Origin of the sequence: Gordonia jacobaea (genome assembly GCF_001186365.1) — a bacterium.
Taxonomy (GTDB): Bacteria; Actinomycetota; Actinomycetes; order Mycobacteriales; family Mycobacteriaceae; genus Gordonia; species Gordonia jacobaea.
On sequence record NZ_LDTZ01000013.1, the window covers coordinates 287,424 to 345,094 of the forward strand.

The window sequence follows — 57,671 nt, forward strand, 5'->3', positions numbered from 1 at the left end:
CCTGCGGGGTGAGGCGCTCACGCCATTGGTCGTCGGTGAGGTTCGCCAGCTGCTCGGGGCTCTCAGATGCCGACTTTCCAGAGGTCTCAGATGTCATGACTCAACGGTACGTCGTTGGTCTCTTGACTAAAGCCAACACGTAACTGATACTCAGGAAACCTGAATATAAGGAGACCTGATGAGTTTGAGTTTGCCCGACACGCTGCGTCTGCGAGTCGCAAACAACGTTGCTGTTCTCCACCTGGCACGCCCGGAGAAGCGAAACGCTCTCGATGACAAGACGATCGTCGGAATCGAGGGGTTCTTTCGCAATCTGCCCGCCGACGTACGTGCCGTCGTCATCACCGCGGAGGGCGACCATTTCTGTGCAGGACTGGACCTGTCCGAGATGGTGGACCGTTCCGCGATCGAGGGGATAGCCCATTCTCAGATGTGGCATCGCGCTTTCGCGGAGATCGAGGACGGACCAGTGCCCGTCATCGCGGTACTCAAAGGTGCCGTCATTGGTGGCGGCCTGGAGCTCGCCGCAACCGCTCACATCAGGGTGGCCGAGAAGTCGACGTTCTACGCGCTTCCGGAAGGGCAGCGCGGGCTGTTCGTAGGCGGTGGTGCATCTGTGCGTGTACCGCGGCTTATCGGAGTGTCGCGCATGACGGACATGATGCTTACCGGACGGCGATACGACGCGCAGACAGGCGAGCGGATCGGGTTGAGTCAGTATGTTGTCGACGACGATTCGGGTCTTGACTTCGCCGTCGAACTTGCCGGCCGTATCGCGCAGAACGCGGAGCAAACCAATTTCGCCATCACGCGGGCTCTCCCGCTGATTGCCGAGGCAAACCCTCGCGAGGGGTACCTCATGGAGTCGATGATGGCGGCGCTTGCGCAGGGAACTGACGACGCCAAACACCGCATGCAGGACTTCCTTGCGGGACGAACTGCGAAGGTGGAACTTCCGTGACGACCATGACAACTGAACTCGACATTCTTTGGGCACCAACTGCACACAGTATTGACCAGACCGAGATAGGCCGGTTCATGGCCTGGCTGCGAGAGAACCGAGGTCTGGAGTTCAGCTCGGCGCAGGGTTTGTGGCAGTGGTCGGTGGATGATCTTGACGGTTTCTGGTCGGCAATCTGGGAGTTCTTTTCGATACGCAGTCACACCCCCTACTCGTCCGTTCGCACGACCGAAACCATGCCGAATGTCGAGTGGTTTCCAGGCGCGACGCTCAACTACGCGGAGCACATGGTTGGGGCCGATGCTGATCTGGATTCAGTTGCAGTGCTTGGCCGTTCGCAGACTAGGTCGAATATCGATCTGACCTTTGGCGAGCTGCGAGCCCAGGTTGCCATGGCGCGCGCAGTATTGCGGAAGCTGGGAGTGAAGAAAGGAGACTGCGTCGTAGGTTACCTTCCCAACATTCCCGAGACCCTCGTCGCTTTTCTCGCGACAGCTAGTCTCGGTGCGACGTGGGCGACATGCGCAACCGAGTTCGGGGCGCGCAGCGTCATTGATCGTTTCGGACAGATCGAGCCCGTTGTATTGTTGGTCGCTGGCGGATATCGGTTCGGCGAGAAGGACATCGACCTGACGGAAAGCGTCGCGACGATTCGCTCGGGGCTGCACAGCGTGCGTACGGTGATCGACATCGAATACGGGCCGTATCGGGTAGATGACAGCCTGTCATGGACTGGCTTGCTCGCGGAAGAGTCAGACGCGACACTCGAATTCGAGCCGGTTCCGTTCGGCCATCCCCTGGTTGTCCTGTTTTCCTCGGGGACGACAGGAAAGCCGAAGGCGATCGTTCACGGCCACGGGGGACTGCTCCTCGAACACCTAAAGAATGATGCGCTGTCCTGGGACCTCCATCCGGGAGATCGGATGCTGTGGTTCACCACGACAGCGTGGATGATGTGGAACGCACTGGTGTCGGCGCTTCTCACCCGCTCCAGCATCGTGATGATAGATGGCAATCCGGCCCATCCGGGCCTGCGTTGGCAGTGGGAACTCGCCGAGGAGACCGGCGCAACAATGATGGGCGCTGCACCCGGATTTGTGATGGGTTGCCGCGCAGCGGGTATCGAGCTCGCAGGCCTGGAGCTGTCCGTCCGGACTGTCGGTTGTGCAGGTTCTCCGCTGCCCCCTGAAGGCTTCGATTGGATCTATGAGCAGTTGGGTCCCGATGTAGTACTCAATGTGGGTTCTGGTGGCACTGACGTGTGTACGGGCATCGTGCAGAGCAATCCGCTCCTTCCGGTCATCCGAGGTCGGATCTCTGGGCGGGCGCTCGGCGTCGCGGCATACGCGTTCGACGACGCAGGCGAGCCGGTCCTCGACAGAGATGGCGAGCTCGTGATCACCGAACCGATGCCGTCGATGCCGGTCCGGTTGTGGGCCGACGACGACGGTGACAAACTCCGATCGACCTACTTCGACCGGTGGCCAGGCATGTGGCGTCATGGAGACTGGATCAGCTTTGCGGGCGACGGTAGCTGTGTGGTTACTGGGCGCTCCGACGCAACGCTCAATCGCGGTGGCGTCCGACTGGGGACGGCAGAATTCTACCGTGTCGTCGAAGAGATGCCCGAGGTGCGCGACAGTCTCGTAGTGCACCTCGAGGACCCGGAAGGTGGGAACGGTCGACTCCTGCTGTTCGTTGTGCCAGCCGTGCGAGCGACCCTCGATGATGCTGTGAAGCAGCGTATCTCGCGTGAGCTACGCACATCGCTCTCGCCGCGGCACATTCCGGACGAGATTCACGAAATCGACGTTGTCCCAAGGAATCGCACCGGGAAGAAGCTGGAGGTTCCTGCCAAGCGCATTCTCGCGGGAACGGCGCTCAGCGAGGTCGCAGCGCCGGACGCGCTGGCTGATCCAACGTCACTTGATCCGTTCGTCGAGCTCTCCAAGGAGCTGACCCGATGAGCGCGGAAATCCGGGCCGCCGGCGTTGTCGGTGCGGGCGCGATCGGGCTGAGCTGGATCAAGTTGCTCGCCCGCCAACAGATTCCGATCGTGGTTGCCGATCCTGACCCCGCGACGCCCGAGCGGGTCCGATCTGTGGTGGGCGAGTGCTCGACAGTGACCTACGTTGACGACGCCGCCGACGCCGCGCGCCGCGTGGACATCGTTTTCGAGGCGGGACCCGAACGCATCGACGTCAAGCGGACGCTATTTGCGGCGATGGATGCTTCCGCGCCCCCTGAGACCGTCTTGACCAGCAGTTCGTCGGGTTTCACTCCAAGTGAGATCCAGGGTGACTGCACCCGTCCCGAGCGTGTGGTGGTGGCGCACCCGTTCAACCCGCCGGATCTTGTCCCCTTGGTCGAGGTCGTCGGGGGTAAGGCCACCGACGAGTGGGCAGTGGAGAAGACCATGCGAGTGTTGGCCAGCCTCGGAAAGCGTCCGATCAGGCTGCGACAGGAACTTCCGGGGCACGTCGCCAACCGGCTGCAAGCGGCATTGTGGCGAGAGGCTTACCACCTGATCGGGCAGGGCGTCGTGTCGGTTTCGGACCTCGACGAAGCGATCGCCTACGGTCCTGGATTGCGGTGGGCATTGCTGGGACCGATTGCCACGCAACACCTTTCCGGAGGTGCTGGTGGATTGCGTCATGTACTCGACCATTTGGGACCCCCGATGGTGGAGTGGTGGGATGACCTCGGCAGTCCAATACTCGACCGTGCATTGGTAGACCGCTTGGTCAGCGGGGTGGAAGCAGAACTCGACGGTCAGGAGGTGCAGGTGCGGGAACGCCGTGACGAGGCGCTACGCCAACTCCTCGTGCTCAAGACTCGTTCTGGCCTTGCGGATGAGGCTTGAGGCACCTCAATTGCCACACAACGCATCTGGAGAATTGATGCGTTCCCGATCGAAAGAGGACGCGGTGAAACGCTACGAACCCAACATTGACCTGCCCGGACTGCGCGCGATCGACGTGCATGTGCACGTAGAGCAAGACGATCACGGCCATCTCTCCCTCGATGGTGAGCTGATGGAGGCCTCTGAGGCATACTTCCGGGGAAGTGAGAACCGCACGCCGACGGTGGCCGACCTCGCCGCCCGATACCGCTCGTCGGGAATGGCCGCAGTGATCTTCACCGTCGATGCGACTACTGCGATGGGGCATCCAGCGTTATCAAGCGAAGAGATTGCAGCCGAGGCAGCCGAGCACGCCGACGTCCTGATTCCGTTCGGCTCTGTCGACCCGCATCAAGGGGCCGAGGCTGTGGAGCGCGCTCGGCGCCTGGTGATCGATCACGGGGTTCGTGGTTTCAAGTTCCATCCGAGCGTGCAGGCCTTTGATCCCTCGGATTCTCGGTACTACCCGCTCTGGCAAGCGATCGAGGAGTTGGCGGTACCCGCGCTGTTCCACACGGGTCAGAACGGTATAGGCGCGGGGCTTCCGGGGGGACGCGGTATCAAACTGCGCTACTCGAACCCGATTCTCCTCGACGACGTCGCCGCCGATTTTCCGCATCTCACCGTCATACTGGCGCATCCGTCGGTCCCGTGGCAGGCAGAGGCGATCTCGATGGCGACACACAAGGCCAATGTCTTTATCGATCTTTCTGGCTGGCGACCCAAATACTTTCCGCCGGAACTGATTCAGGCCGCCAATGGGCTGCTCCGCACCAAGGTCATGTTCGGTACCGATTACCCGCTCATCACGCCCGAAAGGTGGTTGACTGACTTTGAACTGCTCCCGATTGACGCTGACAAGCACGAGCGAATCCTCAAACTGACAGCAGCCGGAGTTCTCGGGCTGAGCTGACCTGCCATGGCGCGGTCTCACTACCCTGTGACCATGAGTCGAGAACCGAGCCTGCTATATCAGGTCAAGCAGGTTGAATTGGCTGTACGTGCTCAACTCGACGACGTGGTACGCCCATTCGGCCTCACGACCACGCAGTACACCGCGATGACCGTGTTGGAGCGCAGCCCGGACATGACGTCGGCGCGGCTGGCTCGCAGTTCGTTCGTCACTGCACAAAGCATGGCAGACATTGTCACCGCACTGTCCGACAGCGGATTGATAGAACGGCACAGAGACGCCAAAGACCGTCGCAGGCTGGTTCTTTCGCTCACTGCGCGTGGCCGAAAGGTGTTGGAGGACTGTCGTGGCCCGGTCGCTGCACTACAGGAACGGATGGTTACGGGACTGAGTGACGGCGCGGTTGAGGACTTCCGTTCCGCGCTCACACTATGCCGTCAAAACCTCGGCGCTCCCGATCCGGGCTCGACGCACGTCGAGATAGCGGAACAGCAGTGAGCAGAACACGGCGATCATCAGCAGCGACCAGCCGTAGGTGACCTTGTTGTACTCGAGCATCCAGCCGAAGGCCGTCCATTCACGCGAGTAGAACGAGTCGAAGGTCATGCAGCCGTATATCCCGAGCCATGCCGGCCAGTTGCGGATGGTCGAGCCCGGGATCAGGACAGTCATGATCAACGGGAACAGCAGCATCGAGTAGTAGCCCTGACCGAGCGCGCCCACGAGGAACGTGGTGGTCAGCAGCACGCCCGACGATGTGGTCAGCCACAGCAGTTCGTTGGTCGTGCGGTAGTAGCGGTACAGGAACCACAGCGAGAACACGGCCATCAGGACGAACGCGATGCGAAGAACGAGGACCAGCCACGGCGCCACACCGAAGTAGGCTCCGTTGCCCGCGATCGAGCTGTTGTAGTAGTCGCGCGCCTCGCCGAGGTAGGGGAGGGTTCGGTCGATGAAGGCTCCCGGATCCGCGGACAGCGGCCACGCGATGATCGTCAGGACCAGCGGGACGCCGATTCCGGTGACCAGGATGCGCCACTGGCGGTTGAGCAGCGGGAGCAGTAGGAGGGGGGCGAGCACCGGCTTGACGGCGATGGTCAGCCCGATCGGTACACCGGCCCACCAATCCTGACGCTTCATCATCAGGAGCATGAACGCCGACATGCCAAGCAGCACAAAAGCATTGAAGTTGGTGAAGATCAGAGTGTGGGCCGTCGACTCCGTCATGAAGAAGAAGAACAGGATGGTCGGCAAGACCCACGACTTGAGTGAGTAGCCGAAGAGTTTGGTGAGAAGAAGCGCCGAGATCACCAGCGCAAGCACACTGACCCCGATGAAGGTCCAGCGCGCGGTCTGCGGATCGAGCACCGAGATCGGTGCCATCAACAACGTCCCGGACGGCGGATACAGATAGTGCGGGTCGACGGTGTTGAGGTTCTCGTTGTACACCGGCTGGTTGTTCATGAACCGCAACGCGGCCTGGTAGACGGGCGTGAAGTCGTCGGTCCGGTCGCCGTTGATGGCGAGAATCACCGACCGATGAATCGCCGTCATGATCGTGAGCGGCCACAGCACCAGCGGGATGATCCGCTGCACCGTCATCTGCGGGTAGAGAATCCTGTCGAGAGAGGCCACCCGCGAACCGTACTACGAGTGGTGCCCGACACCGCGTCGGCCCCGCCGTGCCTGCGGCGGAATCCTGTGATGGGTTCGGCGGGACTCGGTCAGGTCGGGCAGCCGCGTTCTGACGGTCCGCTCAGCGGTGCCTGCTTGACGTAATCGGAGACCGCGTCGGCTGCGCAGTCGCTGCGGGCGAGCACCGAGTAGCCGAGCCCCTCCCACGTCACGCTGACCGAGTCTGCGCCCGCCTTGGTCAGCAACGTGTTGACCGTCGCGATGCCGCCGCCACCATTGACCGGGTCTCCGGTGCCGTTGAGCAGCAGCGGCGGGACCGGGTACGAGTTCGGCGGATTGACCACGGGCGTCGACGCCCAGCCGAGGCACCTACCGAGCGACAGTGCCGAGTTGTTACCGGTGAGCGGATTCTGTTTGCTCCAGGTCGTTGCGAGGCCGGGGATCTCGTTCTGGCCGATCGGTCCGGAGACGTCGTTGCAGGCTGCGACGAGCTGCCCGTCGGACTCGCGCAACGAGGCGGCGTCGTCGGCGAATCCGGCTAGCGCGCGGGTGTCGCCGCGGTCGGCGGACGCGATGGCCGATGCCACCGAGTTGATTCCGTCGGGGGTGTTGGGTGCGAGTGCGAGTGCCGTGGTGATCGCGGCGAGCGCATCGGTGTCGGATATGCCGCCCAGCTGACCGTTGCGTCCCTTGTCGAGCACGCTCTGCATCGTCTGGGTTCCGTTGGCCCCGAAGGCGCAGGAGGGCAACGAGGAACAGCGCTGGGCGAAGGTTCGCAACGCGGCCTGGACTCCGGTCGCCCCGCTGGCAGCGGTGTCACGAGCATTCGCACCGAAGGGTGTGGGTGTGTCGAGGATGATGCGCCCGGTCCTGCCGCCGTATTGGGCGGTGTACGCGATGACCACATCGGACCCTTCGCCCACGCCGATCAGCCCGAGCCTGTCGACTCCCCAACGCTCGCGCAGCGACTCCAGATCGGAGGCGGCGTAGGAGATGCCGAAGTGTAGTTGGTTGGGGGTCAGCGTCTCGGTGCAGCCATCGGCCGCGGACGACGCTGCGGCGGAGAGACGCGTCAGCCGCGCAGACGTGTCCGACGACCCACCCTCGAGGCCGTTGTTCCGGATCGTCGAGCGTTCGTCGCGCGTCAGGCAGTCGAGTGCCCCGCTGCGTTCGATCCCGCGCCTGTCGACCGCGACCACCGGATTGCTGGCGAGGAGTTTCTTGCCCGCGCCGCCTGCGAGGAGCAGCAGTGTGCGCGACGACGGCAGGTCGGAGCCCGACGTCAACACCAAGGGCGGAGCGTCGGCGGGCGTGTCGGCTGCCCGGGCGCGCGTCAACGCGACTTCGATGGTGTCGCCGGGACGGTCGGGATCTATGGGCGAGGGCAGAGTGGCGCACTCGATGGTCACGCCACTCGGCGCAGACGTCGAGTAGTCCCGCGCGACCCGGCTGCCGCACTCGCGCCAATCGAATTCGTTGCGCGGCTTCTGCAGTGCGGGGATCTGTGGCGCGGCACTCGACGACGCCGGAGACTGGTTGCCCCCGCCATCGCCCGCGGGCACCAACCCCGGTCCGGTGTCGGGGCCGACTGCGCATGACGACACGACGAGCACCGTTACGAGTGCGGAGACGACACCGATCACGACTTTCCAGGAGCGACGGGGTTGCCGGGGGTGTCCGTGTCGGCCTCGCGCAGATCGCATGTGGGCGAGCGTAGTCAACGGCTCCACCGGCTGAAGACGTAGCCGTCGTTGTCGGTCAGGAGGTGCACGAGCCGCAGATGGTGCAGCGTCGCGGCGTCGCGATCGCTGTGTGAGATACGTGGGGCGTCGCCGGATACCAGGTTGGGGCTGACAGTGAGACACAGCTCGTCGACGAGATCGGCGTCGACGAACGAACCGAGCAAGCTGGGGCCGCCCTCGCACAGAATGCGTGGGCTGCCGGTCGCCGTGAGGTAGTCGGTCACCTGGTGGAGATCGAGGGCGTCGTCACCGCAATCGACGACAGTCGCACCCGCGTCGGCCAGGCGAGCGCGACGGGTGGCGTCGGCCTGGGATGTGGTGATGACGACGGTGGCGGGGTCGCTCAGCGGCGCGAAGTCGGGGTCGACCGTCAGCGACCGGGTGATCAGGGCAAGCCGAGGAGCGGGCGACTGGCCCGCGGCCGATCGGCGCGCGGCGAACGAAGCGTCGCGTTGTGGTTGGCCGTAGCCCTCGTCGATCGCTGTTCTGGCGCCCACGAGGACGACGTCGCACAATCCACGAAGGACCCGGAAGACGGCTTTGTCGCCTGCGCCACCGAGCCCCCCGGACTTGTCCTGAAACGACGCCGCGCCGTCGAGCGTGGAGATCATGTTGGCTCTGAGCCACTGGCCGTCGAGGTCGGTGGGATAGGCGTACAGATCGGCGATCCCGTCGACGTCGTCGTCGGGAGATAATGTGACCTGGGTCGCTTTCTGCAGGTAGAGCATCTCGTCCCTCCGATGGTTATCGCTAGGCTCCCGGTATGGTGGCCAGTCTTGTCGACCGCAGTCCGGTCGTGTCTCCCGACGCTCTTATCGATGAGATGGTGCCGCCACCGACTTTTGACGAGGTCAGCTTCGACACCTACATCCCCGACCCGAACGAGCCTACGCAGTCGCAGGCCGTCGACGCCGCTCGCGACTTCGTGACGCGCGCACGCAAGGTCAGGGGCGGTAAGAAGGGACTGTTCTCCCGCAACAAGCAACAGCAGGGCGTCGGGCTCTACCTCGACGGCGGGTTCGGCGTCGGCAAGACGCACCTGTTGGCGTCGATCTACCACGCGATGCCAGAACCCAAGTCGTTCGCGACGTTCGTCGAGGTTACGCACCTCGTCGGCGCGCTCGGATTCATGCAGGCCGTCGAGCGGTTGTCCGACCACTCGGTGCTGTGCATCGACGAGTTCGAACTCGACGACCCCGGCGACACCATGCTGATCTCGCGACTGCTCGCCGAACTCACCGCGCAGGGTGTGTCGATCGCCGCGACGTCGAACACGCTGCCCGGGCAACTCGGTGAGGGGCGCTTCGCAGCACAGGACTTCCTGCGGGAGATCCGCAAGCTCGCATCCGTCTTCGACACCATCCGCGTCGACGGACCCGACTACCGCCATCGCGACCTACCGCCTGCACCCGACCCGCGCAGCGACGCCGACCTCGTCGCTCTCGTAGAGTCGACGCCCGGCGCGACCCTCGACGATTTCGACGCCCTCTGCGAGCACCTGAGTACGTTGCATCCGTCGAAGTACAAAGCGCTGGTCGACGGTGTGTCCCTTGTCGGTATCCGTGACGTGCATCCGGCCAAGGATCAATCGGTGGCGCTGCGCCTGGTCGTTCTCGCCGACCGGCTCTACGACGCCGACATCCCCGTGACGGTGTCGGGTGGGAAGCTCGACGAGATCTTCACCGACGAAATGCTTGCCGGCGGGTACCGCAAGAAGTATCTCCGTGCGACGTCGCGACTTCTCGCGCTGTCGCGGTCGTCGGAAACGGCGATCGGCTAGCACCGACTGTCAGCCGATTTCCAGTGTTCGAGTGTTCACTGAAGTCAGTCGTGCTTTACTTACTCCTCAGTAGTGTAGTCGGTGTCGGGGGACGGGAATCTGCGCTCATGAGCGGGGTGCGTCGGCGTCTCGTATGACTCGACCCTGGGGGTAATTGTGCGGATCGTGATGACGGCGGCTGCTGCGTTGGTCGCGGCACTCTTTGTGGGAGTGGCGATTTCGGCTCCGGCCTCTGCCGAACCCCTGGGCTCGACCGACGCGTCGCGCATTGAAGCGGTGAGCATGGCGAGCGCCACGCGCGCTCAGGTGACGACGTACTCCGCAGCGATGAAGAGGCGGATCACTGTCAGCGTGCTGTTGCCTCGGGATCGCTCGACGCCACGTCCGACTCTGTATCTTCTCGACGGGATCGACGGCGGTGTCTACACCAACTACACCGAGAGCGGCTGGACCTATCAGACAGACATCGAAAAGTTCATGGCCGACAAGCAGGTCAATGTGGTGCTCCCGATCGGAGGCACGGGCTCGTACTACACCGATTGGCGGTCGAACGACCCCATCCTCAAGAACAACCGGTGGGAGACATTCCTGACCAAGGAACTCCCGCCGCTGATCGCGAAGCGCTTCGACACCAACGGTGTGAACGCGATCGGTGGGCTGTCGATGGGCGCACTCGGCGCGATGTCGATCGCGGTTCGCAACCCCGAGATGTATTCGGGCGTCGCGGCATTCAGCGGATGCCTCGATCAGGGGACGCCGGATTTCCGTCGCGCGACAGCGGCGACGGTACAGACGCGCGGCGGCAACCCGGACAACATGTGGGGACCGATCACCGACCCGCTGTGGACCGAACACGACCCCGCAGAACACATCGCAGCACTGCGCGGAAAGCCGATCTATGTCGCTGTGGGCGACGGACTTCCTGACCTCTCGCTGGGCCTCGCTGGGATCGCCTCGCCGGTCGGTGGCGCACTCGAGCGCGCCGCGCTCGAGTGCACGACGGCATTCAAGCAGAAGGCCGATCAGGCGGGCGTGAAGATCACCTACAACTTCCGGCAGGGTCTGCACTCCTGGGGCTACTGGAACCAGGATCTGCACCGCGCATGGCCGACGATCGCGAAGGCGCTCGACGTTCCCGTGCGCTGACTCGGTCCCGGCGCGCCGACTCGGTTCCGGAGCGCCCAGTCTAAAGGCGTCGGGTCAGGATGAAGTCGTGCTCGATGCTGCCGTTGAGGTCGAACGTCTTGACCCCGGCACGCTCGAATCCCATCTTCGTGTAAAAGCGTTGCGCGCGAACGTTTTCCTGGTTGACGCCGAGCCAGACGAGCACGCTGCCGCGATCACGGGCGGTCTCGATCGCGGCGCGCATCAGCAACTGTGCAGGCGGGTCGGTGCGACCGCGTGAGTGATGGTCGGGGAGTACGTACATCTTCGACAGCTCGGACGACGGTGTCTCCACGACCACCGCTGCGACGTCGGGGTCGGTCGGGGGCCGGTGGTGCACGAGCGAATAGCCCACCGTCGTGCCGTCGGATGTGCGTGCGATCAACACGTCACTCTCGTCGCTGGCGATGTAGGCAGCAAAGTTCGCTTCGGCCAGGTTGGTCGTGATGAACCCGGCGATGTCGTCGGGCGCCGAGTGCGGCGGACAGGCCAGCGGGAAGGTTGCGGCAGCTACCTCGGCGACGACGCCTGCGAGTGAGGGGTCGACCACGACGTCGACGGCCACGGCGCTCTGGGAATGCTGTTCGGGTGCAGCATCGCCGGCCACCTGGCTGGTCGGATGTGGTGGCACAGGCGGCGCTACTTCTTTCCGCAGGTGCAGTTGGCGCCGCACGAGCACTCGGGCCCGCAGGTGCAGTCGGGGTTGTCGCAGCCGGGTGTCATATCAGCAGTCATGCATACGATTCTACGACCGCGCCGAGGGCGTCGGAAGGCGATCGGCGGGCTCAGATGCACGACGAAGCCCTGGATTCACCCCAGTGAGAGTCGCCACGAGCCCGCGTAGATCTCACGGAGTTCGGTCACCTCATATGGCATCGCGCCCTGGCCCTCGGTGGTGATGGCGTTGACGATGAGCATGCCGTCGGTGATCTCCCACTTGTACTGGTCCCCGTCGAATGCGGCCTCGCGACCTGATGAGTCGACGACGGTGAAGCTGCCCGGGCGGTAGTCGATGTTCATGCTCGCAGTATGCCTGTCGACGTTCAGTCCTTGACGAGGCCGCCGTCGACGACGAGGTTCTGTCCGGTGACCGCCCGCGACCACGGAGAGAGGAAAAACAGTGTGGCGTCGGCGAATTCCTCCGGTGTGGTGACCGACCGCAGGGGAGTGGACGCGGCGATGGCGTCGAAGATCTCTGGGGGTGTCGCTGCGCTCGCGTCTGTGGTGCGCAAGAGTCCGCCGGAGACCATGTTGACGGTGATGTTGTCCGGGCCGAGGTCGGCGGCCAGCGTGCGCGTCAGCGCCAGGAGTGCGGCCTTGGCGGCTGTGTAGTCGTGGTAGGGGACGACGGGATTCTGCACGAGGTTGGTGCCGATGTTGACAATGCGCCCCTTACCGGCTTCGCGCATGCCCGGAAGCGCCGCCTGTACGACAGTCAGTGCGCCGCCGACGATTCCGCGAAACTGCGCGTCGAGTTCTGCGGTGGTGATGGTGTCGGCGGTTGAGCGGGCGTCGCCGTTGAACGAATAGTCGGGAAGGGCGTTGTTCACCACTGCCGTGATAGGCGCGCCGAAATGGGTTGTCGCAGCATCGATCATCGTCTGAACCGCGTCGGGGTCGGTCACGTCGGCTTCGACGGCGAGTGCTCGGTCGCCGAACTCTGCTGCCAGCGCAACTGCCGCGTCGGCGCTGCGTCGATAGTTGACGACCACGCGCGCACCCTCACGCGCCGCGGCGCGTGCGAGGGTTGCGCCCAGTCCGCGGCCCGCGCCGGTGATCAGTACGACGTGCTCGGAAAGAGGCAGCGCTGCAGGCATTTTCGGACCATCCCTTCGCCAGTGCTAACTGGAGCAGGTTCTGCGGGTCTGATCTCAGCCGACCTTGTGTCGGCACCCCGTGTCAGTCTGGCAATCAGACCGCACTCGGGTGGCGAACGCAAGCACCGCTTAAAGTTGCGTGGGATCCTCGGGGGCATTTTTGTACCCGTGGATCCCACACAACTGCGCCGAGGGGCCGGGGAACAAAAAGATCCCGCTGCGAACAGCGGGATCTGATGGTGCGCGATACTGGGATTGAACCAGTGACCTCTTCCGTGTCAGGGAAGCGCTCTCCCGCTGAGCTAATCGCGCGGGTATGAAATTGGTGGTTTGGAGGTGGCGACGGGAATCGAACCCGTGTACACGGCTTTGCAGGCCGTTGCCTCACCACTCGGCCACACCACCAGATGCGAGTCGACTCGCGCCGAGCGGATGACGGGATTCGAACCCGCGACCCTCACCTTGGCAAGGTGATGCGCTACCAGCTGCGCTACATCCGCATGCTTCGCGAGCAGATCTTGTGGACCATTTGTTGCTCGCGATGCGATGCAGAACATTATCCGACCGACACGCTTCTAACAAATCGCCTGGTCAGAGCCTCGGAAAGTGGGAAGTGTGCAGGCGGAGAGTGTCGCGATGGCACCAAGACGCACCCTTGGGCCGCGATTTGGGTTCCCGGCGTCGATCCGTGTAGTCTTTGCCCTCGTGCACCGACGCCTTTGCGCGTCGCGCGCGGTCCCGTGGCTCAGTGGAAGAGCGTCCCGTTCACACCGGGAAGGTCGCTGGTTCGATCCCAGCCGGGACCACAAGAATGTCGCTGCTCGGTGGGTTGTCTCAACGCCGAGCACTGTGCCCGACAGGGTTCCCTGACCGGCAGTACCTGCGCCGTGATCACTGCGCCTGCCTCCAAGCCCGGTATTTTTCCGGCAGGCACACCGCGCACGGACGGAACCCTGCTGCGATCGCGGTCGCTTCGTCGGCGAAGAAGACGCGATTGTTCACGTATCCGCCCCGGGCTATCGTCCGCAGCGCAGAGGTGCAATCCAACTCGCCGTAGATGCGGCTACGTCGGTGTCCGCCAAGGCTTCCCGGTGTCGAGCTCCTGTGTGGCTTCCGATCCGCACCGAGGAGCACGTACGTCTTCTCCTCCACCTCCACAGCTACGCGGCGTCGTGAAAGACCAAGGCGAGGGTGATGCGTTCGCCGGAGCGGACGGCCGAGACTCCGTGTCGGATCGGAGCTGCCGACCACCCGCGCTTCGACTCGACGGGACGGTCTCGGGTGGTGAACACGTAGCCATGACCCTGCGGCAGCAGGAACGCGGTTCCCCGTGACTGTGCACGTGGGCGTTGTTCGAGCAGCAGGAACTCCCCGCCGGTGTGGTCGACTCCGGGGTTGCTGAGATTGATGACCACCTGCAACGGAAACACGAGGTCGCCGTAGAGGTCCCGATGCAACGCGTTCCAGTCCCGCTCACCGTACTTCAACAGGATCGCCGTCGACTTCGTCTGGCCCGCTGCGTGGCACATCGCCAGCCATTCGTCGAGGGTGTCCGGCCAGATCGGGTCGCGGCCGAGCTTGGTCCACCAATCCCGAGCAATGGTCAGCAGTCGCGGATAGAGCGCCTGTTTCAGACGCTCGACCGGCTCCGGGTAGGGAGTGTCCAGGTATTTGTACTGGCCCTCCCCGAAGCGGTGACGACCCATGTCGACCGTAGCGCGGAAGACGTCGTCGGCGTCGTACAGCGCTCGGAGCTCGTCGACTTCGGGTGCGGTCAGTAGCCGGGGGAGAAGCGCACCGCCGTACTCGTTCACCTCGGCGGTGACGCTTCGCCAGTCGGCCGACTCGACACGCTCCGAGTACGCCTCCCCGGCTGTCGCCCTCGTGGAGCTGACGCTGCTGTGTGCGCCGGCGTCAGCCCCACGATTTCCTTGCCTCTCCGCGGCTGTGGTCACGTGTCCTCCCAGGTCGACTAACAAGCGCGTCCTGCGCCCTCACCGGGTAGTCGCGACAGCGGGCTGAAACGTGAGATGAGATTTACACCAGCACGGTTCTCGGTGTTGCCGAGCACCTCGCCTGCGTGACAACCCCTTTCATGCTCCGATGGTCCCCGCGGCAGGCTCGTAGGGCGTGAAGAACTGATTCGCGGGCACGCCCTCGAGGGTCATCACCAGAGCGGGCACGGCCATGCCGTCGATCTGCTCTCGGATGATGTCGGCGTGTCCAGCATGGCGCGCGTACTCCTCGATGAGGTGAATGAGGAAGTAACGCAACCGGATGGGTTGCGGCTCGAGCCGGCCGTACCACGGCGCGGGCGGCGCAATCGCGTCGGCGTCCGGGTCGCTTGCCAGGATCAGTCGACGCAGTTGCGCACGCGTGGTGTCGAAGTCGCTGAGCAGGTCGTCGACCGACTCGTCCTCGCCCACAACGAAACCGGCGAGGTAGTCGGCGAAGCCATCGGCGTCGACCGTCGGCGTGACGTCTTCACCGGAGAGTCGCTCGACTGCCCCACGCATGCCGTCGAGAGTGTGCTTGATCAGGCCGCCGATGGAAAGCTCGCTCCGACAAGGGGTTTCGCGCAGCTGCGCCTCCGTGAGGCCGAATGCCGCGGCGCGGATCGCGTCGAGCTGCTGATCCACGTAGTTGGCGATACCGGTCGCTTCGTTGTCGCGCTGCGGTGAATACATCGAGATGCTCCGATCAGAGGTGGTGTGACTTCTGATCAGAGCCTCTCAGCGATTGCGGTCGGTTTCGGTCCGCAATGAAATAGTGACTGTCAGCTCCGAAGCGGTGCCAACGCTCGTCATCCGCGAAGCGGTGCCAAGGCTTCTGACAGCTTCACGATCTCGTCGAGCTGAGCCTTGACCACGGCGCTTTGCTGCTCGTTCGGCTCGAAGATGCCGTCGTCGGTCAGTTGCTTCTGCGGGAAGTTGATCTCGACGTTGCCCTTGGTCATGACGAGCCCGAGTGCTGACACGACGACCCGCAGCGCGACCTGGGCGCGTGTTCCGGCCGAGTTGCCGCCCCAGTTGACGAAGCCGACTGGTTTGCGATCCCACTCGCTGTGGAGGTAGTCGAGCGCGTTCTTGATGGCGGGGGAGTAGCTGTAGTTGTACTCGGGGAAGACGAAGATGAACCCGTCCGCTGCCTCGACGCGAGCGCTCCACGCCTTGGTGTGGTCCTTCACGTAGTTCTTGAGTCGCGGATGGTTCGGCTCGTCCATGAACGGAAGATTGAGCTCTGCGAGGTCGACGAAGTCGACGTCGTAACGGTCGTCGGCATCGGCTGCTGCCTTGACCCATTCGGCGATGGGGCCGCCGATCCGGCCTTCGCGGACACTTCCGAGAATGATCATGAGTCTGGTCATAAGAGTCTCTATCTCTGTTGGATGTGCAAGCGGTGTCTGCGCCATCGATGGTAGTCAGGACGTGCACCCGACAGTCAGCGGCGGACCCGCCTCACGAAGCCGTACAGCGCGGCGCGGTACCCGCGTTCGTAGCTCTGCGTGATGTCGGGAATGTCGCCTGAAGCGAGCGCCGACGACGCGTGGTGACGTGCCCAGGTGTCCGGCATGGTGGCGAGATACGTTGTCGCATCGTCGAATCCGCGTTGGAACGCGTCCTCGTCGACTGTGTCGTCGGCGAGCGACGACTGATGCGTCGTCGGGGGCGTCGACGACGGAAACGCCACGATTCGGCCGCTGGTCATCTGGTGGCTCTCTTTTCTGCGAGTGTGCGGTACAGGGTGGCGCGACTGACGCCGAGTACGGCGGCAATTGTCGGGACGGAATCGCCGTTGTCGCGAAGGCGTCGTGCGAGTTCGACCTGCTCGTCGGTCAGCGCTCGTGGCCGCCCGAGGTGCCCGGTTCGATGACGATCGCCGGGGCCGCGCGCTCGACGCCCGACGGCGCTCATCTCGTCGTTGGCGACTGCGAGCGACGCGAGAACGCCGACCAGCGTCGAACCGGCGTCGTCGTGCGTGCTCAGACCCTCGCGGAGGGCTTGTATCCCCACGTCGTGTTCGGTGAGCGTGCGGATGGTCGCCAGGACTTCGTCGGCGGAGCGTCCCAACAGGTCCATGCTCACAACGATCAACACGTCGCCCGGGCGGGCGTAGTCGACAAGGGCGTCGAAGCCAGGTCGTTGTGCCGCAAGGACTCCCGCGTCGGTGTCGTCCGTGTAGATCCGACGCTGAGCGACGCCGTGCGAGACAAGGGTGTCGACCTGTTCGTCGAGGGCCGGCGCCGCAGCACTCGCACGCGCGTATCCGAGCAGCATGTGCTGCGCGGACGACGGAGGGGGCTCTGTCATGTCCAACAACCTATCGCAAAACTCGACGCAAAATGAGATTAGGCGACGGCGTTTCGAGACTGGCCAACCAGCGCGCGAGACTGGCTCGAGCTGAAGGCATTCACGAGAAACGTATCGGAGTCACGGAAGGCGCGCCAGTACGGGACTTATGAGACACAAGATCAGATTACGAGACGACTATTCGAGATATCTTCCGGATCGGGTCCACCCGGCGTCGTCGCGGCGTACTGTCCGCGAGCATGACGCGAACACACCTCGAGACCCCCGTCGTCGCGACCACCTCTGGGCGGGTCTCGGGTCGCAGAACCGACGACGTGACGGCCTTCCTCGGCATCCCCTACGCGGCGCCTCCTGTCGGGCTCGCGGCGTTCGACTCGCCACGGCCGGTCGACGCCTGGGACGGGGTGCGCACAGCCACCGAGTACGGGCCGACCGCACCGCAGGTCCCATACCCGGCGCCGATTGCCGCACTGCTCGACAACGTGATCGCTCTCGGCGACGACTACCTCACGGTCAACGTGTGGACCCCGGATCACGGCGCGGGTGGCTTACCGGTGATGGTGTGGATTCACGGCGGTGCGTTCACCCGCGGTTCCAACCGGTTGGCCATGTATGCGGGCGACACCTTCGCCCGCGACGGCGTGGTCTGCGTCGGCATCAATTATCGGCTCGGCACAGCGGGTTTCGCGTCGGTGAGCGGCGGCGTCGAGAACAGGGGATTGCGCGATCAGATCGCGGCTCTCGAGTGGGTGCAGGCGAACATCGCGAGCTTCGGCGGCGATCCCGGCAACGTGACGATCTTCGGCGAATCGGCGGGAGCCATGAGCGTGGCGTCACTACTGGCGTCACCGCTGGCGCGCGGCCTGTTCCGGCGAGCGATCATGCAGAGCGGCAACGGGTCGGTGGCCGCGCAGATCGACGATGCCCGTCTGGTCACCGCGCGGCTGTCCGAAATCCTCGGTGTCGAAGCCGACGCGCAGTCACTTGCCGACGTCGATCCCGCCGCGTTGCTCGCGGCTCAGTCGCAGTTGGCACTCGAGTGCATGGTGAACCCGGACCCCGCAGTGTGGGGTGAGTCGACGGTGGCCCAGGGGATGGGCATCATGAGCCAGTTCCCGATCGTCGACGGTGACGTCCTCACTTCCGTGCCGCATGAGGCGATCGCGTCGGGTGCCGGCGCCGACATACCCCTGCTGGCCGGATGGAATGCCGACGAGTTCCGCTTCTTCCTCGTCGCGTCGGGTGGGGCCGACGCGGTCACCGAGCAGGCCGCCGCAGCGGTGCTCGGTCGCCAGCCGAATGGCATCGAGCACCTCCGCGCCCGACTCGACGCCGGAGACAGTCCAGGTGACGCGCTCGCGCAGGCACTCACCGCGCGCGCGTTCTCCGGTCCGACGACTGCGCTCGCCGCGTCGCGTCCATCGGGCTCGACGCACCTCTACGAGTTCGGGTATCGCAGCCCGAGAGCAGGTATCAGGGCTGGTCACGCCGTAGAGATTCCGTTCGTGTTCGATCACCTCGACCAGGCGCACGCCCTCGTCGGTCCCGAACCCGACCAGCAGATCGCCGACGAGATGCATCGAGCGTGGGTCGACTTCGCGACGACGGGCGATCCCGGCTGGTCGTCGACAGGTTCGGAATCAGACAATCGACACTTTCGGCGATTCGGTTTCTGACCTGCGATAAGTCTTGGCTACGGTGTGTGCATGTCTGCGAGCACCTCCGTCGATCAGCGACCGTCACCGCTGGTAATCGGGTTCAAGCCGGTGCTCGCGGTCGCGGTACTCGCCATCCTCGCGGTGATCTGGCACATCTTCGTGATCCCGATCGGCGCGCAGTTCAACGGGCTGTTCGACAACGCCACCGATCTCTACGTCTACCGGGCAGGCGGACGAGCCGTGCTCGACGGCCGACCACTCTACGAATATCCGGTCTGGGGTCGTCTGAGCTTCACCTACCCGCCGTTCTCCGCGGTGGTATTCACCGTCTTCGCGCTGATGAGCGCGGTGGTGGCGAAGATCGTGTGGTGGGCCGCGATATTTTTCGCGCTCGTCGCGACGGTATTCCTCGGAATGCGCACACTCGGCTACAAGGCCGACAGAAATCTTGCCGTCTTCGCCGTGAGCGGAGGGATCTGTGTCACGGTGCTCGAACCCGTCCGCACGACGATCTGGCTCGGTCAGATCAACGTCTTCCTGATGTTCATCATCCTGCTCGACCTGGTCTTTCTCGATCTGCTCCATCCCCGATCAAGACTGCGTGGTCTCGGCGTCGGCATCGCGGCGGGACTGAAGCTGACGCCCGCGTTCTTCGTCGTGTATCTGCTCGTGCTGCGCCGGTGGCGGGCTGCGGTCATGGCACTCGTGGGGTTCGCCATCACGGTCGCGATCGGTTTTCTGGTCATAGGGTCCGATGCGCGGCAGTACTGGACGACCTATGTCACCGGCGAGTCACGGATCGGGCGCGTGGATTCACCCGCGAACCAGTCGATCAACGGCTTCATCTCTCAGATGCTGGCGTATTTCGACGTCCGGCGGTTCTCGCAACCCGCGCCGGTCGGGCCACTGTTTTCGGCCCCCGATTGGTTGTGGATGCCCGTTGCGCTCGTCGCGGCGATCCTGGGTCTCTGGGCGGCGGTCGTGTCGTATCGGCGTGGACGGAGACTGCTGTCGGTCACCACCGCCGGCATGACGGCAGCGACGGTGTCGCCGTTCTCGTGGGGTCATCACTGGGTGTGGGTGGTGCCACTGCTGGTCGTCGCATTCGACTTCGCGTACCGGGGCAGCATCGGCGGGCGAAGGTACTGGTGGCGGTGGTTGGCCCCGCTGACCGTGTGTGCGCTCTCGTTCTCGTACTGGTGGAACTACTGGGGCAGTGGCAGTCGCTACGGAGCCGATCACATCATCGCGATCGGACTGTTCATGATGCCGCGATATCCCGACCCGGGGGTGTTGGATCGCATCGCCGTCATCTTGTACGCCGGGTGCTATCCACTGATCCTGTTGCTCACGATCATCGTCACGTTGGTAGCCGAGTTCCGGCAGCGGCGCGTCGAGGCGTCCGAGGAGGTGACGCAGCCGGATACGTACTCTGGAGATATCGAATCGTCCGGCGCCGCGGACCCCTCGGCGCCGGACACAGCACATGCGGAGAGTGGAGTACTGCGTGCCGAGGTGGCAACGAATACGCATCTGGAGTCGTCAACGCAGGTACGTCATCCGGCGTGACGCGCGTCTGAACCTCACCTATCGGATCGTTGTCGGCGTCGTCGGTGCGCTGGTGCTCGCCGGCGGAATCGTCGCGATCCCATACCCCGGCCCGGGCTGGCTGATCGTGTTCCTCGGACTCGGAATCCTCGCGTCTGAATTCTCGTGGGCCCAACGGTTACTGCGCTTCGCGCGCAGCAAGTACGACGCCTGGCTCGAGTGGATGAAGCAGCGCCACTGGTCGGTGCAGGGTGCTTTTGGTGTTGTCACCTTCGTCGTCGTGCTGGCCTCGCTGTGGGTCCTGGGTGTCCTGGGAACGGCCGCGAACTGGGTGAACCTCGACGCGGCGTGGCTGACGAGCCCGATCCTGTGAGACATCCCGGCCGCGGTGGTGGCCGACGGGGCGCCCGCAGATACGATCGACGTGCACGAACACCGAAACCTCTCGGCGGGTAACCCCCCCGCCTCTCATCAAGGAGCAGCGAAGTGCCCGACAACGCATTGGTGACCAGCCCAGCCACGATCCGTGTGCCGGCCGGGACCACCGCGGGCACGGCGCTGCGCGAGCACGAGCTGCCGAACAAGGGACCTGAGGCGGTCGTCGTCGTCCGTGACGCCGCGGGTCAACTGCGGGATCTCTCCTGGGCTCCCGATCTCGACACCGACGTCGAACCGGTCTCTGCCAACACCGACGCGGGTCGCAGCGTGATCAGGCATTCGACCGCGCACGTGCTCGCACAGGCTGTGCAGGATCTCTTTCCCGAGGCCAAGCTCGGGATCGGCCCGCCGATCAAGGACGGCTTCTACTACGACTTCGACGTCGCAGAGCCCTTCACTCCCGAAGATCTCACCGCGCTCGAGAAGAAGATGAAGCAGATCATCAAGTCGGGTCAGAAGTTCTCCCGACGGGTCTACGCGTCGAAGGACGAGGCCCGGGTGCAGCTCGCAAAGGAGCCGTACAAGCTCGAGTTGATCGACGACAAGGGCGCGGCCGACGACAGCGAGGTCATGGAGGTCGGCGGGGCTGAACTCACCGCATACGACAACCTGAATCCCCGCACCGGCGAAGTGATCTGGTGCGATCTGTGCCGTGGCCCGCATGTGCCGACCACCAAGTACATCTCGGCGTTCAAGCTCACCAGGAGTTCGGCTGCCTATTGGCGCGGCGACCAGGACAACGCCGACCTACAACGCATCTACGGCACCGCCTGGGAGTCGGCGGAAGCCCAGGACACCTACCTGGAGATGCTCGCGGAGGCCGAGAAGCGCGACCATCGACGCCTGGGTGCAGAACTCGACCTGTTCAGCTTCCCCGACGAGATCGGCTCGGGGCTACCGGTGTTCCATCCGAAGGGCGGCATCATCCGCACCGAGATGGAGGACTACTCGCGCAAGCGCCATATCGCTGCCGGGTATCAATTCGTCAACACGCCGCACATCACCAAGAGCAACCTGTTCGAGGTGTCGGGACACCTCGATTGGTACGCCGACGGCATGTACCCGCCCATGCAGCTCGACGCCGAGTTCAACGACGACGGCTCGGTGCGCAAGCCGGCTCAGGACTACTACCTGAAGCCGATGAACTGTCCGATGCACAACCTGATCTTCGATGCGCGCGGACGCTCGTATCGCGAACTCCCGTTGCGCCTCTTCGAGTTCGGCACTGTCTACCGCTACGAGAAGTCGGGCGTGATCCACGGACTGACCCGCGCCCGAGGGTTCACTCAGGACGACGCACACATCTACTGCACTCGTGAGCAGATGCGCGACGAACTGCGCTCGCTGCTGACCTTCGTGCTCGATCTGCTCCGCGATTACGGTCTCGACGACTTCTACCTGGAGTTGTCGACGCGGGATCCCAAGAAGTCCGTCGGCGACGACGAGACCTGGGAGATCGCGACCAACACCCTCGCAGAGGTTGCGGGAGAGTCCGGACTCGACCTCGTGCCCGATCCCGGGGGTGCTGCGTTCTACGGGCCCAAGATCTCCGTCCAGGTCAAGGACGCGCTGGGCCGCACCTGGCAGATGTCGACCATCCAGCTCGACTTCAACCTCCCCGAGCGCTTCAACCTCGAGTACACCGGCCCGGACGGCGCCAAGCACCGACCCGTCATGATCCACCGCGCGCTGTTCGGCTCCATCGAGCGGTTCTTCGGCGTGCTCACCGAGCACTACGCGGGTGCCTTCCCGGCATGGCTCTCGCCGGTGCAGGTCGTCGGCATCCCTGTTGCCGAGGCGTTCGTCGACCACCTGCAGGGCGTCGTGGATCAGTTGAAGGCCAAGGCAATTCGCGCCGAGGTCGACTATTCCGACGACCGCATGCAGAAGAAGATCCGCACGCACACCACCGGCAAGGTGCCGTTCATGCTTCTCGCGGGCGAGCGAGACGTCGAGGCCGGTGCGGTGAGCTTCCGGTTCCGAGACGGCACCCAGGTCAACGGCGTACCCGTTGCCGACGCGGTCAGAATCATCGACGAGTGGATCTCCGCGCGTCGCAACGAGTCTCCGACCAAGGAGCTGATCGAGGGTGCCGGAGATGCCTGAGGCCGACGACGCATCGACCGGTGAGATCCGCGATTGCGGTACCGGCGATCCCGATCGGCTACAGCGGCTGTGGAGTCCGCACCGGATGACCTACATCACGGCCGACCCGCCGGTCGTGAAGAAGGCGGCCGACGGTTCGGACCTCACCGGGCACCCCTTCCTCGACATCCCGACGATGACCGACGAGGACGGGTTGATCGTGGCGCGCGGAGAGCACGTCTACGCCGTGCTCAATCTGTACCCGTACAACCCCGGCCACACGATGATCGTGCCGTACCGGCAGGTCGCCGACCTCGAGGCGCTCACCGCAGGCGAGGCCGACGAGTTGATGGGCTTCACGCAGCGCATGATCCGCACGATCAAGGCGGTGTCGAATCCGAACGCGTTCAACGTGGGTCTGAATCTCGGTTACGCGGCAGGCGGCTCGCTATCGGAGCACATCCACCAGCACATCGTGCCGCGGTGGGTGGGCGACGCGAACTTCATCACGGTTGTCGGCGAGACAAAAGTCATGCCACAGTTGCTGCGCGACACCCGTGCGCTGCTCTCGGACGCGTGGAAGCAGCTCGACACCCCATGAGCGCGCGACCGCACCGCATGAGCAGTGCAGGTACAGAACTGAACGGTCGGGAAGGAGCGGTGCGGTGCTGAGCATTCGAGGCCGGGCGTCGGTGTCGAAGGTGACGTTGCCGCTCGGACGCGCGTTGCTGCGCACCGGGCTGACTCCTGACGCCATGACCGTGATCGGCACCGTGGCGACAGTCGCGGCGGCGGTCACGTTGTTCCCGATGGGCCACCTCTTCTGGGGCACGATGGTCATTTGGCTGTTCGTGATGTTCGACATGCTCGACGGCGCGATGGCGCGAGCACGCGGTGGCGGAACCCGATTCGGTGCGGTTCTCGACGCCACCTGCGACCGCATCGCCGACGGCGCGATCTTCGCGGGCCTCGCGTGGTGGTGCGCGTGGACGGTGCCGCACCAGTGGCTCTTCGTCGCCACGATGATCTGTCTGGTGACCTCACAGGTCATCTCGTATGCCAAGGCACGCGCCGAGGCATCGGGTCTGTACGGCGACGGCGGTCTCATCGAGCGCCCGGACCGGCTGATCATCGTGCTGGTCGGAGCGGGGTTCACCGGTCTCGGACTGTGGTGGGCGATTCACGTCGCCATGTGGCTCCTCGCGATCGGGAGCGTGATCACCGTCGGACAGCGCATGTGGTCGATTTCCCGATCGCCTGGTGCTCGCGACCTGATCCCGCTTGCACCGAGCGCCCGTGACGTCGACACCGATGCCGAGACCGACGCTGGCGCCGATACCGACACCGAGACCCAGGCCGGGCCCGACGCAGGCACCGGAACCCGGTGAGCCGTCTCGGCGGGTACCTCTCCGACCTGGGCTACCGGGCCGGATGGGCGGGTGTGCGTCTGCTGCCGGACCGATGGGGCAGAACTGCTTTCGAGGGCGCGGGCGCGATGGTCGGTCGCCGTAACGGCGGCCCGCAGCAGTTGCGACGCAATCTCGCTCGCGTGATCGGAGCCGAACGGCCGCAGGACGTGCCGGACGAGCTCGTAGCCGACGCGATGCGCTCGTATGCGAGGTACTGGTACGAAGCGTTCCGGCTCCCTGCCATGGGATTGGCGAACGCCGCGGCATCGGTGCACATCGCCGACGACGATGTCGCCCGCTTCGAAGCGGAGATCGCGAAGGGCAAGGGCCTCATCTTCGCGTTGCCGCACAGCGGCAACTGGGACATGGCCGGGGTGTGGCTGATCAACCGAGGTCATCGATTCTCGACAGTGGCCGAACGACTCGAACCGGAGTCTTTGTTCGACCAGTTCGTCGCCTATCGCGAGAGCCTCGGGTTCGAGATCTTTCCGCTTACCGGCGGGGAACAGCCCCCGTTCGCGCGTCTGGCCGACCGACTTCGTGACGGGTCGGTGGTGTGTCTGCTCGCAGAACGCGACCTGACCCGCCACGGCGTGCCGGTTCAGTTTTTCGGTGAGCCGACCCGCATGCCCGCCGGACCCGCGCGCCTGGCGATCGAGACCGGCGCCGCGCTCATGCCGGTACACCACTTCTTCCTCCCGGACGGAAGGTCGCAAATCCTGGTCGGAGAGTCGGTCGACGTCTCGGGCGGCGTCGAGAAAGCCACCCAGGCCATGGCCGACGCGTTCGCCACGAACATCGCGGCGCATCCCGCGGATTGGCACATGTTGCAGCCGCTCTGGGAATCCGACTGGTCGGCGGAGCGTCGTGCGCGAATCGAGAGCACCGGATGAAGATCGGAATGGTCTGTCCGTACTCGTTCGACGTTCCGGGCGGCGTGCAGGCACATGTGGTCGAGCTCGCCGAGGTGTTCATCGACCGTGGCCATACCGTGAGCGTCCTCGCGCCTGCCGCCGACGACACGGTGCTGCCCGACTACGTCGTGTCGGCGGGTCCCGCGGTGGCGCTGCCCTACAACGGGTCGGTGTCCCGCGTCTGCTTCAGCCCGCACGGCTATCTGACGCTTCGACGCTGGATCGCCGAGAACGAGTTCGACGTCTTGCACGTCCACGAACCCAATTCGCCGAGTCTGTCGATGCTGGCGTTGATGGTCGCGCTGGGGCCGATAGTCACGACGTTTCACACCTCGACGTCGAAGTCGTTGTGGTTGAAGACATTTCAGGGAATCTTGCGCCCGTATCACGAGCGGATCGCGGGCAAGATCGCCGTGTCGGAGCTCGCTCGACGCTGGCAGATGGAGTCGCTGGGTTCCGACGCGGTCGAGATCCCGAACGGAATCAACTGCGCAGGTTTCGCCGACTCTCCGCCCCTGCCCGGGTACCCGCATCCCGGCCGATCGGTGCTGTTCCTCGGTCGCTTCGACGAACCACGCAAGGGCATCGACATTCTGATGCGTGCATTGCCGACGATCGTCGAGAGTTTTCCCGAGGTCCGAATCCTGGTGGTCGGCGGAGGCAATGAGCGTGCGTTGAGGCGTCGGGCAGGAGATCTCGCGGACCATCTGGTCCTGCTCGGTCAGGCCGACGACGAGACCAAGGCGCGAGCGCTGGCATCGGCAGACGTGTACGTGGCGCCCAATCTCGGTGGCGAGAGCTTCGGCATCGTGCTGGTGGAAGCCATGGCGGCGGGCGCGGCGGTGGTCGCGAGCAAACTCGACGCCTTCCGACGGGTCCTCGACGACGGCCGTGCGGGAAAGCTGGTTGCCGTCGGGTCTGCGGATGAACTCGCCGAGTCCGTGATCGAGCTCCTGTCCGACGACGACGCCCGCGCCGACCTTGTCGAGGCCGGTCGGGCGAGGGCCGCGAAGTACGACTGGTCGCGGGTGGCCGATCAGATCCTGCGCGTGTACGAGACGGTCACCGTCGACGCCGGACCCGTCGTGGTGTCGGACTGAGTGGGCCCGACATGAATGTTGCTGGGCCACAGGTGGCATCGAGCCTTGCCGACGCCGTGCGGTTCTCCGGGATCACGATCTCGGGAACCGTGGCGTCGATCGTGTTCGTCGTGGTGGTTCTGGTCCTCGTGGCGGCGGCGTGGGCCTATAAGACCGCCAACCGCCTCGACCGGCTGAACGTTCGCGTCGACCTGGCACGTCGGTCGCTAGAATCCGCGCTCGAGCGACGCAGCGTCGTCGCACGTGCCATCGCGGCGTGGATGGAGACATCGACCGACGACCGTGACAGAACGGCCGCGGCCAAGCTGACCGCGGTCGCCGACCGCGCCGAACGCGCGACGCCCGAGCAGCGCGAGGACGCGGAGAACGACGTCTCCGCAGCGCTTTCCCGTACCGACAACGGCGCCCGCCCGGCGTCGTTGTCGATCGAACTCGCCGACGCCGAGACCCGCGTGATGATGGCACGACGCTTCTACAACGACGCCGTTCGCGACACGCGGGCGCTTGCCACCCGCAGACCCGTCCGCTGGCTCAAGCTCGGAGGCACGGCAGCGCCACCTGCGTACTTCGAGATCTCCGAGCGGGTGGCACCGGACGAATCGTCCTGACAGGCGGCGAACCTGCGGCTAGGACACAATTCGGGGTCGCCTATCCTGTAAGGCCAGGAGCCCAGTGGATCGCCGATGGGCCGTGAACGCGAAACCAGGAGACATCAGTGAGTCAATTCCAATCAGGGGAGCAGCCCGCGACGGACGCAACCCTGTCGGTCAACGGACACGCCGCTGCTGACTCGCAGGCAGGACACGGCACCGCCCGCGTCAAGCGCGGAATGGCCGAGATGCTCAAGGGCGGCGTGATCATGGACGTCGTCACGCCCGAGCAGGCGAAAATCGCCGAGGACGCGGGTGCTGTCGCGGTCATGGCGCTCGAGCGGGTACCCGCCGACATCCGCGCACAGGGTGGCGTGTCGCGTATGAGCGACCCCGACATGATCGACGGGATCATCAACACGGTCAGCATCCCGGTGATGGCCAAGGCGCGTATCGGACACTTCGTCGAGGCGCAGATCCTGCAGAGTCTCGGCGTCGACTACATCGACGAGTCCGAGGTGCTCACGCCCGCCGATTACGCCAACCACATCGACAAGTTCGCGTTCACCGTGCCGTTCGTGTGCGGTGCCACCAACCTCGGCGAAGCGCTCCGACGCATCACCGAAGGTGCTGCGATGATCCGCTCCAAGGGCGAGGCAGGCACCGGCGACGTCTCGAACGCGACGACCCACATGCGCAAGATCCGTGACGAGATCCGACGTCTCACCTCGCTGCCGAAGGACGAATTGTACGTCGCGGCAAAGGAATTGCAGGCGCCATACGATCTCGTCGTCGAGGTCGCCAACGCGGGCAAACTGCCGGTGACCCTGTTCACCGCGGGTGGAATCGCCACTCCCGCCGATGCCGCGATGATGATGCAACTCGGTGCCGAGGGCGTGTTCGTCGGCTCGGGCATCTTCAAGTCGGGTAACCCCGCGCAGCGGGCGGCGGCGATCGTGCAGGCCACGACGTTCTACGACGACCCGGACGTGCTCGCGAAGGTATCGCGCGGACTCGGCGAGGCGATGGTCGGCATCAACGTCGACGACATCCCGGCACCGCATCGTCTTGCCGAGCGTGGCTGGTAGTCGACATCGACGACATGGACACGTTCGCTCCGACGGTGAGTTCGTCACCCGCGCAGGTCGAGCCCGCCGGTAGGATCTGCTGACCATGGACTCGGTGAGCATCGTCCGTGATTCGTCGCTGACCGGCAGCGACATCGTCGGAGATCTGCGACTCGACTGGTCGGTGTACAGCGACGTCGGACGTGTCCGCGACGCCAACGAAGACGCCGCTCTCGTGCTGCCCGGACGCTATCTGCTGGCCGATGGCATGGGTGGGCACGAAAGCGGCGAGTTGGCCAGCGAAGCAGCACTTCTGACGCTGGCCGAGGTCGAGCCGGGCGCTGAACTCGCAGGCACCCGAGACGCACTCGACCAACTCCTCGTCGACGCGCAGCAACGTATCGGTGGCATCGACGGATTCTCCGACCGACGAGCGGGGACCACGGTCACCGGTGCGGTGCTCGTGACCGACGATGACGTCCTCCACTGGCTGATACTCAACATCGGCGATTCGCGGACGTACCGGTTCCAGAACGGCACGCTCCAACTGCTCACACGCGACCACTCGCAGGTCCAGGAGTTCGTCGACGCCGGTGTGATCACCGCCGAGCAGGCACGAATCGACCCGCGCCGCAACGTGATCACCAGGGCGCTCGGAGCCGGCATGGCCGAGCCCGACGCCGATTACTTCTCCACGCCGGCCCTGCCCGGGGACGTACTGCTCATCTGCTCCGATGGTCTGACCGGAGAGCTTCCCGACGCCGAGATCGCCGAGATCCTCGCGGGCTCCGACTCCGTGGAAGACGCCGCGGCAAGCCTCGTCGACGCCGCGCTGTTCGTCGGCGCGCACGACAACGTCACCGTCGTCGTCGTGGCGGTCCGCAGCGACGAGGAGTCGGACGAGGCCGACGGGGAGAACACCGAGACATCGGGCGAGACGCCCACATGACCGCGTCGAGGTGCGCTCGCCGATGACGTCCGGACAGGGTCCGCAGACGCAGTCCGAGCGCGCATTCGTCGACTATTGCGGCGAGCGGTTCGGAATCCTGGCGGGCCGTCGGTTCTGGATCGGGCGTGAGGCGGATCTGTCCGTCGACGACAATCCGTATCTGCATCGTCGATTCTTGTTGCTGCACAACGTGAATGGGTTGTGGTGGTTGAGCAACCGAGGTGCGCACCTGTCGGCGAGTGTCTCTGCGGGCGACGTCGGATTCTCGGCGGTACTCGGACCGGGCGCGCGGATGCCGCTGGTCTTCGGACACACCACGATCGTGTTCACGGCAGGGCCGACCACCTACGAGGTCGACGTCCACACCGTGAGCCCGCAGGTCGACGCCGTGACCGCGCCCGAGGTCGTCGGCGGGATGATCACGCAGGGTGTGCCGATGCTGACCGAGAGTCAGAAGCTGCTGATCGTGGTCCTGGCGGAGGAGATTCTGCGTCGTGACGGCACGGGTGCCAGCGCGATCCCCTCGTCGGCGCAGGCAGCGGGGCGGCTCGGCTGGTCGCTTACGAAGTTCAACCGCAAGCTCGACAACGTCTGCGACAAGCTCGATCAGCTCGGGGTCAGTGGAATGCGAGCGGGCGGTGGAAAACTCGCGAGCAATCGCCGGGCAAAGCTCGTCGAGTACGCGGTGGCCTCACGCATCGTGACGCGCGGCGACCTACCCCTCATCGACGAAGAGGCCGCGCGCAACGCTGCCGGCTGAGCCCGATTCACCCGCTCTGAACTGCGACGATGCGGCATGGGGAGTTCTCCCCATGCGTAGGGGAGTTCTCCCCATCGACGGGCGGCCCGAGCACTCATAACGTCATCTGCACGCGGTGCGTAGTACCGCGAATGACCGAGCCGACACGGCGTAGACCGATGCGGCACAAGCGATGACCGAGGAGATGCTGACATGACCGCACCTACCGCACCCCGTATTCCCGCTGTGCAACTCGACGCCTACGCCGCACGACGTCGTGCCGAGTCGGTGGCGCGTCGGCAGGAGGCATTGGCCCGCCTCGCGGCGCGTCGGATGCCGTTGCCCGGGCCCTCAGCGGCCGTCGCCGTCGGCGAAGGACCTCGGCAGGGCGCGACTGTTGCCGGTGGCCGGGGCGAACGACACATGCACCTGTTGCCGCAGCTCGATTCGAACGTGGGGGAGGCGGCGACGACCGACGAGCGCCCACGCAGCCGACAAGCACTGCCGAAGCCGCAGTTGACGCCGCGGGAGATCGAGGTGCTGCGGACGTGGCTGATGGTCGACACGAAGCCCGCAACCGCTGCGGCGCTGTACATTTCGCTCGGCACGGTGAACACACACCTCACACGTATTCGGGCCAAGTACGCCGAGATCGGCCGTCCGGCCCCAACCAAGGCGGGACTCGTAGCGCGCGCGGTCCAGGACGGGATCGTCGAGCTCGACGAGCTCTGAGAAGGCCGTGTGTCTGCCGCGGTGTCACCATGCGGGATACTGTCCGGGTGGCAGACATCGAAGAGATCCTCCAGGTCGAGCGGATCGAGAAGGACATCTACCGCGGTGGCGCGTTCGAGAGCTTTCTGCAGCGCACGTTCGGCGGCCAGGTCGCGGGTCAGGCGCTGGTCTCCGCCACCCGCACGGTCGACGACAGTTACACGGTGCATTCGCTGCACGGATACTTCCTGCGTCCCGGCAATCCCGATATCCCGGCGGTCTTCCTCGTCGACCGTATCCGCGACGGACGGTCGTTCTGCACCCGGAGAGTGACCGGAATCCAGAACGGCGAGGCGATCTTCACGATGTCGGCGTCGTTCCACGTGGGCGGTGACGAGGGGATCGAGCACCAGGACCGCATGCCTCCTGCGCCCGACCCCGAGTCGTTGCCGGACAGGGCCGACAGTGAGTCCGACGACGACTCGTCGGTGCTCAAGGAATGGCAGAACTTCGACCTTCGCGTGGTGCCTCGCGACGAGATGGTGACGAATCCCTATCTCGCTGCGCAGCAACGGGTCTGGTTTCGGTACCGACATCGACTGCCCGACGATCAGACAATCCACGTGTGCACGCTGGCCTACATGAGCGACATGACGTTGCTCGGGTCGTCGAAGGTGCCGCACCCCGGCATCGAACCGCAAGCGGCCTCGCTCGACCATGCCATGTGGTTCATGCGACCGTTCCGTGCCGACGAATGGCTTCTGTATGACCAGAATTCGCCGTCGGCAGGGGGTGGCCGCGCGCTGACTCAGGGCCGCATCTTCGATCGCGACGGTCGGCTCGTCGCCGCGGTCACGCAGGAGGGCCTGAGCCGCACCGGTCGCCAGATGCCCGCCGACCAGCACGCACGGCACGACAGGTGACCGCGGACAGCGGATCGCCACAGGTCGGAGTCCTAGCACTGCAGGGTGACGTGCGCGAACATCTCGCCGCCGTCGCTGCTGCGGGTGCCACGCCGATCAGTGTGCGTCGCCGCGAAGAACTCGACGCCGTCGACGGACTGATCATCCCGGGTGGGGAGTCGACGACGATGAGCAGACTCCTCGGGGTGTTCGATCTCTACGATCCGTTGCGTGCGCGACTCCGCGACGGCATGCCCGCCTACGGCTCGTGTGCGGGAATGATCATGCTCGCCTCGGAGATCCTCGATACGCGGCCCGATGCCCGGCATCTCGATGCGCTCGACATCACGGTGCGACGCAACGCGTTCGGACGGCAGGTGGAATCGTTCGAGACCGATCTGGAGGTCGACGGCATCACCGACGGACACCCGATGCGTGCGGTCTTCATCCGCGCACCCTGGGTCGAGCGGGCGGGCGACACTGTTGAGGTTCTGGCCCGGGTCACCGAGGGGCCCGCGGAGGGTCGGATCGTCGCGGTGCGTCAGGGTGACGTCCTCGCGACGTCGTTTCACCCGGAGGTGACCGGCGATCGACGAGTGCACGAATACTTCGTCGGGATGGTCGCAGCTAAGATCGAATGACGAACGACACCGTGCGCGGCAACGACGCCGCGGGCACGCGAAAGGATCGGAACAGCGTATGAGCGGCCATTCCAAATGGGCGACCACCAAGCACAAGAAGGCGGTCATCGATGCCAAGCGCGGCAAGATGTTCGCCAAGTTGATCAAGAACATCGAGGTCGCGGCACGTACCGGGGGTAGCGACCCCGCCGGTAACCCGACGCTGTACGACGCGATCCAGAAGGCCAAGAAGAGCTCGGTACCCAACGACAACATCGAGCGCGCACGCAAGCGCGGCGGTGGTGAAGAAGCCGGTGGCGCCGACTGGCAGACCATCACCTACGAGGGTTACGGCCCGAACGGCGTCGCGATCCTCATCGAGTGCCTCACCGACAACCGCAACCGGGCTGCGGGCGAGGTTCGCACCGCGATGACCCGCAACGGCGGCAACATGGCCGACCCGGGGTCGGTGGCCTACCTGTTCACCCGACGTGGTGTGGTGACGCTGGAGAAGAACGGACAGTCCGAGGACGACATCCTGATGGCGGTTCTCGATGCCGGTGCTGAGGAAGTCAACGATCTCGGCGACTCGTTCGAGGTCGTCAGCGAGCCGACGGATCTGGTCGCTGTCCGCACCGCACTGGTCGACGCAGGCATCGACTACGACTCGGCCGAGGCCGATTTTCGCGCCTCTGTCGAGGTGCCGGTCGACGCCGAAGGCGCACGAAAGGTCTTCAAGCTGATCGACGCGCTCGAAGACTGCGACGACGTCCAGGACGTGTACAGCAACGTCGACGTCAGCGACGAGGTACTCGCGGAACTCGACGCCTGAGTTTCAGTTCGTTCGCGCGAGCGCCGGTCGCTCCGGGTGGTCGTAACGTACCTCGAGATCGGCGGTCGGAGCGTGCGCGTCGTCGTCGAGCAGCGGTTCGATGGTCCACTGCTCGGCGTCGGGTGTCCGCCGTCGCAGCGCGCCCTCCGACATCGCCAGATGGATCACCAAGTCGAGGTCTAGTGCCTGCGTGCGCAGCATCGGGCCGGCGAGAACGATGATCTGAGAGTCGGTGGCGTGCCGGTGTTCGTCGCGAAATGATCTGTCGCGCACCGGGTCCCATAATCGAGGCAGCCACCGTCGGTGCGTCCGGACGGCGTCGATCACCTCCCGGCCGATAGCGGCGAAGTCGAACCAGCTCTCCCGGTACGACTGGGGATCGGATCTGCCGTACTCCAGGCGTAGTGATGCCGGACGCAGATAGTCCGACGTGCGGACCACGGCGGCCGCCCGCCCGCGTGCCCGCAGGCCGTCGACGATTTCCGAGGCAAGTACCTCCGGGCCGGCTGCGGGCGCGCCGTCGACCCCGACGACCGCGATGCCGTCAAGGGCGGCGCAGCGTTCGGTGCACAACTGCACCAGGCCCTGCGGAGTGATCGGTTCGAATCGCGTCATCGAGTCCACTCTTACGCCGTGTCGATCACCCGTATTGTCGGGCCCCCTCGGTAATATCTCGAACAACTGTTCGCTGCAATCCGAGGAGTACGTGTGCGAGTGATGGGCGTCGACCCGGGGCTGACGCGATGCGGTATTGCCCTCGTCGAGTCGGGTGCCGGTAGGCAGGTGACCGCGCTCGACGTCGACGTTGTCCGCACACCGACCGACATGGACCTCGAACGACGACTGCTCGCCGTGTACACCGCGGCCTCGCACTGGCTCGACACGCACCATCCCGACGTCGTCGCGATCGAGCGGGTATTCGCCCAGAACCAGGTTTCCACGGCGATGGGCACAGCGCAGGCCGGTGGTGTCATCGCGCTCGCCGCCGGTCAGCGCGAGATTCCCGTACGCTTCCACACCCCATCCGAGGTCAAAGCCGCGGTGACCGGCAGCGGCCGCGCCGACAAAGCGCAGGTCACCGCAATGGTCACCCGCATTCTCGGCATGCAGACCAAGCCGCGCCCAGCCGACGCCGCCGACGCTCTGGCTCTCGCGATCTGCCACTGTTGGCGAGGTCCGATGGCCGAGCGGATGATGGCCGCGCAGAAGCAGGCCGAGGCCGCGGCCGCCCGGCACCGTGAGAAGATCGCCGCTGCGCGCGAGCGCGCCGCCGACACTGCGCGTGAGCGCGCCGCCGGCGCAGCGCAGGGGAGGAGCGGAGCATGATCGCATCTGTTCGTGGGCCGGTCGTCGACGTCGCGCTCGACCATGTGGTGATCGATTGCGCCGGTGTCGGATACCGGGTTCTCGCCACGCCGTCGACGTTGTCGCGGATGCATCGGGGTGAAGAGTCGACCCTGCTGACCTCGATGATCGTGCGCGAGGACTCGATGACCCTTTACGGGTTCACCGAGCCCGACGCCAGAGCACTGTTCGCGCTGCTGCAGACCGTGACCGGTGTCGGGCCGCGCCTCGCGATGGCGACGTTGGCGGTTCTCGAACCCGAGGCGCTGCGCAGGGCACTGGCCGACTCCGACGTCAAGGCGCTCACCTCGGTACCCGGGATCGGCAAGCGTGTTGCCGAGCGACTCGTCGTCGAGCTTCGCGACAAGGTCGACCGTCCCGCGGCAGACGGACCGTCTGGTGTGAGCGTCGTGAGCGGCGGAGTACGTGATCAGGTCATCGAGGCGCTCGTCGGGCTCGGCTTCACCGCGGCGCCCGCGGAGAAGGCGGTCGTCGCGATTCTCGCGGAGACTCCCGATGCCGACGCATCGGCTGCCCTGCGGAAATCCCTTGCGCTGCTTGGGAAGTCGTAATGAGTTCAGACGAGCAACTCGAGCGCGAGGTGAACGCGACGCCGGTGCGGTCCGACGGCGACCTCGACGCTGGTCTGCGCCCGCGATCACTGGCCGACTTCATCGGGCAACCGCGCGTGTGCGAACAGCTCGAACTCGTTCTGCACGGAGCTCGTGGTCGGGGAGGGACGCCCGACCACATCCTGCTGTCCGGACCTCCAGGGCTGGGCAAGACCTCGTTGGCGATGATCATCGCGGCCGAGATGGGTGCCGCGATCAGGGTGACGTCGGGTCCGGCGCTCGAGCGGGCAGGCGATCTCGCGGCGATGCTGTCGAATCTGGTCGAGGGAGATGTGCTCTTCATCGACGAGATTCACCGCATCGCCCGCCCCGCCGAAGAGATGCTCTACCTCGCGATGGAGGACTTCCGAGTCGACGTCGTCGTGGGCAAGGGGCCGGGCGCGACGTCGATCCCGCTGGACGTCGCGCCGTTCACGCTGGTCGGCGCGACCACGAGGTCGGGGTCGCTGACCGGCCCGCTGCGCGACAGATTCGGGTTCACCGCCCACATGGAGTTCTACGAGACCGACGAGTTGGTGCGAGTGCTCCGCCGTTCTGCGGGCATTCTCGGCATTGATCTCGGCGGCGACGCGGCGTCGGAGATCGCGAGTCGGTCGCGCGGGACACCGCGTATCGCCAACCGGCTCCTACGTCGTGTGCGCGACTACGCGGAGGTACGCGGCGACGGAACAGTCACCGTCGACACCGCGCGCGCTGCGCTGGCCGTCTACGACGTCGACGAACTCGGTTTCGACCGGCTCGACCGTGCGGTGCTCAATGCGCTGATCAGGGCATTCGGTGGCGGGCCTGTCGGTGTGTCGACCCTGGCCGTTGCCGTTGGCGAGGAGCCCGCAACCGTCGAGGAGGTCTGCGAACCCTTCCTCGTGCGTGCGGGGATGATCGCGCGGACTCCGCGCGGTCGCGTGGCAACGGCTGCGGCGTGGCACCACCTCGGCTTGACGCCGCCGGCGGGTGCGCTGAACGCCACGTTCGGTGTGCGTCCGCGCGACGTCGACGGCGAATCGCTGTTCGACGACCTCTGACACCCAGGTAGTGAGCCAAAAATGTCCGAATTAGCGGCATGGCACACTAGAGGGAGTGCACAGCTACGGCGTGCAACCTCCACATTCAACGAAGGACTGATCGCTCTCTCATGGAATCTCTGCTTTTCCCGCTTCTGCTCGTGCTCCTCGCCGGCTTCATGTTCTTCTCCATGCGTAAGCAGAAGAAGCGCGCTGCCGAGCAGCAGGACATGCAGAACTCGATTCAGACCGGCACGCGCATCCAGCTCACCTCGGGCCTGTTCGGCACCATCATCGACGCCTCGTCGTCGGACTATGTCGATGTCGAGATCGCTACCGGAGTTGTCACACGCTGGAACCGCCTGGCGATCATGAAGGTCGTACCCACCGAGGATGCCGCGGCAACCTACGCCGGTTACGTCCCGCCGAGCGCACCGCTCACCGCGGATGGTGACGAGTTCTCGACCATCGACGGCAGTGTGAACTACGACGGCATCTCCAGCCACGATGATGTCCGTGACGCCGACGACGTAGACGTCGACCTGCGTAAGGATCAGGGCGGAAGCAGCCCCGACTCGGACAAGTAACGCATCTGGTCTGAGCAGCACTGCTGGCGCGTCACACGGCCCGGTGGGGTCGTGTGAACGCGTCAGGGCTGATCAGTAGAGTGGCGTGCGGCCGTATGGCCCATCAGTACAGTGGCCTGCGGCCATCTGACGCGCGCTGAAGGAGATCGAGTACAACGTGACCACCCCTCGCCGGGCGACAGAGGCGTCGACCAACACACGAGGATCGTCGACCAAGACACGAGGGTCGTCGACCACAAAGCCAGCGAAGAAGCGGCGGTCGCCAGCGCGCGAGATCCCGCCGTGGCGTCCGCTGACGGTCTTCTTCGCGCTGCTTGCGGTGATCTACGCGCTCATCTTCTTCACCGGCGGCGGCTCACCGGAGCCGAAGCTTGGTATCGATCTCCAGGGCGGCACCCGTGTGACCCTGACGGCGCGCACCGAGTCGGGTACCCCGCCAACGCGTGAACAACTCGACCAGGCCAAGCAGATCATCGAGCAGCGCGTCAATGGCCTCGGTGTCTCGGGATCCGAGGTCGTCGTCAACGGCAACAACCTGATCATCACGGTTCCCGGTCAGGATGGTGCACAGGCCAAGACTCTCGGCCAGACCGCGCGTCTGTTCGTGCGTCCCGTGGTCGAGGTGCAGGCGGCCACGCCGCAGCCGAAGAAGGACCAGGCGGCGCAGCCGACCGACCAGCAGCCCGCCGACCAGGCCGCCAAGGCGATCGAGGAGCAGCGCAAGCTGCGTCAGGTTCCCGCTGGTGCGAACACCGACGGGCTCAAGGCCTACATGTCCAAGATGGACTGCTCGACCGGCGCCAACGATCCACTTCTCGGTAACGACCTCTCCGATCAGTACCTCGTGGCGTGTGCGGAGGACGGCAAGCAGGTCTACCTGCTCGCACCCCAGATCATCGACGGTCGAGACATCAGTTCTGCGAGTTCGGGATCCAATCAGCAGACCGGTGCGTGGACGGTCTACCTCGACTTCAAGCCCGATGCGGCGCAGACCTGGAGCGAGTTCACCGCCAAGAACATCGGCAACACCACGGCGTTCGTGCTCGACAGCCGTGTCGTGTCGGCCGCGACGATCAACTCGCAGATCTCCGGCGGCAAGACCGAGATCACCGGATCGTTCAGCGAAGCCGAGGCCAGCGACCTCGCCAACGTGCTGAAGTACGGCTCGCTGCCACTCTCGTTCAAGACGTCCGACGCCGAGACGGTCTCGGCAACGCTGGGTCTGCAGTCGTTGCGTGCGGGTCTGATCGCAGGCCTGATCGGTCTGATCGCGGTCTTCATCTACGCCCTCGCGTACTACCGCGCGCTCGGCTTCCTGACCATCTTGTCGCTGATCCTGGCCGGCGCCGCGGTCTACGGAATCATCGTGCTGCTCGGCCGATGGATCGGGTTCACGCTCGACCTCGCGGGCATCGCGGGTCTGATCATCGGTATCGGTATGACCGCCGACTCGTTCGTCGTCTACTTCGAACGCATCAAGGACGAGATGCGTGAGGGACGAAGTTTCCGGTCGGCTGTGCCGCGTGGCTGGGCCAGCGCCCGCCGGACCATCTGGTCGGGCAACGCGGTCAGCTTCATCGCCGCTGCCGTGATCTACACGCTCGCGATCGGTGAGGTCCGAGGATTCGCGTTCACGTTGGGTCTCACGACCATCCTCGACGTCGTCGTGGTCTTCCTCGTCACCCATCCGCTCGTCGTGCTCGCCAGCAGAAACGACTTCCTCTCGCGGCCGAATATCAACGGACTCGGCGCGGTGAGCGAGGTGGCGCGGCAACGTCGTCAGGGCACGAGCAAAGCAGATCGGGCAGCCGCAGAGCGCACCGACAACGAGCAGACCGTCGCAGAAGGAACGTCGAAATGACAACCACCAACGACACGCGCGACGGCTCGACGTCGGCTCCGTCTGCCGGAAGTGACGCCGATTTCGTCGCCGACACCAACAGGTCGTTCCTGTCTCGGCTCTACACCGGTACCGGTGCATTCGAGATCGTCGGACGCAGGCGCATGTGGTACCTGGTGAGCCTGGCGATCGTGGTCATCTGCGTCGCATCCATCGCGATCCGGGGTTTCTCCTTCGGTATCGACTTCGAAGGTGGAACGCAGGTCTCCATCCCCGTCACGCAGGGTGTGACGAGCCAGTCTGTCGAAGACGTCACCACCAAGGCTCTCGGCAGCGCGCCCGATTCGGTCCAAACCGCGGGTTCTGGCGCGGCCCAGACCGTGCAGGTGCGCACCGACACGCTGACGGTGCAGCAGGCGTCGACGCTGACCCAAGCGCTCACGGACCGCTTCGGTCCCGAACTCACCAACGGTGATGTGAGCATCTCCGAGGTGAGTTCGACCTGGGGTAAAGAGATCACGGAGAAGATGCTCATCGCGCTCGCGGTGTTCCTCGTGATCGTCTTCGTCTACATCGCCATCCGCTTCGACAGGGAGATGTCGGTGGCGGCACTCGCCTCGCTGCTGTTCGACATCGTCGTGACGGCGGGTATCTACTCACTCGTCGGGTTCGAGGTCACTCCGGCAACGGTGATCGGTCTGCTCACCATTCTCGGCTTCTCGCTCTACGACACCGTCGTCGTGTTCGACAAGGTCGGTGAGAACACCCGGTCGGTCTTGCAGACGACACGTCGGACGTACGCCGAGCAGGCCAACCTTGCGATCAACCAGACCCTCATGCGGTCGATCAACACGACGGTCATCTCCGTGCTGCCGATCATCGCGCTGATGGTGATCGCCGTGTGGTTGCTCGGAGTCGGCACGCTCAAGGACCTCGGACTGATCCAGTTGGTCGGCGTGGTCGTCGGTACCTACTCGTCGATCTTCCTCGCGGCCCCGCTACTGGTCACGCTCAAGGAACGTCGTTCCGACATCAAGAAGCACACCGCGCGTGTGCTGGCGCGGCGCGGCGCCGTCGAGGCGGGTGAAGACGTCAGCGCAGCAGACCGTCCGGTTCGCGGACGTTCGAGTGCGGCGTCGAGCACACGGAGTGCTCGCGCTGCAATGGATGCGGGGGAGGAGCCACAGGCTCCGACCGGCAAGCGTCGACGTTCCCGATAGGCGCCCCGTGACCTCAGCGCGCAGCACGAAAGTGCTCGCCATGGTGTTGGCGGGCCTCGTCATGGTCGGGGTCGTCGCCGCGTGCGGCGACGACCCACCGCCGACGCTCGACTACCTCACCGACGCGCGGTTGAGCACCGCCAACGCGAACACCGCTGCGGGCAACGCCGACGGCGCGCTGATGCTGACCGGCCGAGTGCTCCCTGGTTTCAGTTACCTCGGGGCGTCGGGTCAGGTGACGCCCGACCGTGACATCGGCACGGTCAGTGTGCAGGCCGGGCCGGTACAGACGTTGACCTACCAGTTCACCCCCGACGCCGCGTTCTCCGACGGCACACCCCTCGACTGCGACGATCTGGTCCTGGCATGGACAGCGATGAGCGGACGGTATCCAGAGTTCGGGGCCGCGACCACCGCCGGCTACCGCGACATCGAGGCGGTCGACTGTGAGGCGGGTGCCAAGGCGGCGACGGTGACCTTCAAGCGCGGTCGCGATTACCGTGACTGGCTCTCGCTGTTCGGCGCGGGCACGCTCATGCCCGCGCAGGTGGTTGGCCGCGTCGCGGGCGTCGCCGATGCGCTGACGTCGATCAGATCGGCCGACCGGGCCGCGATCAGGAAGCTCGCGAGGGCGTGGACATCGGCGTTCGAGCTGCGAGCGGGCGGCGGTGCCGACAACGTACCGTCGTCGGGTCCCTACGAGATCTCCGAGATCACCGAGGCGGGCGTCCTGCTCGTCCCCAACCCGAAGTGGTGGGGAGACGCTCCGAAGGTGTCCAGGATCCTCGTGCACGGCAGGTCAGACTCGGCCCGCCTCATCACGGGCAACTCGTACAGCGTCGCCGACGTCACCGCAGGCCTGACCGACGGCGACGCCAAACGCAGCGACCAGAACGCCACAGGGCAGGTGCAAGCCCCGGATGCGCCCGGACGCGCACTGGGCGTCGAGGAAGTGGTGCTCTCGCGGCGCGGCGTCTTCTCCGACGTGGGTGTTCGACGGGCGTTCGCCAGTTGCGTGCCCCGGGATGCGCTGACGCGCACATTCGGGCAGGGCGCGCAGCTCTGGAACCTCCGGACGCTCGCGCCTGCGGACCGCCTAGCGGCAGCGATCAACGGCGAGTTCGGTCAGGGATACCTACGCGCGAACACCGCCAAGGCGCGCGAACTTCTCGCCGGAGCGGGTCAGGAGTCCGGCGTCCGGGTGCGCATCGGCTACCTCGCGCCGGGCGATCGCCAACGACAGATGGTCGCAGCGATTGCCGACTCCTGCCGCGCGGCAGGAATCGCGGTCACCGACGTGTCGTCGCCGCAGTTCGATATCAGCGATCTCGGAAAGACTGCTGACGCGGTGTTGGTGGTCAATGGAACGTCGTTCTCCGCGGCAGGCGCGGCCGATCCGAGTCGAGATGCGTACCAGTTGTTCGACGGAGATCCGTTGGACATCAACGACTTCGATGATCAGGCGGTCTCCGAAGCCATCGCCGCCCGCAGCGTCGGGGCACTCGGAAGCGAACACCTGGGCCTTGTCCGGACGATCGAGGGCGCGGCGTGGGCGGATGTGCCGTCGATTCCGTTGTTCGCTGCTCCGCGGGTTCGGCGATGGAATGATCGAGTCGACAACGTGGTGGCCGGACTCGGCCGCAATGGAACGGGATGGAACATGGATCGGTGGGTAAGTGGTGAGTGAGCGCGTGAGCAGCGGGCACACGAGCAGTGGTTCCGACGAGGTCACGCGTGAGGCGGTCCTACGGGCACGAGCTGCGATCGCCGAGCACGAACGCACGGTTCCCGACTTTCCCAAGCCGGGCATCCTCTTTCGCGACCTGACCCCGGTCCTTGCCGACACGGAGGGTTTCTCGTCGATCGTGACCGCGCTGACGCATGGCTGTTCCGGCGTCGACCTCGTCGCAGGCATCGACGCCCGCGGTTTCCTCGTCGGTGGTGCCGTCGCACAAGAGTTGGAGGTCGGCATCCTGGCTGTCCGTAAGGGCGGCAAGCTGCCCCCACCGGTCTACGGCGTCGACTACGACCTCGAATACGGCACGGGTCGGCTGGAGATCCCGGCGAGCGGCATCGACATCACCGGGCGACGCGTGCTGATCGTCGACGACGTCCTCGCGACGGGCGGGACCGCTGTCGCGGCGTCGAAACTCATGGGTCTGGCGGGTGCCTCGGTTGTCGGGGTCGCGGTGATCATGGAGCTCGCCGATCTCGGCGGGCGTGCGCGGATCGCTGCCGAACTCGGGCCTGATGTGAGCCTGCACGCGATCACCGACGACCGCTGAGCTGCATCGGTCTCGCAGCGCGCGCCGCGCCGGGCGTCGGGGCCGGATTAGACTCGTCGCATACGGTGTTGAATTCTTCGGAATTTTGTTCACATCGGTGAATATCAGCGTGTCGGCACGGCGTGGCTCGTCGAACGGACACACCGGGAGAAGACGCACCGGGAGAAGGAGGCAGCATGGCGAATGAGACCGAGGCGGCCGTCGCACGTGAGCGGGTCACGCCGACCGCCCCCGCAGCGGAAGAGGTCCGTACCGCAGAAGACGCCCGTGCCGCTGCTCCCGCCCCGGTGAGTGCGCCCGATGGCAATCGGGCCGCCGAGCCCGCGTCGCCCGCCGACACCACCCACGCCTCAGCCTCGCGGCGGGTTCGCGCCCGCCTTGCACGGCGGATGACCGCGACCCGCAGTTCGGTCCGCCCGGTGCTCGAACCACTGGTCACCCTGCATCGGGAGATTTACCCCAAGGCCGACATCGCGCTTCTGCAGCGTGCCTACGATGTCGCCGACGAGCGTCATCGTGGTCAGAACCGGAAGTCGGGCGATCCGTACATCACCCATCCCCTCGCGGTCGCGACGATTCTCGCCGATCTCGGGATGGACACCACCACGCTCGTCGCCGCCTTGTTGCACGACACCGTCGAGGACACCGGTTACACCCTTGAGGCGCTCGAGAGTGAGTTCGGCGCCGAGGTCGCCCATCTCGTCGACGGCGTGACCAAGCTCGACAAGGTCGCGCTCGGTAGTGCCGCTGAAGCCGAGACGATCCGCAAGATGATCATCGCGATGGCCCGCGATCCGCGGGTGCTCGTGATCAAGGTCGCCGACCGCCTCCACAACATGCGCACGATGCGTTTCCTGCCGCCGGAGAAGCAGGCGCGCAAGGCTCGCGAGACGCTGGAAGTCATTGCGCCACTTGCTCATCGGCTCGGCATGGCGACGGTGAAGTGGGAGCTCGAAGACCTCTCGTTCGCGATTCTGCACCCCAAGCGCTACGAAGAGATCGTGCGGCTTGTAGCCGACCGCGCGCCCTCGCGTGACACCTATCTCGCCCGTGTACGCGCCGACATCAACAACGCGCTGTCGTCGGCCAAGATCACCGCGACGGTCGAGGGCAGGCCCAAGCACTACTGGTCGATCTATCAGAAGATGATCGTCAAGGGTCGCGACTTCGACGACATCCACGACCTCGTCGGCATGCGCATCCTGTGCGACGACGTGCGCGACTGCTACGCCGCAGTCGGCGTCGTGCATTCGCTGTGGCAGCCGATGGCCGGGCGTTTCAAGGACTACATCGCTCAGCCGAGGTTCGGCGTGTACCAGTCGCTGCACACCACGGTCATCGGGCCGGAGGGCAAGCCCCTCGAAATCCAGATCCGCACCAACGACATGCACCGCACCGCCGAATTCGGTATCGCCGCGCATTGGCGATACAAGGAGGGCGGCTACCGGGATCGCAAGGGGCGCAAGTCCGATACGACCGAGATCGACGACATGGCGTGGATGCGCCAGCTTCTCGATTGGCAACGAGAAGCCGCCGACCCCGGCGAGTTCCTCGAGTCGCTGCGTTACGACCTCGCGGTCAAGGAGATCTTCGTCTTCACGCCCAAGGGCGACGTCATCACTCTGCCCGCGGGCTCGACGCCCGTCGACTTCGCCTACGCGGTGCACACCGAGGTTGGGCACCGATGTATCGGTGCTCGGGTCAACGGCCGACTCGTCGCGCTCGAACGCGAACTCGAGAACGGCGAAGTCGTCGAGGTGTTCACCTCCAAGGCTCCCAACGCCGGACCGAGCAAGGACTGGCAGAACTTCGTCGTCTCGCCGCGCGCGAAGGCCAAGATCCGTCAGTGGTTCGCCAAAGAGCGTCGTGAAGAGGCGCTGGAAACCGGCAAGGACGCCATCGCCAAGGAGGTTCGACGAGGCGGGCTGCCGTTGCAGCGCCTGATGAGCGCCGAGTCGATGGCCGCGATCGCCAAGGAACTGCGCTACGCCGACGTCAGCGCGCTGTACACGGCTGTCGGCGAGAACCATGTGTCCGCACGGCACGTCGTGAATCGGCTCGTCTCGTCCCTCGGTGGCATCGACGACGCCGCGGAGGAGATCGCCGAGCGATCGACACTGTCGACGATGCCGTCGCGGACCAGGGCCGGCGGCGATGCCGGTGTCGTCATCGAGGGCGTCGACAACGTCCTCATCAAGCTCGCGAAGTGTTGCACACCGGTTCCCGGAGACGACATCCTCGGCTTCATCACGCGCGGCGGGGGTGTCAGCGTGCACCGCACCGACTGCACCAACGCGGGTGAACTGCGCCGCCAGGACGAACGAATCATCCCCGTGACCTGGGCGCCGTCGCCCGAGTCGGTGTTCCTTGTCGCCATCCAGGTGGAGGCCCTCGACCGACATCGGCTGCTGTCGGACGTGACCAAGGTGCTCGCCGACGAGAAGGTGAACATCCTGTCGGCGTCGGTGACCACCAGCCGCGACCGCGTCGCGGTCAGCAAGTTCACGTTCGAGATGGGCGACCCCAAGCATCTCGGTCACGTACTGAACGTCGTGCGCAACGTCGAGGGCGTGTACGACGTCTACCGCGTGACCTCCGCGGCGTAGCCGCGCACAGTCGGCGTTCTAAAGCGCCCACTCGGCGGTCTGGGGCGCCCACTCGGCGGTCTGGGGCGCACAGTCGGGCGTATGGAGCGCCCAGTCGACGCAAAGAAGCGCCCAGTCGACGGGTTGTCCCGTCGACTGGGCGCTTCCTCGCGTCGAGTGTGCGTTTAGTCCAGGTCTCCGCCGGTGATCTTGGCCGTGGTGATCTCCACCGGGAGCTTGGGCTTGCCGTCGTTGGTCTCTCCCGACGGTCCGGGGGTCACGCCGCCTGCGGCGACCTTGTCGAGCACCTTGAGGCCCTCGGGGTCGACCTTGCCGACCACCGAGTAGTCGGCCGGGAGCTGACTGTCGGAGATGACGAGGAAGAACTGGCTCGAGCCGGTGTTGCTGCTCTGGCCGCCCTGGTTGCTGTTGGCGATCGCGATGGTGCCGCGGGGGTAGACCACCGACTGCTGGCCGGTCATCTGGTTGGCCTGTCCCGCCGGCTTGAGGTTGGTCGGCGGCTCGTCGGGACTGCTCCAACCCGGACCGCCGGCACCCGTTCCGGTGGGATCACCGCACTGCAGCACCTTGAGCGCCTCGCTCGTGGTCATGCGGTGGCACGGGGTGTCGTCGTAGTACTTGTCGCCGATGAGCGAAACGATCGCGCCCGTGTTGCACGGTGCCGAGGCTCGGGTCAGCGTGATCGGAATCGCGCCCTGGGACGTGTCGAACACCGCCGAGACGTCGCCGGACTTCAGTTGCCGGTCACCGGGTTTGGGGGCAGTCCGCTTCTTGGGGATGCCCTCGTTGATCATCTTGTTCATCTCAGCCGCGTACTTGCGGTATTCCTCGTGCTGCTCCGCTGGCACGCCCTGTGGCGGGTCGGTGGGGATCGGCTTGAGGCGGTCGGGCTGATCCTGGTACTCACACGACGTCCACCGGGCGGCCTCGCGGTCGTCGAGGACCTTCTTCACGATGAGCGTGGTCGCGGTGGCCACGACCGCAACCACCACCACCGTCGAGATCGATGCGATGAGGATGCGCCGACGCTTGCGATCCTGACGCTCGCGTTCGAGTCTGTCCTCAAGCTTCCGCTTGGCGGCTTCGCGGCGTTCCTCGTTGGTGGTCACGCTGGTGAACCCTCCTGAGACGTCTGTCGGTGCGGATGAACACGGCGCGTTCGAAACACGGTGCGCTCGAAACACGGCTGTATCGACACGCAAGTGTGCCAGGACACCCTGAGAGTTCCCCAGGCAGGTGTACCGGAGTGTCGTCGAGTGCTGTTCTCGCGTGCGCCAGAATGGAGTGTCAGGAGCGACGCGTCATCGGCGCCCGCGTCATGTCGAAGCCGAGGAGAGCACATGCTGATCACCGGATTCCCCGCCGGGATGTTCCAGACCAACTGCTACATCGTGGCACCCGAGCCGGGTGGCGAGGCGGTCGTCATCGACCCGGGTCAGGAAGCGGCCGGCAAGGTCGCCGAGATTCTCGCCGAGCATGACCTGACCCCGGTTGCGGTGTTGCTGACCCACGGACACCTCGATCACACCTGGAACGCCGCGGATGTCTGCGACGCACACGGGATTCCCGCCTACATCCACCCGGCAGACCGCCCGATGCTCGCCGACCCGGCGGTCGGCCTCGGCAGTGCACTCGGCGCGATGATCGGGCCGTTGACCTTCCGTGAGCCGGAGAAGGTCATCGAGTTCGTCGACGGTGAGCCGATCGAGGTGGCGGGAATCGGATTCGACGTCGATCTCGCCCCCGGCCACACCCAGGGATCGGTCCTACTCACCACCGACGTACCGGTCGTCGACGATGCAGGTCAGGAGACCAGCATCAAAGTGTGCTTCTCCGGTGACGTACTCTTTGCGGGGTCCATCGGACGCACCGATCTGCCCGGCGGCAACCACCGGCAGCTGCTCGAATCGATCGAGTCGAAGCTCCTCGTGTTGCCCGACCAGACCCAGGTGTTGCCCGGCCACGGGCCACAGACCTCGATCGGGCAGGAACGCGCGACGAACCCGTTCCTGACGGAGCTGGGGGAGTCGAGCCGACAGAAGGGAAGCAGGAGACTGTGAGCGCCGACTTCGTCGCACCGAAGGGCATCCCCGACTACTACCCGCCCGCGTCGGCCGATTTCCGACGCGTCCGCGACACGTTCACCGACGCCGCTCGGCGGGCCGGATACGGACACATCGAACTGCCGATCTTCGAGGACACCGGCCTGTTCGCCAGAGGCGTCGGCGAGTCGACCGACGTGGTCAGCAAGGAGATGTACACCTTCGAAGATCGCGGCGGTCGGTCGGTCACGCTGCGTCCCGAGGGCACCGCCGGAGTTGTTCGCGCGGTCATCGAACACGGTCTCGACCGCGGACAACTCCCCGTCAAGCTCTGCTACGCGGGTCCGTTCTTCCGCTACGAACGCCCACAGGCGGGCCGCTACCGCCAACTGCAGCAGGTCGGGGTGGAGGCGATCGGCGTCGACGACCCCGCGCTCGACGCCGAGGTCATCGCGATCGCCGACGAGGGATATCGACGGCTCGGACTGTCGGGATTCCGGCTGGAGATCACCTCACTCGGCGACGACTCCTGCCGCCCCGCATACCGCGAGGCGCTGCAGGAGTTCCTGGGCGGACTCGACCTCGACGAGGCGACACGTCAACGCGCACAGATCAATCCGCTACGCGTGCTCGACGACAAGCGCCCCGATATCCGCGAGGCCACCGCCGACGCACCGCTCATGCTCGACTACCTGTCCGACGACGCACGCGGCCACTTCGAGAGCGTGCTGTCGCATCTGCGCCAGCTCGGCGTCCCGTATGTGATCAACCCGCGCCTGGTCCGCGGCCTGGACTACTACACCAAGACGACGTTCGAATTCGTCCACGACGGTCTCGGCGCGCAGTCGGGGATCGGTGGCGGCGGTCGGTACGACGGCCTGATGCGTCAGCTCGGCAGCAAGCAGGATCTCTCGGGAATCGGCTACGGACTCGGCGTCGACCGGACGATGCTCGCTCTCGAGGCCGAGGGCATCGCCCACGTCGACGCGGCGCGGTGTCAGGTGTTCGGGGTGCCTCTCGGCACCGACGCCAAAGCCGAATTGGTCAGTATCGCAGGACAACTGCGTGCTGCGGGTGTCAGCGTCGACCTCGCCTACGGCGACCGCGGACTCAAGGGCGCGATGAAGGCCGCGGATCGGTCCGGCGCGAAGCTGGCGCTGGTGCTCGGCGACCGCGAACTCGCCGAGGGCACCATCGAGGTCAAGAACCTGACCAACGGCGAGCAGCACAAGACATCGCTGGAGGGCGTCGTCGCAGAGGTCAGCCAGCTGCTGGCCTGAGGGTCATCTCCTCGCGCAGGACGTCGAGGCTGACGCCGCCGAGCGCGAGGGCGTTGGTGTGGAAGTCCTTGAGCGTCCACTCGGGATGACGGGTCAGTGCCTGTGTCCGGCACTGTTCCCAGACGCGTTGTCCCAGAGCATAACTCGGTGCCTGTCCGGCCCATCCGAGGTAGCGGTCGAGCTCGAAGCGCAGCACCGCCCGATCCATCGCCACCGACGCGGTGAGAAATTGCCACGCCTTCTCGGCATCCCACGTGCCGCCCCCGACGGATGCGGGTGCGGCCTTGCGGCAGTGGACGCCAATGTCGACGACGACCCGCGCCGCGCGTAGGCGCTGCGAGTCGAGCATGCCCATCCGGTCGCCGGGGTCGTCGAGCCACCCGAGCTCGCTCATCAACCGCTCGGCGCAGAGCGCCCAGCCCTCGCCGTGTCCCGAGGTGAACGACGCGAGCTTGCGCCAGGTGTTGAGGTCCGGATCGACGATCGCGGCGCCGAGCTGCAGGTGATGCCCCGGCACGCCCTCGTGGTAGACGGTCGTCTTCTCCTGCCAGGTGTGGAAGACGGTCTGTTCCGGCGGTACCGCCCACCACATCCGTCCGGGTCGGGAGAGGTCGGCGCTTGGCTGCGTGTAGTAGATGATTCCGGTCGACGACGGCGCCAGCCGACATTCGAGTCGGGTGAGACGGTCCGGAATGTCGAAGTGCGTGCCGGCGAGGCCGTCGACCGCCGCGTCGGAGGTCTGCTGCATCCACGCGAGAAACGACGCGCGGTCGTGGATCTGGTATTGCGGTGCGGCGTCGAGGAATTCGAGTGCCTCGGCGACGCTCGCGCCGGGCACGAGGTCCGCGGCGATGGCCTGCTGTTCGGCGGTGATGGCGTCGAGGTGACCGAGCGCCCAGTCGTAGGCCTCGTCGGGATCGGCGTCAGTGCCGAGGTAGTACGGCAACCGGAGGAGATACCTGTCGCGTCCGATGGCGTCGTCGGGGTCGGCGGAGTCGAGGACCGTCGACCTCAGGAGTGCGGCCAGGGCGTCGAACGCGGCACCCGCGCCGTCGAGGGCGCCGGCCAGGTCGACGGCGAGTGCGTCGTCGGAGGCGATCGGCGTGGTGTTCTGTGCGATCGCCGCGCGCGCCCCGTCGGCTTGTGCGGCAACCAGTTCGACCTGTCGTCGTGCGAGCGCGGGTCCGACGTCGCGGCGGTGTTCGAGTCCGACGATGACGCTGTCGATCGCTGCCGGGATCGCGCTGATCCGCGCCACCATGTCGGCGCGCTGTTCAGCAGTGTCGGTGGGCATGAGGTCGAAGATGTCGCGAATCGCTTGCAGCGGTGAGGCAATCACGTTGCACTCGCCGGTCAATTCGCCTGCGTCGGCGAGTGCGAGTTCGCGATTGAGCCCCGCTCGCATGGTGGCGATCGTGACCCTGTCGACGTGGTCGGTGGGCGACGCGGCGTCCAGCTGTGCGAGCGTCGAACGCACCAGAGCGGCCCGTTCGTCGACGGCATCCGGGGAGAAGTCGGTCAGCAGCCGGTCGTGGCCTGCGAGGCCGTACTCGGTGGCGAGGATCGGGTCGAGTGCGGCACTACGCGCCAGATGGTCGTCGGCGATCGCGTCGACGGGTGTCGGTGTGCGCCTGATGGTCTCAGAGGTCATTGGTGGAGAAGGTGTCGCACTGACGTGGGTCGCCGTTCTTGTATCCGATGGAGAACCAACGGACCCGCTGATCGGCCGAGCCGTGCGTCCAGCCCTCGGGATTGGAATTCGCGCCCTGGATGGTGTCGTCGCCGATGGCCTTCGCGGTCTGGATGACCGAGTTGATCTGATCGGAGGTGAGCGGTTCCAGCATCGCGTCGCTGCCCTTGTCTGCGTGATACGCCCACACACCCGCGTAGCAGTCTGCCTGCAATTCGACGCGGACCGAACCCGACTTGGGTCCGCTGGAACCGAGTTGCTGCCCCTTCTGCAGTGCCCCGGTCAGGTTCTGCACGTGGTGGCCGTACTCGTGTGCGACGACGTACTCCTGGGCCAGCGGACCATCGCTGCCACCCATTTGTTTGAGCTGGTTGAAGAACGTCGGGTCGAAGTAGGCGGTCTTGTCGACGGGGCAGTAGAACGGTCCGGTCGCCGAGGTTGCGGCGCCGCAACCGGTATCGACGGAATTGCTGAAGATGACGGTCTTCGGTGGAGTGTAGCCCTTCATGAGGTCCGACCACACCCTGTTGATGCTGATGGTCGTGGCCTTGATGCGGCAGATGTCGTCGGTGTTGGCCTTCTCGATGGTGCACTGGGCCAGGTGTTCGTCGATCTCGCTCGCGGAGGTGCTCGACGCACCTCCGGTTGTCGACGAGGTGCCGAGGATCTGGCCGGGATTGATGCCGAGGAAGAGTGCGATCAGCGTGACGATCAGTCCGGCACCGCCGCCGAGCGCGATACGGCCACCGCCTCCGCCGCCGAAACCACCGCCACCCCCGCCGCCGGACACGTTGCTGTTGTCCAGCCCCCCGCTGCCTTGGAACGTCATGCAGGTCAGGCTACCGGCGAGGACGTCCCGATACGGGTGAACCACGCCCAACAATCACGTCTCGGAATGGTGCGAGGGCGGCGGGTTCGGCGTGGGCGGGATACCACTCGGCGACGGCGGGCGCGCCCTCCGTAGGATTGAGCGCGAGATTTCCGAGCTCGTACGTCCACCAGGAAGGACTCCAGTGCTTCGCACGCATTTCGCCGGTTCGCTGCGCCGCGCCGACGCGTCGCAGACCGTCACCGTCGCCGGGTGGGTTGCGCGTCGCCGCGACCACGGCGGCGTCGTGTTCATCGATCTGCGTGACAGCTCCGGGCTGGTGCAGGTCGTCTTCCGTGAAGAGGCTGTCGCCGAGAAGGCACACCGGCTCCGCGCGGAGTACGTCGTGAAGGTCACCGGCCTCGTCGAGGAACGTCCCGCCGGAAGCGAGAACCCGAACCTGCCGTCGGGCGAGATCGAGATCAACGCGACCGAACTCGAGGTGCTCAACGAGTCGGCGCCGCTGCCGTTCCAGCTCGACGAGAGCCCCGGCGAGGAAGCGCGGCTGCGCTACCGCTATATCGATCTGCGTCGCGAAGGACCCGCTGCGGCAATCCGCCTGCGCTCGAAGGCGAATGCTGCGGCTCGCGGAGTGCTCGCCGCTCACGATTTCGTCGAGATCGAGACGCCGACGCTGACCCGCTCGACGCCCGAGGGTGCACGCGACTTCCTCGTGCCCGCGCGTCTGCAGCCGGGAACGTTCTACGCCCTGCCGCAGAGCCCGCAGCTGTTCAAGCAGCTCCTCATGGTCGCCGGCATGGAGCGCTACTACCAGATCGCTCGTGCCTACCGGGATGAGGATTTCCGCGCCGATCGCCAGCCGGAGTTCACCCAGCTCGACATCGAGATGAGCTTTGTCGACGAGGACGACGTCATCGCGCTCGCCGAGGAGATCCTCGTGGCGCTGTGGCGGCTCATCGGCGTCGAGGTCACCACACCGATCCCGCGGATGACGTACGCCGATGCGATGCGTCGATTCGGTTCGGACAAGCCGGATCTGCGTTTCGGGATCGAGCTCGTCGAGTGCACGGAGTACTTCGCCAACACGCCCTTCCGCGTGTTCCAGGCGCCCTACGTCGGCGCGGTCGTCATGGAGGGCGGGGCGTCGCAGCCGCGTCGCACCCTCGACGCCTGGCAGGAGTGGGCCAAGCAGCGCGGCGCCAAGGGCCTGGCATATGTGCTCGTCGGCGAGGACGGCACCCTCGGTGGTCCGGTCGCCAAGAACCTCTCCGACGCCGAGCGGGACGGTCTCGCCGCACATGTCGGCGCCAAGCCCGGCGACTGTGTCTTCTTCGCTGCGGGCCCGGCCAAGGCGCAGCGCGCACTGCTCGGTGCCGCGCGCAGCGAGATCGCCGTCCGCCTCGGACTGATTCCTGCCCCCGGCGAACCCGTCGACCCGTCGACCGCCGCCTGGGCGTTCACCTGGATCGTCGACGCTCCACTGTTCGAGCCGGCAGACGACGCGACGGCGTCGGGCGATGTCGCCGTCGGCTCCGGCGCATGGACCGCGGTGCACCACGCGTTCACCTCGCCCAAACCGGAGTCGCTCGACGGCCTCGAATCCGATCCGGGCAACGCACTGGCCTATGCCTACGACATCGTGTGCAACGGCAACGAGATCGGCGGCGGATCGATCCGTATCCACCGTCGCGACATCCAGGAACGCGTGTTCGCGATCATGGGTATCGACCACGACGAGGCGCAGGAGAAGTTCGGCTTCCTGCTCGACGCCTTCGCCTACGGTGCGCCGCCGCACGGCGGGATCGCATTCGGATGGGACCGCATCACCGCACTGCTCGCGGGTGAGAGTTCGATCCGTGAGGTCATCGCCTTCCCGAAATCGGGTGGTGGCGTGGATCCGCTCACCGACGCGCCCGCACCGATCACCGCTGCGCAGCGCAAGGAGTCGGGCATCGACGCCAAGCCGAAGCCCAAGGGCGGCGAGTCCGACCAGGGTGCTGCGAAACCGGCGAGCTGAACGGCCGACGATTGTCCGCGTGACACATGTCGCACACGGGTGCGTGGGGGACCGCACGTCGGGCGCACGGGCGCTATCTGTGCTGAGATTTCTACCCATGGGGACGTATCTGCTCGACGACCTCCGGGAGGATGACCGGTGACAATCAAGGTGGCGCTCGAACACCGCACTGCGTATGCGTTCGATCGGCCTGTCAAGATCTATCCGCACGTGGTGCGGCTGCGTCCTGCACCGCACTCACGCACCCCCATCGAGGCGTATTCGCTCGCGGTGGAACCCGCGGGACACTTCTTGAACTGGCAGCAGGACGCGTTCAGCAATTACCAAGCGCGCCTTGTGTTTCCGGAACCCTCGACGACTCTGTCGATCACGGTGAGTCTCGTCGCCGACCTCACGGCCATCAATCCCTTCGACTTCTTCATCGAGGACTGGGCCGAGGACTACGGCTTCGACTACCCCGACGAACTGCGCGAAGACCTCGAGATCTACCTCCGACCGGTCGGGGTCACCGAGGGGGAGTTCGCCGGGGCGCCGGTGCATCCCGCCATCGCCGAGTTCGCGGCCGAACACAAGCCGACGTCGTCGACACGCATCATCGACTTCCTCGTCGCGCTCAATCAGGCCGTCCGCGACGCCGTCGGGTACACCGTCCGGCTCGAACAGGGCGTGCAGACGCCGGAGTACACACTCGCCAGTGCCATCGGTTCATGCCGCGACTCCGCGTGGCTGCTGGTGGCGCTCCTGCGCGAGCTGGGATTGGCGGCGCGCTTCGTCTCCGGCTACCTGGTGCAGCTCACCTCGGATATCAAGTCGCTCGACGGTCCGTCCGGGCCCACCGCCGATTTCACCGACCTGCACGCATGGACAGAGGTCTACCTGCCGGGAGCGGGCTGGGTGGGCATGGACCCGACGTCGGGCCTGTTCGCCGGAGAGGGCCACATCCCGCTCGCCGCGACGCCGACGCCCGGCGGTGCTGCCCCGATCACCGGCGCAACCGGTCCGTGCCACGCGACGCTCGACTTCTCCAACACGGTCACCCGCTTCCACGAGGATCCGCGGGTCACCCTGCCGTACACGGAGTCGCAGTGGGAGCGGGTCGTCGAACTCGGTGCGGCGGTCGACAAGAAGATGGCAGACAACGACGTCCGACTCACGATGGGCGGTGAGCCGACGTTCGTCTCCCTGGACAACCAGACCGATCCGGAATGGACGACCGACGCCGACGGTCCGCACAAGCGGGAGTTGGCGTCGAAGCTCGCCGCTCGTCTCGCCGACGACTACGCGCCGACCGGCCTCGTGCAGCGCAGCCAGGGTAAGTGGTACCCGGGAGAGCCGCTGCCGCGCTGGCAGATCGCCGTCATGTGGCGGGCAGACGGCCAACCGATCTGGCGTCGACGAGACCTCTTGGCCGACCCCTGGGCGACGCGCGCACAGGCCGCTGGGGCGATGGCACTCGAGGCGTCGGGACCGAAACCGGGCTCGGGCGGCGATCCCGCTGCCGAAAAGTTGTTGTCCGCGTTCGCATCCGCGTTGGGTCTGCCCGGCTCACAGGTGATGCCCGCCTTCGAGGACCCGCTGGTGCGGATGCGCGAGTTGTCGGCGCTCCCGCCCGGCGATCCGGGATCCGACCCGACGCTGCCTGCCGCGCGAGCCGCGGCATGGGCAGCTGCTGCCGCCGAAGTCGTCGACGCCGACGCCGACATCGAGCCCGCCGACGATTCGACGAAGGCGCGGCGTGAACTGCTCGAATCGCTCGACGCATCGATCACCGATCCGACGGCGTTCGTCCTGCCCCTGAGCCGCTCCGAAGACAAGACGGCGTGGCAGAGCGCGCGGTGGACGACGCGACGTGGGCGTCTGGTGCTGACGCCCGGCACGTCTCCCGCGGGACTGCGTCTTCCGCTGAACTCGCTCTCGTGGGGACCCGCGCCGGTCCTGTACGAGGCCGACCCGTCTGTCCGCGCCGACCCGTTGCCCGACGACGTCGCGGACTCGTTGGGCCGCACCGTGACCGACGTCGACCCGACGGCCTTCGTGCCACGCACCGCACTGGTCGCGGAGAAGCGCGGCGACACCCTGTACGTGTTCCTACCGCCGACGGCAGAGCTCGAGGAGTATCTGGCGATCGTCGAGATGATCGAGAACGCGGCCGCCGAGATCGACACACCGGTGGTCATCGAGGGCTACGGAGCCCCCGCGGACGCCCGCCTCGTCACGTTGACCGTCACACCGGACCCGGGTGTCATCGAGGTCAACGTTCAGCCGACGAGCAGCTTCGCCGAGCAGACCGAGCTGCTCGACTCGCTCTACGAGCACGCACGCCACGCCAGGCTTGGCACGGAGACGTTCGATCTCGACGGCAGCCACGGAGGCACCGGCGGCGGCAACCACATCACCCTCGGCGGATCGACGCCCGCGGATTCACCGCTGTTGCGTCGACCGGATCTGCTGGTGTCGATGCTGACCTACTGGCAGCGCCATCCGTCGTTGTCGTACCTGTTCAGCGGCAAGTTCATCGGAACGACATCGCAGGCACCCCGCGCGGACGAGGGTCGCGACTCCGCGCTCTACGAGATGGAGATCGCGTTCGCCGAGATCGACAGGCTCGCGGTGAAGGGCGAACCGGCGCGCGGTGCCGACGCCCCACCGAATCCGTGGGTCACCGACCGGGCGTTGCGGCACCTACTCACCGACATCACCGGCAATACGCATCGAGCCGAGTTCTGCATCGACAAGCTCTACAGTCCCGACTCCGCGCGCGGCAGGCTCGGACTGCTCGAACTGCGCGGCTTCGAGATGCCGCCGCATCACCGGATGGCGATGGTGCAGTCGTTGCTCGTCCGCTCGCTGGTGTCGTGGTTCTGGGAAAAGCCCTACCGCAGCAGGCTCATCCACCACGGCGCCGACCTGCACGGCAAACACCTTCTGCCGTACTACGTCATCGCCGATATCGCGCAGGTGGCAGAGGAACTGCGCGAGGCGGGGTATCCGTTCGACACCGCATGGCTCGACCCGTTCACGGAGTTCCGCTTCCCGCGGCTGGGAACCGTCGCGATCCGCGAGTACGAGGTCGAACTGCGCGGGGCGATCGAACCGTGGAACACCCTCGGCGAGGAGTCGACGGGGACGGGAACCGCGCGCTACGTCGACTCGTCGATCGAGCGGGTGCAGGTGCGTGTGCAAGGTGCCGACGACGACCGATTCGTTTTGACCTGCAACGGTTATCCGATCCCGCTGACGAGCACCGGCAGGCCCGGTGAACGCGTGGCAGGCATCCGGTTCAGGGCGTGGCAGCCGCCGAGCGCGCTGCACCCGACCATCAGCATCGACACCCCGCTGACCTTCGACCTCGTCGACACGCTCGCGGGCCGATCCGTCGGCGGCGCGACCTACCACATCGTGCATCCGGGTGGCCGTGCCTACGACCGCCCGCCGGTCAACGCGGTCGAGGCGGAGTCGCGCCGAAACGGTCGGTTCGAGGCGGCAGGGCACACCAGTGGCTCGGTCGACGTCGGACTGCTCCGGGAGCGCGTCGCCCGCATGGCCACCGACAGTGGGGTCCCGGCGATCCTCGATCTGCGTCGGGCACGTACAGTTCTTCGGTGACTGTTTCAGCGGGCGGCGGTGTGCCCGCGGTGTTCGACAGGTACCGATCCGACGGTTACACGCTGTTCGATCTCGGGCAGCTCAATTCGGGCGGTGCCGCACCTGCTGCCGCACGCAACCACTACGACGAAGTGCTCGATTCCGCGGGCGCTGTTCGTCCTGCCTGGGACGAGCTCGTCGCAGGCTACGCGCTGCGCGGCGACGACCGACTGCAGGCGTCGGCCGCGCGCCTGGCGTCGGCGGTCTCGGACGAAGGTGTCGTCTACAACCAGGTCGACGGCACCACGACGATCCCGCGGCCCTGGCTGCTCGACGCCGTCCCGCTGATCGTCGACGGCGTCGAATGGGCCGAGCTGGAGAAGGCGATCACCCAGCGGTCCATGCTGCTCGATCTCATCCTGCGTGACATCTACCGCGACCAGAAGACCATCAATGCGGGGCTGATACCTCCGGAGATGGTCTTCGGACATCCCGGCTACGTGCGCAAAGCCGCTCGGCTCGAGGTCGCGGGACCGCACGCGCTGTTCCTACACGCACTCGACCTCGGACGCCTATCCGACGGCTCGTTCGCCGTGTACGGCGACCGGACACAGGCGCCGTCTGGTGTCGGGTTCGCCATCGCCGACCGGCGACTGATCTCCCGGACGTTCCCGCAACTATTCCAGCGCTGCGCGCCACGCCCGATGGCGACGTTCGCGGGCACCCTCCGACTGGCGTTGACCGACTACGCCCCGCCGGGAGTCGACGACCCGACCGTCGCGGTGTTCAGCCCAGGCAGCATGTCGGAGACCTTCTTCGACCAGGCGTACCTGGCGTCCGTGCTGGGCTTCCCGCTGGTCGAGGGTGCCGACCTGACGGTGCGCGACGGCGCGGTCTACATGCGTTCGCTCGGCAAGTACAAGCGCGTCGACGTGCTGCTGCGCCGCGTCGACGCCTCCTTCTGTGACCCGCTCGACCTGCGGACCAACTCGCGTCTGGGCGTCGCGGGACTCGTCGAGGCCATCTCGCGTGGAAACATCACCGTCGTCAACACCCTCGGCAGTGGTGTGCTGGAGAATCCGGCATTGAACGCCGTCCTCCACAAGGTCGCGCCGATGCTCATCGACGAGGAACTCGCTCTCGGATCGGTGCCGACCTATTGGGCCGGCGACGATTCGGCACGGTCGAAGATCGTGTCGTCGCTCGACTCGCTCGTCCTCACGAACTTCCGTACCGGCGAGGAGTTCGTCGGTCCCGCAACGAATTCCGCGACCCGTGACGTATTGCGCTCACGGATCGACGCCGAGGCCTGGCAGTGGGTCGGCCGCGAGGTCGAGGCGTACTCGGTCGCGCCGAGCCTGACCGAGGCGGCGTTGCCCGCGCAGGGACGCGGCACTCTGCGTGCCGCACCCGTCTCCGTGCGCGCGTTCTCGGTCGCGCAGGGTCCCACCTACGCGGTGATGCCGGGCGGCCTCGGTTCGGTCCTGGCCGACGGAGTTGTCGGCGCATCGCTGGCATCGGTCGCCGCCAAGGACATCTGGGTGACCAATCCCGATGTGGGAGGACATGTTTCGCGGCGTACGGAGCTCCGCGGCGAACCCGACGACGAGGTCGCCATCATCGCGCGACCGGCGTCGACCGGCTACTCCGACATCGCGGCCGCCGCGAGCCCGCGCGTCCTCGCCGACATGTTCTGGTTCGGCCGGTACGGCGAGCGCACCGAGTCGGTCACGCGGCTGGCCAAGGTCGCGCGTGAGCGCTACCAGGACTTCCAGTACCGGCCGTGGATGTCGGGCACCGCTGCGGTGCCGCTGTTCTTGCACGCGGTCGCCGAGGTGACCGGAACCACCGGCCTTCTCGGTACGGGGGAGACCTTGCTCGACGACGATTCGTCACTCTCGTCGATCGAGCAGGTCAACACCGCGAT

54 protein-coding genes, 4 tRNA genes and 1 riboswitch (2 of these 59 cut by a window edge) are annotated in these 57,671 nt (G+C 65.7%); of the genes, 38 read left to right on the forward strand and 20 right to left on the reverse strand.

The features are described 5' to 3' along the window. A protein-coding gene (gene msrB, locus ABW18_RS01400; RefSeq protein ID WP_049697216.1) for a peptide-methionine (R)-S-oxide reductase MsrB crosses the window boundary here: on the reverse strand, positions 1–97 show its start. Its footprint begins 350 nt before the window's first position; only the first 97 of its 447 coding nucleotides appear in the window; the start codon lies at positions 95–97; the stop codon falls past the left edge of the window. Between the two features lie 81 nt (positions 98–178). Between msrB and ABW18_RS01405 the strand changes: the two genes are divergently transcribed. The 5 genes from ABW18_RS01405 (at position 179) to ABW18_RS23455 (ending at position 5,274) form a co-directional block, all read left to right on the forward strand. Next, on the forward strand, positions 179–961 hold the full coding sequence (locus tag ABW18_RS01405) for a crotonase/enoyl-CoA hydratase family protein (protein WP_152929976.1): 783 nt from the start codon (positions 179–181) through the stop codon (positions 959–961). A 5-nt stretch (positions 962–966) separates the two neighbouring features. Next, positions 967–2,928, forward strand: coding sequence for an acetoacetate--CoA ligase (locus ABW18_RS01410; protein WP_152929989.1), 1,962 nt, complete (start codon positions 967–969; stop codon positions 2,926–2,928). Next, positions 2,925–3,824 carry a 3-hydroxyacyl-CoA dehydrogenase NAD-binding domain-containing protein gene (locus ABW18_RS01415; protein WP_049697218.1) on the forward strand — a complete coding sequence of 300 codons (900 nt, stop codon included), beginning with the start codon at positions 2,925–2,927 and terminating at the stop codon, positions 3,822–3,824. Before ABW18_RS01410 ends, ABW18_RS01415 begins: the two co-directional genes overlap by 4 nt. Positions 3,825–3,909: 85 nt before the next feature. Continuing rightward, entirely contained in the window at positions 3,910–4,776 is an 867-nt protein-coding gene (locus ABW18_RS01420; protein WP_049697493.1) for an amidohydrolase family protein, read from the forward strand. 174 nt (positions 4,777–4,950) lie between these two features. Beyond that, positions 4,951–5,274: a MarR family winged helix-turn-helix transcriptional regulator gene (locus ABW18_RS23455; protein ID WP_414651993.1), complete on the forward strand. Its 324-nt coding sequence runs from the start codon at positions 4,951–4,953 to the stop codon at positions 5,272–5,274. On the opposite strand, the gene ABW18_RS01430 is transcribed toward ABW18_RS23455, so the two are convergent. From ABW18_RS01430 to ABW18_RS01440, 3 genes are all read right to left on the reverse strand, one after another. After that, the gene (locus ABW18_RS01430; RefSeq protein WP_049697220.1) at positions 5,206–6,411 is read right to left on the reverse strand and encodes a glycosyltransferase family 87 protein; all 1,206 of its coding nucleotides are present in this window, start codon (positions 6,409–6,411) and stop codon (positions 5,206–5,208) included. The genes ABW18_RS23455 and ABW18_RS01430 overlap by 69 nt on opposite strands. Positions 6,412–6,500: 89 nt before the next feature. Beyond that, positions 6,501–8,114, reverse strand: coding sequence for an alpha/beta hydrolase (locus ABW18_RS01435; RefSeq protein ID WP_235434261.1), 1,614 nt, complete (start codon positions 8,112–8,114; stop codon positions 6,501–6,503). A 14-nt stretch (positions 8,115–8,128) separates the two neighbouring features. Next, positions 8,129–8,881, reverse strand: coding sequence for a dihydrofolate reductase family protein (locus ABW18_RS01440; RefSeq protein ID WP_049697222.1), 753 nt, complete (start codon positions 8,879–8,881; stop codon positions 8,129–8,131). Positions 8,882–8,916: 35 nt separating this feature from the next. Here ABW18_RS01440 and zapE point away from each other — a divergent pair, with 35 nt between their 5' ends. Next, positions 8,917–9,933 (forward strand): cell division protein ZapE, encoded by a 1,017-nt coding sequence (gene zapE, locus ABW18_RS01445; RefSeq protein WP_049697223.1) that lies wholly within the window; start codon positions 8,917–8,919, stop codon positions 9,931–9,933. A gap of 168 nt (positions 9,934–10,101) precedes the next feature. Next, positions 10,102–11,079 (forward strand): alpha/beta hydrolase, encoded by a 978-nt coding sequence (locus ABW18_RS01450; RefSeq protein ID WP_049697494.1) that lies wholly within the window; start codon positions 10,102–10,104, stop codon positions 11,077–11,079. A gap of 40 nt (positions 11,080–11,119) precedes the next feature. On the opposite strand, the gene ABW18_RS01455 is transcribed toward ABW18_RS01450, so the two are convergent. The 6 genes from ABW18_RS01455 to ABW18_RS01480 form a co-directional block, all read right to left on the reverse strand. Further along, entirely contained in the window at positions 11,120–11,662 is a 543-nt protein-coding gene (locus ABW18_RS01455; protein WP_049697495.1) for a GNAT family N-acetyltransferase, read from the reverse strand. Positions 11,663–11,907: 245 nt separating this feature from the next. Then, on the reverse strand, positions 11,908–12,117 hold the full coding sequence (locus tag ABW18_RS01460) for a hypothetical protein (RefSeq protein ID WP_049697224.1): 210 nt from the start codon (positions 12,115–12,117) through the stop codon (positions 11,908–11,910). Positions 12,118–12,140: 23 nt separating this feature from the next. Further along, on the reverse strand, positions 12,141–12,914 hold the full coding sequence (locus ABW18_RS01465; RefSeq protein WP_049697225.1) for a 3-oxoacyl-ACP reductase: 774 nt from the start codon (positions 12,912–12,914) through the stop codon (positions 12,141–12,143). Next, a riboswitch (TPP riboswitch) is annotated at positions 12,908–13,004 on the reverse strand. It overlaps the preceding gene by 7 nt. A 147-nt stretch (positions 13,005–13,151) precedes the next feature. Continuing rightward, a tRNA-Val gene (locus ABW18_RS01470) sits at positions 13,152–13,226 on the reverse strand. A 19-nt stretch (positions 13,227–13,245) separates the two neighbouring features. Continuing rightward, a tRNA-Cys gene (locus tag ABW18_RS01475) sits at positions 13,246–13,319 on the reverse strand. A gap of 22 nt (positions 13,320–13,341) precedes the next feature. Further along, positions 13,342–13,414 (reverse strand) — tRNA-Gly (locus tag ABW18_RS01480). A 234-nt stretch (positions 13,415–13,648) separates the two neighbouring features. Here ABW18_RS01480 and ABW18_RS01485 point away from each other — a divergent pair. Then, positions 13,649–13,720, forward strand: a tRNA-Val gene (locus tag ABW18_RS01485). An 85-nt stretch (positions 13,721–13,805) separates the two neighbouring features. Here the strand turns inward: ABW18_RS01485 and ABW18_RS01490 are convergent. From ABW18_RS01490 to ABW18_RS01515, 6 genes are all read right to left on the reverse strand, one after another. Then, on the reverse strand, positions 13,806–14,066 hold the full coding sequence (locus ABW18_RS01490; RefSeq protein WP_049697496.1) for an Ada metal-binding domain-containing protein: 261 nt from the start codon (positions 14,064–14,066) through the stop codon (positions 13,806–13,808). Positions 14,067–14,074: 8 nt separating this feature from the next. Further along, positions 14,075–14,728, reverse strand: coding sequence for a 2OG-Fe(II) oxygenase (locus ABW18_RS01495; protein ID WP_049697497.1), 654 nt, complete (start codon positions 14,726–14,728; stop codon positions 14,075–14,077). A gap of 279 nt (positions 14,729–15,007) precedes the next feature. Continuing rightward, a complete protein-coding gene (locus ABW18_RS01500; protein WP_049697226.1) occupies positions 15,008–15,601 on the reverse strand; it encodes a DinB family protein in 594 nt (197 codons plus the stop codon). A gap of 116 nt (positions 15,602–15,717) precedes the next feature. Next, positions 15,718–16,281 (reverse strand): NADPH-dependent FMN reductase, encoded by a 564-nt coding sequence (locus tag ABW18_RS01505; protein ID WP_005206064.1) that lies wholly within the window; start codon positions 16,279–16,281, stop codon positions 15,718–15,720. A gap of 74 nt (positions 16,282–16,355) precedes the next feature. After that, positions 16,356–16,622: a hypothetical protein gene (locus ABW18_RS01510; protein WP_049697227.1), complete on the reverse strand. Its 267-nt coding sequence runs from the start codon at positions 16,620–16,622 to the stop codon at positions 16,356–16,358. After that, positions 16,619–17,224, reverse strand: a complete 606-nt coding sequence (locus ABW18_RS01515; RefSeq protein ID WP_049697228.1) for a recombinase family protein — start codon at positions 17,222–17,224, stop codon at positions 16,619–16,621. The genes ABW18_RS01510 and ABW18_RS01515 overlap by 4 nt, the downstream gene beginning before the upstream one ends. A 239-nt stretch (positions 17,225–17,463) precedes the next feature. On the opposite strand from ABW18_RS01515, the gene ABW18_RS01520 reads away from it, so the two are divergent. The 16 genes from ABW18_RS01520 to ABW18_RS01595 all read left to right on the forward strand — a co-directional run bounded on the left by ABW18_RS01520 (position 17,464) and on the right by ABW18_RS01595 (position 32,786). Then, positions 17,464–18,900: a carboxylesterase/lipase family protein gene (locus ABW18_RS01520; RefSeq protein ID WP_049697229.1), complete on the forward strand. Its 1,437-nt coding sequence runs from the start codon at positions 17,464–17,466 to the stop codon at positions 18,898–18,900. 30 nt (positions 18,901–18,930) lie between these two features. Continuing rightward, a complete protein-coding gene (locus tag ABW18_RS01525) occupies positions 18,931–20,451 on the forward strand; it encodes a glycosyltransferase 87 family protein (protein ID WP_049697230.1) in 1,521 nt (506 codons plus the stop codon). Then, a complete protein-coding gene (locus tag ABW18_RS01530) occupies positions 20,369–20,803 on the forward strand; it encodes a TIGR02611 family protein (protein WP_049697231.1) in 435 nt (144 codons plus the stop codon). Before ABW18_RS01525 ends, ABW18_RS01530 begins: the two co-directional genes overlap by 83 nt. A 113-nt stretch (positions 20,804–20,916) precedes the next feature. After that, complete coding sequence (thrS, locus tag ABW18_RS01535; RefSeq protein ID WP_049697232.1) at positions 20,917–22,974, forward strand: threonine--tRNA ligase; 2,058 nt, start codon at positions 20,917–20,919, stop codon at positions 22,972–22,974. Continuing rightward, positions 22,967–23,554, forward strand: coding sequence for an ATP adenylyltransferase (locus ABW18_RS01540; protein WP_049697233.1), 588 nt, complete (start codon positions 22,967–22,969; stop codon positions 23,552–23,554). The genes thrS and ABW18_RS01540 overlap by 8 nt, the downstream gene beginning before the upstream one ends. A 64-nt stretch (positions 23,555–23,618) precedes the next feature. Further along, positions 23,619–24,341, forward strand: coding sequence for a phosphatidylinositol phosphate synthase (pgsA, locus tag ABW18_RS01545; RefSeq protein ID WP_049697234.1), 723 nt, complete (start codon positions 23,619–23,621; stop codon positions 24,339–24,341). Continuing rightward, complete coding sequence (locus tag ABW18_RS01550) at positions 24,338–25,255, forward strand: phosphatidylinositol mannoside acyltransferase (protein ID WP_049697235.1); 918 nt, start codon at positions 24,338–24,340, stop codon at positions 25,253–25,255. The genes pgsA and ABW18_RS01550 overlap by 4 nt, the downstream gene beginning before the upstream one ends. Then, positions 25,252–26,376 (forward strand): glycosyltransferase family 4 protein, encoded by a 1,125-nt coding sequence (locus ABW18_RS01555; RefSeq protein ID WP_049697236.1) that lies wholly within the window; start codon positions 25,252–25,254, stop codon positions 26,374–26,376. The genes ABW18_RS01550 and ABW18_RS01555 overlap by 4 nt, the downstream gene beginning before the upstream one ends. Positions 26,377–26,465: 89 nt before the next feature. Beyond that, positions 26,466–26,984 (forward strand): LemA family protein, encoded by a 519-nt coding sequence (locus ABW18_RS01560; protein WP_049697498.1) that lies wholly within the window; start codon positions 26,466–26,468, stop codon positions 26,982–26,984. A gap of 152 nt (positions 26,985–27,136) precedes the next feature. Beyond that, positions 27,137–28,054 carry a pyridoxal 5'-phosphate synthase lyase subunit PdxS gene (pdxS, locus tag ABW18_RS01565; RefSeq protein ID WP_049697499.1) on the forward strand — a complete coding sequence of 306 codons (918 nt, stop codon included), beginning with the start codon at positions 27,137–27,139 and terminating at the stop codon, positions 28,052–28,054. Between the two features lie 85 nt (positions 28,055–28,139). Continuing rightward, the gene (locus ABW18_RS01570; protein WP_049697237.1) at positions 28,140–28,982 is read left to right on the forward strand and encodes a PP2C family protein-serine/threonine phosphatase; all 843 of its coding nucleotides are present in this window, start codon (positions 28,140–28,142) and stop codon (positions 28,980–28,982) included. Positions 28,983–29,004: 22 nt separating this feature from the next. After that, positions 29,005–29,742: a hypothetical protein gene (locus ABW18_RS01575; protein WP_049697238.1), complete on the forward strand. Its 738-nt coding sequence runs from the start codon at positions 29,005–29,007 to the stop codon at positions 29,740–29,742. Between the two features lie 192 nt (positions 29,743–29,934). Further along, complete coding sequence (locus ABW18_RS01580) at positions 29,935–30,453, forward strand: helix-turn-helix transcriptional regulator (protein ID WP_049697239.1); 519 nt, start codon at positions 29,935–29,937, stop codon at positions 30,451–30,453. 47 nt (positions 30,454–30,500) lie between these two features. Beyond that, positions 30,501–31,355: an acyl-CoA thioesterase gene (locus ABW18_RS01585; RefSeq protein WP_049697240.1), complete on the forward strand. Its 855-nt coding sequence runs from the start codon at positions 30,501–30,503 to the stop codon at positions 31,353–31,355. Then, positions 31,352–31,975, forward strand: coding sequence for a pyridoxal 5'-phosphate synthase glutaminase subunit PdxT (pdxT, locus tag ABW18_RS01590; RefSeq protein ID WP_049697241.1), 624 nt, complete (start codon positions 31,352–31,354; stop codon positions 31,973–31,975). Before ABW18_RS01585 ends, pdxT begins: the two co-directional genes overlap by 4 nt. Before the next feature lie 58 nt (positions 31,976–32,033). Further along, complete coding sequence (locus ABW18_RS01595) at positions 32,034–32,786, forward strand: YebC/PmpR family DNA-binding transcriptional regulator (RefSeq protein WP_005206023.1); 753 nt, start codon at positions 32,034–32,036, stop codon at positions 32,784–32,786. A gap of 3 nt (positions 32,787–32,789) precedes the next feature. Here the strand turns inward: ABW18_RS01595 and ABW18_RS01600 are convergent, their stop codons facing one another. After that, entirely contained in the window at positions 32,790–33,401 is a 612-nt protein-coding gene (locus tag ABW18_RS01600) for a nucleoside/nucleotide kinase family protein (protein ID WP_049697500.1), read from the reverse strand. Positions 33,402–33,494: 93 nt separating this feature from the next. On the opposite strand from ABW18_RS01600, the gene ruvC reads away from it, so the two are divergent. The 9 genes from ruvC (at position 33,495) to ABW18_RS01645 (ending at position 44,301) form a co-directional block, all read left to right on the forward strand. Then, complete coding sequence (gene ruvC / locus ABW18_RS01605; RefSeq protein WP_049697242.1) at positions 33,495–34,112, forward strand: crossover junction endodeoxyribonuclease RuvC; 618 nt, start codon at positions 33,495–33,497, stop codon at positions 34,110–34,112. After that, positions 34,109–34,702, forward strand: a complete 594-nt coding sequence (gene ruvA / locus ABW18_RS01610) for a Holliday junction branch migration protein RuvA (RefSeq protein WP_049697243.1) — start codon at positions 34,109–34,111, stop codon at positions 34,700–34,702. Before ruvC ends, ruvA begins: the two co-directional genes overlap by 4 nt. Beyond that, positions 34,702–35,784: a Holliday junction branch migration DNA helicase RuvB gene (gene ruvB, locus ABW18_RS01615; protein ID WP_049697244.1), complete on the forward strand. Its 1,083-nt coding sequence runs from the start codon at positions 34,702–34,704 to the stop codon at positions 35,782–35,784. The genes ruvA and ruvB overlap by 1 nt, the downstream gene beginning before the upstream one ends. A gap of 110 nt (positions 35,785–35,894) precedes the next feature. Continuing rightward, on the forward strand, positions 35,895–36,350 hold the full coding sequence (gene yajC, locus ABW18_RS01620; RefSeq protein ID WP_049697245.1) for a preprotein translocase subunit YajC: 456 nt from the start codon (positions 35,895–35,897) through the stop codon (positions 36,348–36,350). Between the two features lie 157 nt (positions 36,351–36,507). After that, on the forward strand, positions 36,508–38,211 hold the full coding sequence (gene secD / locus ABW18_RS01625) for a protein translocase subunit SecD (protein ID WP_049697246.1): 1,704 nt from the start codon (positions 36,508–36,510) through the stop codon (positions 38,209–38,211). Continuing rightward, on the forward strand, positions 38,208–39,410 hold the full coding sequence (gene secF, locus ABW18_RS01630) for a protein translocase subunit SecF (protein WP_049697247.1): 1,203 nt from the start codon (positions 38,208–38,210) through the stop codon (positions 39,408–39,410). Before secD ends, secF begins: the two co-directional genes overlap by 4 nt. 7 nt (positions 39,411–39,417) lie before the next feature. Continuing rightward, positions 39,418–41,097, forward strand: coding sequence for an ABC transporter substrate-binding protein (locus ABW18_RS01635; protein WP_200903192.1), 1,680 nt, complete (start codon positions 39,418–39,420; stop codon positions 41,095–41,097). 4 nt (positions 41,098–41,101) lie between these two features. Further along, complete coding sequence (locus tag ABW18_RS01640; protein ID WP_049697502.1) at positions 41,102–41,695, forward strand: adenine phosphoribosyltransferase; 594 nt, start codon at positions 41,102–41,104, stop codon at positions 41,693–41,695. Between the two features lie 176 nt (positions 41,696–41,871). Then, on the forward strand, positions 41,872–44,301 hold the full coding sequence (locus ABW18_RS01645) for a RelA/SpoT family protein (RefSeq protein WP_049697503.1): 2,430 nt from the start codon (positions 41,872–41,874) through the stop codon (positions 44,299–44,301). A 164-nt stretch (positions 44,302–44,465) separates the two neighbouring features. Here ABW18_RS01645 and ABW18_RS01650 read toward each other — a convergent pair whose 3' ends face one another. After that, positions 44,466–45,410, reverse strand: a complete 945-nt coding sequence (locus ABW18_RS01650; protein ID WP_049697248.1) for a peptidylprolyl isomerase — start codon at positions 45,408–45,410, stop codon at positions 44,466–44,468. Positions 45,411–45,641: 231 nt separating this feature from the next. Between ABW18_RS01650 and ABW18_RS01655 the strand changes: the two genes are divergently transcribed. Next, positions 45,642–46,361, forward strand: coding sequence for an MBL fold metallo-hydrolase (locus ABW18_RS01655; RefSeq protein ID WP_049697249.1), 720 nt, complete (start codon positions 45,642–45,644; stop codon positions 46,359–46,361). Beyond that, positions 46,358–47,623: a histidine--tRNA ligase gene (gene hisS, locus ABW18_RS01660; protein WP_049697250.1), complete on the forward strand. Its 1,266-nt coding sequence runs from the start codon at positions 46,358–46,360 to the stop codon at positions 47,621–47,623. The genes ABW18_RS01655 and hisS overlap by 4 nt, the downstream gene beginning before the upstream one ends. On the opposite strand, the gene ABW18_RS01665 is transcribed toward hisS, so the two are convergent. Continuing rightward, the gene (locus ABW18_RS01665) at positions 47,604–49,274 is read right to left on the reverse strand and encodes a DUF885 domain-containing protein (protein ID WP_049697251.1); all 1,671 of its coding nucleotides are present in this window, start codon (positions 49,272–49,274) and stop codon (positions 47,604–47,606) included. The genes hisS and ABW18_RS01665 overlap by 20 nt on opposite strands. Next, positions 49,264–50,142 carry a KPN_02809 family neutral zinc metallopeptidase gene (gene ypfJ / locus ABW18_RS01670; RefSeq protein ID WP_049697504.1) on the reverse strand — a complete coding sequence of 293 codons (879 nt, stop codon included), beginning with the start codon at positions 50,140–50,142 and terminating at the stop codon, positions 49,264–49,266. Before ypfJ ends, ABW18_RS01665 begins: the two co-directional genes overlap by 11 nt. Positions 50,143–50,326: 184 nt before the next feature. Between ypfJ and aspS the strand changes: the two genes are divergently transcribed. The 3 genes from aspS to ABW18_RS01685 form a co-directional block, all read left to right on the forward strand. Continuing rightward, positions 50,327–52,159 (forward strand): aspartate--tRNA ligase, encoded by a 1,833-nt coding sequence (gene aspS, locus ABW18_RS01675; protein ID WP_049697252.1) that lies wholly within the window; start codon positions 50,327–50,329, stop codon positions 52,157–52,159. A gap of 138 nt (positions 52,160–52,297) precedes the next feature. After that, the gene (locus ABW18_RS01680; protein ID WP_049697253.1) at positions 52,298–55,765 is read left to right on the forward strand and encodes a transglutaminase family protein; all 3,468 of its coding nucleotides are present in this window, start codon (positions 52,298–52,300) and stop codon (positions 55,763–55,765) included. Then, positions 55,762–57,671 carry the 5' portion of a circularly permuted type 2 ATP-grasp protein gene (locus ABW18_RS01685; protein ID WP_049697254.1) on the forward strand. It continues 832 nt past the right edge of the window, so the window shows 1,910 of its 2,742 coding nt (coding positions 1–1,910); its start codon is at positions 55,762–55,764; its stop codon lies beyond the right edge, outside the window. Before ABW18_RS01680 ends, ABW18_RS01685 begins: the two co-directional genes overlap by 4 nt.

Coding starts and splice junctions, on each gene's coding strand:
- ABW18_RS01405 (WP_152929976.1), top strand. CDS start 179: ATGAGTTTGAGTTTGCCCGACACGCTGCGTCTGCGAGTCGCAAACAAC.
- ABW18_RS01410 (WP_152929989.1), top strand. CDS start 967: ATGACAACTGAACTCGACATTCTTTGGGCACCAACTGCACACAGTATT.
- ABW18_RS01415 (WP_049697218.1), top strand. CDS start 2,925: ATGAGCGCGGAAATCCGGGCCGCCGGCGTTGTCGGTGCGGGCGCGATC.
- ABW18_RS23455 (WP_414651993.1), top strand. CDS start 4,951: ATGACGTCGGCGCGGCTGGCTCGCAGTTCGTTCGTCACTGCACAAAGC.
- ABW18_RS01435 (WP_235434261.1), bottom strand. CDS start 8,114: ATGCGATCTGCGCGAGGCCGACACGGACACCCCCGGCAACCCCGTCGC.
- ABW18_RS01440 (WP_049697222.1), bottom strand. CDS start 8,881: ATGCTCTACCTGCAGAAAGCGACCCAGGTCACATTATCTCCCGACGAC.
- zapE (WP_049697223.1), top strand. CDS start 8,917: ATGGTGGCCAGTCTTGTCGACCGCAGTCCGGTCGTGTCTCCCGACGCT.
- ABW18_RS01450 (WP_049697494.1), top strand. CDS start 10,102: ATGACGGCGGCTGCTGCGTTGGTCGCGGCACTCTTTGTGGGAGTGGCG.
- ABW18_RS01460 (WP_049697224.1), bottom strand. CDS start 12,117: ATGAACATCGACTACCGCCCGGGCAGCTTCACCGTCGTCGACTCATCA.
- ABW18_RS01465 (WP_049697225.1), bottom strand. CDS start 12,914: ATGCCTGCAGCGCTGCCTCTTTCCGAGCACGTCGTACTGATCACCGGC.
- ABW18_RS01500 (WP_049697226.1), bottom strand. CDS start 15,601: ATGTATTCACCGCAGCGCGACAACGAAGCGACCGGTATCGCCAACTAC.
- ABW18_RS01505 (WP_005206064.1), bottom strand. CDS start 16,281: ATGACCAGACTCATGATCATTCTCGGAAGTGTCCGCGAAGGCCGGATC.
- ABW18_RS01510 (WP_049697227.1), bottom strand. CDS start 16,622: ATGACCAGCGGCCGAATCGTGGCGTTTCCGTCGTCGACGCCCCCGACG.
- ABW18_RS01515 (WP_049697228.1), bottom strand. CDS start 17,224: ATGACAGAGCCCCCTCCGTCGTCCGCGCAGCACATGCTGCTCGGATAC.
- ABW18_RS01520 (WP_049697229.1), top strand. CDS start 17,464: ATGACGCGAACACACCTCGAGACCCCCGTCGTCGCGACCACCTCTGGG.
- ABW18_RS01525 (WP_049697230.1), top strand. CDS start 18,931: ATGTCTGCGAGCACCTCCGTCGATCAGCGACCGTCACCGCTGGTAATC.
- ABW18_RS01530 (WP_049697231.1), top strand. CDS start 20,369: ATGCGGAGAGTGGAGTACTGCGTGCCGAGGTGGCAACGAATACGCATC.
- ABW18_RS01540 (WP_049697233.1), top strand. CDS start 22,967: ATGCCTGAGGCCGACGACGCATCGACCGGTGAGATCCGCGATTGCGGT.
- ABW18_RS01555 (WP_049697236.1), top strand. CDS start 25,252: ATGAAGATCGGAATGGTCTGTCCGTACTCGTTCGACGTTCCGGGCGGC.
- ABW18_RS01570 (WP_049697237.1), top strand. CDS start 28,140: ATGGACTCGGTGAGCATCGTCCGTGATTCGTCGCTGACCGGCAGCGAC.
- ABW18_RS01575 (WP_049697238.1), top strand. CDS start 29,005: ATGACGTCCGGACAGGGTCCGCAGACGCAGTCCGAGCGCGCATTCGTC.
- ABW18_RS01580 (WP_049697239.1), top strand. CDS start 29,935: ATGACCGCACCTACCGCACCCCGTATTCCCGCTGTGCAACTCGACGCC.
- ABW18_RS01595 (WP_005206023.1), top strand. CDS start 32,034: ATGAGCGGCCATTCCAAATGGGCGACCACCAAGCACAAGAAGGCGGTC.
- ABW18_RS01600 (WP_049697500.1), bottom strand. CDS start 33,401: ATGACGCGATTCGAACCGATCACTCCGCAGGGCCTGGTGCAGTTGTGC.
- ruvA (WP_049697243.1), top strand. CDS start 34,109: ATGATCGCATCTGTTCGTGGGCCGGTCGTCGACGTCGCGCTCGACCAT.
- ruvB (WP_049697244.1), top strand. CDS start 34,702: ATGAGTTCAGACGAGCAACTCGAGCGCGAGGTGAACGCGACGCCGGTG.
- yajC (WP_049697245.1), top strand. CDS start 35,895: ATGGAATCTCTGCTTTTCCCGCTTCTGCTCGTGCTCCTCGCCGGCTTC.
- secF (WP_049697247.1), top strand. CDS start 38,208: ATGACAACCACCAACGACACGCGCGACGGCTCGACGTCGGCTCCGTCT.
- ABW18_RS01645 (WP_049697503.1), top strand. CDS start 41,872: ATGGCGAATGAGACCGAGGCGGCCGTCGCACGTGAGCGGGTCACGCCG.
- ABW18_RS01655 (WP_049697249.1), top strand. CDS start 45,642: ATGCTGATCACCGGATTCCCCGCCGGGATGTTCCAGACCAACTGCTAC.
- ABW18_RS01665 (WP_049697251.1), bottom strand. CDS start 49,274: ATGACCTCTGAGACCATCAGGCGCACACCGACACCCGTCGACGCGATC.
- ypfJ (WP_049697504.1), bottom strand. CDS start 50,142: ATGACGTTCCAAGGCAGCGGGGGGCTGGACAACAGCAACGTGTCCGGC.